This window comes from Sedimentibacter acidaminivorans (assembly GCF_017873955.1).
Taxonomy (GTDB): domain Bacteria; phylum Bacillota; class Clostridia; order Tissierellales; family Sedimentibacteraceae; genus Sedimentibacter; species Sedimentibacter acidaminivorans.
The window spans coordinates 57,672-115,342 of the sequence record NZ_JAGGKS010000008.1 but is presented as its reverse complement, the minus strand read 5'-3'; the positions used below and the strand labels follow the sequence as shown (position 1 = coordinate 115,342).

At 29.8% G+C, this 57,671-nt stretch carries 51 protein-coding genes (2 of these 51 cut by a window edge); 47 read left to right on the top strand and 4 right to left on the bottom strand.

Translation table 11 applies throughout. From position 1 onward, the window contains the following. On the bottom strand, nt 1-115 hold the 5' portion of the coding sequence (locus J2Z76_RS13050) for a sigma-54 interaction domain-containing protein (protein ID WP_342455050.1). The gene continues 1,256 nt to the left of window position 1, outside the view; only the first 115 of its 1,371 coding nucleotides appear in the window; its start codon is at nt 113-115; the stop codon falls past the left edge of the window. 257 nt (nt 116-372) lie between these two features. Here J2Z76_RS13050 and J2Z76_RS13045 point away from each other — a divergent pair, with 257 nt between their 5' ends. The 15 genes from J2Z76_RS13045 (at nt 373) to uvrA (ending at nt 20,249) form a co-directional block, all read left to right on the top strand. Continuing rightward, on the top strand, nt 373-765 hold the full coding sequence (locus J2Z76_RS13045) for a GrdX family protein (RefSeq protein WP_209512512.1): 393 nt from the start codon (nt 373-375) through the stop codon (nt 763-765). A 70-nt stretch (nt 766-835) separates the two neighbouring features. Then, nucleotides 836-2,122, top strand: a complete 1,287-nt coding sequence (gene grdG, locus J2Z76_RS13040; RefSeq protein ID WP_209512511.1) for a sarcosine reductase complex component B subunit alpha — start codon at nt 836-838, stop codon at nt 2,120-2,122. A 26-nt stretch (nt 2,123-2,148) separates the two neighbouring features. Further along, nucleotides 2,149-3,459: a sarcosine reductase complex component B subunit beta gene (gene grdF / locus J2Z76_RS13035; protein WP_209512510.1), complete on the top strand. Its 1,311-nt coding sequence runs from the start codon at nt 2,149-2,151 to the stop codon at nt 3,457-3,459. Nucleotides 3,460-3,590: 131 nt separating this feature from the next. Beyond that, entirely contained in the window at nt 3,591-4,673 is a 1,083-nt protein-coding gene (locus J2Z76_RS13030) for a YkvI family membrane protein (RefSeq protein WP_209512509.1), read from the top strand. 133 nt (nt 4,674-4,806) lie between these two features. Then, entirely contained in the window at nt 4,807-5,883 is a 1,077-nt protein-coding gene (locus tag J2Z76_RS13025) for a YkvI family membrane protein (protein WP_209512508.1), read from the top strand. Nucleotides 5,884-6,017: 134 nt separating this feature from the next. Beyond that, nucleotides 6,018-6,638, top strand: a complete 621-nt coding sequence (rdgB, locus tag J2Z76_RS13020; protein ID WP_209512507.1) for an RdgB/HAM1 family non-canonical purine NTP pyrophosphatase — start codon at nt 6,018-6,020, stop codon at nt 6,636-6,638. Further along, nucleotides 6,616-7,095, top strand: coding sequence for a YfcE family phosphodiesterase (locus J2Z76_RS13015; RefSeq protein ID WP_209512506.1), 480 nt, complete (start codon nt 6,616-6,618; stop codon nt 7,093-7,095). Before rdgB ends, J2Z76_RS13015 begins: the two co-directional genes overlap by 23 nt. A gap of 119 nt (nt 7,096-7,214) precedes the next feature. Continuing rightward, nucleotides 7,215-8,624 (top strand): sigma-54 interaction domain-containing protein, encoded by a 1,410-nt coding sequence (locus J2Z76_RS13010; RefSeq protein ID WP_209512505.1) that lies wholly within the window; start codon nt 7,215-7,217, stop codon nt 8,622-8,624. Nucleotides 8,625-8,854: 230 nt separating this feature from the next. Continuing rightward, on the top strand, nt 8,855-10,138 hold the full coding sequence (locus J2Z76_RS13005) for a glycine/sarcosine/betaine reductase component B subunit (RefSeq protein WP_209512504.1): 1,284 nt from the start codon (nt 8,855-8,857) through the stop codon (nt 10,136-10,138). Nucleotides 10,139-10,151: 13 nt separating this feature from the next. After that, a complete protein-coding gene (locus J2Z76_RS13000; RefSeq protein ID WP_209512503.1) occupies nt 10,152-11,423 on the top strand; it encodes a glycine/betaine/sarcosine/D-proline family reductase selenoprotein B in 1,272 nt (423 codons plus the stop codon). Nucleotides 11,424-11,478: 55 nt separating this feature from the next. After that, on the top strand, nt 11,479-12,558 hold the full coding sequence (locus tag J2Z76_RS12995) for an NAD/NADP-dependent octopine/nopaline dehydrogenase family protein (RefSeq protein WP_209512502.1): 1,080 nt from the start codon (nt 11,479-11,481) through the stop codon (nt 12,556-12,558). Between the two features lie 101 nt (nt 12,559-12,659). After that, nucleotides 12,660-13,781, top strand: coding sequence for an alanine dehydrogenase (locus tag J2Z76_RS12990; RefSeq protein WP_209512501.1), 1,122 nt, complete (start codon nt 12,660-12,662; stop codon nt 13,779-13,781). Between the two features lie 63 nt (nt 13,782-13,844). After that, complete coding sequence (locus tag J2Z76_RS12985) at nt 13,845-15,245, top strand: Na+/H+ antiporter NhaC family protein (RefSeq protein WP_209512500.1); 1,401 nt, start codon at nt 13,845-13,847, stop codon at nt 15,243-15,245. Between the two features lie 196 nt (nt 15,246-15,441). Next, nucleotides 15,442-17,412, top strand: coding sequence for an excinuclease ABC subunit UvrB (uvrB, locus tag J2Z76_RS12980; protein WP_245210455.1), 1,971 nt, complete (start codon nt 15,442-15,444; stop codon nt 17,410-17,412). A 26-nt stretch (nt 17,413-17,438) separates the two neighbouring features. Beyond that, the gene (gene uvrA / locus J2Z76_RS12975; protein WP_209512499.1) at nt 17,439-20,249 is read left to right on the top strand and encodes an excinuclease ABC subunit UvrA; all 2,811 of its coding nucleotides are present in this window, start codon (nt 17,439-17,441) and stop codon (nt 20,247-20,249) included. Between the two features lie 122 nt (nt 20,250-20,371). Here uvrA and J2Z76_RS12970 read toward each other — a convergent pair whose 3' ends face one another. Then, on the bottom strand, nt 20,372-21,742 hold the full coding sequence (locus J2Z76_RS12970) for a hypothetical protein (RefSeq protein ID WP_209512498.1): 1,371 nt from the start codon (nt 21,740-21,742) through the stop codon (nt 20,372-20,374). A gap of 28 nt (nt 21,743-21,770) precedes the next feature. Continuing rightward, entirely contained in the window at nt 21,771-22,838 is a 1,068-nt protein-coding gene (locus J2Z76_RS12965; RefSeq protein ID WP_209512497.1) for a hypothetical protein, read from the bottom strand. Between the two features lie 214 nt (nt 22,839-23,052). Between J2Z76_RS12965 and J2Z76_RS12960 the strand changes: the two genes are divergently transcribed. From J2Z76_RS12960 to J2Z76_RS12920, 11 genes are all read left to right on the top strand, one after another. Continuing rightward, a complete protein-coding gene (locus J2Z76_RS12960) occupies nt 23,053-25,206 on the top strand; it encodes a DNA topoisomerase 3 (protein ID WP_209512496.1) in 2,154 nt (717 codons plus the stop codon). A 201-nt stretch (nt 25,207-25,407) separates the two neighbouring features. Beyond that, nucleotides 25,408-26,544, top strand: a complete 1,137-nt coding sequence (locus J2Z76_RS12955; protein WP_209512495.1) for a sodium ion-translocating decarboxylase subunit beta — start codon at nt 25,408-25,410, stop codon at nt 26,542-26,544. 14 nt (nt 26,545-26,558) lie between these two features. Further along, nucleotides 26,559-26,687 carry an OadG-related small transporter subunit gene (locus tag J2Z76_RS16890; protein ID WP_280922406.1) on the top strand — a complete coding sequence of 43 codons (129 nt, stop codon included), beginning with the start codon at nt 26,559-26,561 and terminating at the stop codon, nt 26,685-26,687. A 29-nt stretch (nt 26,688-26,716) separates the two neighbouring features. Then, nucleotides 26,717-27,121 carry a hypothetical protein gene (locus J2Z76_RS12950; RefSeq protein WP_209512494.1) on the top strand — a complete coding sequence of 135 codons (405 nt, stop codon included), beginning with the start codon at nt 26,717-26,719 and terminating at the stop codon, nt 27,119-27,121. 32 nt (nt 27,122-27,153) lie between these two features. Next, nucleotides 27,154-28,419 (top strand): protein translocase subunit SecD, encoded by a 1,266-nt coding sequence (secD, locus tag J2Z76_RS16715; protein WP_245210454.1) that lies wholly within the window; start codon nt 27,154-27,156, stop codon nt 28,417-28,419. Then, nucleotides 28,419-29,333 carry a protein translocase subunit SecF gene (gene secF, locus J2Z76_RS16710; RefSeq protein ID WP_245210453.1) on the top strand — a complete coding sequence of 305 codons (915 nt, stop codon included), beginning with the start codon at nt 28,419-28,421 and terminating at the stop codon, nt 29,331-29,333. Before secD ends, secF begins: the two co-directional genes overlap by 1 nt. A gap of 122 nt (nt 29,334-29,455) precedes the next feature. Then, nucleotides 29,456-30,100: a regulatory protein RecX gene (locus tag J2Z76_RS12940; protein WP_209512493.1), complete on the top strand. Its 645-nt coding sequence runs from the start codon at nt 29,456-29,458 to the stop codon at nt 30,098-30,100. A gap of 31 nt (nt 30,101-30,131) precedes the next feature. Next, a complete protein-coding gene (locus J2Z76_RS12935; RefSeq protein ID WP_209512492.1) occupies nt 30,132-31,025 on the top strand; it encodes a sensor domain-containing diguanylate cyclase in 894 nt (297 codons plus the stop codon). 599 nt (nt 31,026-31,624) lie between these two features. Continuing rightward, nucleotides 31,625-32,056, top strand: coding sequence for a DMT family transporter (locus J2Z76_RS12930; protein ID WP_209512491.1), 432 nt, complete (start codon nt 31,625-31,627; stop codon nt 32,054-32,056). Between the two features lie 170 nt (nt 32,057-32,226). Next, the gene (locus J2Z76_RS12925; RefSeq protein ID WP_209512490.1) at nt 32,227-34,488 is read left to right on the top strand and encodes an ATP-binding cassette domain-containing protein; all 2,262 of its coding nucleotides are present in this window, start codon (nt 32,227-32,229) and stop codon (nt 34,486-34,488) included. A gap of 55 nt (nt 34,489-34,543) precedes the next feature. Beyond that, the gene (locus J2Z76_RS12920) at nt 34,544-35,320 is read left to right on the top strand and encodes a hypothetical protein (RefSeq protein WP_209512489.1); all 777 of its coding nucleotides are present in this window, start codon (nt 34,544-34,546) and stop codon (nt 35,318-35,320) included. Between the two features lie 110 nt (nt 35,321-35,430). On the opposite strand, the gene J2Z76_RS12915 is transcribed toward J2Z76_RS12920, so the two are convergent. Then, nucleotides 35,431-36,156: a S8 family peptidase gene (locus J2Z76_RS12915; RefSeq protein ID WP_209512488.1), complete on the bottom strand. Its 726-nt coding sequence runs from the start codon at nt 36,154-36,156 to the stop codon at nt 35,431-35,433. A gap of 129 nt (nt 36,157-36,285) precedes the next feature. Here J2Z76_RS12915 and J2Z76_RS12910 point away from each other — a divergent pair, with 129 nt between their 5' ends. From J2Z76_RS12910 to J2Z76_RS12810, 21 genes are all read left to right on the top strand, one after another. Next, nucleotides 36,286-36,549 carry a type II toxin-antitoxin system Phd/YefM family antitoxin gene (locus J2Z76_RS12910; RefSeq protein ID WP_209512487.1) on the top strand — a complete coding sequence of 88 codons (264 nt, stop codon included), beginning with the start codon at nt 36,286-36,288 and terminating at the stop codon, nt 36,547-36,549. Then, nucleotides 36,546-36,860 carry a type II toxin-antitoxin system RelE/ParE family toxin gene (locus J2Z76_RS12905; RefSeq protein WP_209512486.1) on the top strand — a complete coding sequence of 105 codons (315 nt, stop codon included), beginning with the start codon at nt 36,546-36,548 and terminating at the stop codon, nt 36,858-36,860. Before J2Z76_RS12910 ends, J2Z76_RS12905 begins: the two co-directional genes overlap by 4 nt. Before the next feature lie 241 nt (nt 36,861-37,101). Then, the gene (locus J2Z76_RS12900) at nt 37,102-37,320 is read left to right on the top strand and encodes a hypothetical protein (RefSeq protein WP_209512485.1); all 219 of its coding nucleotides are present in this window, start codon (nt 37,102-37,104) and stop codon (nt 37,318-37,320) included. Between the two features lie 203 nt (nt 37,321-37,523). Continuing rightward, nucleotides 37,524-37,946, top strand: a complete 423-nt coding sequence (locus J2Z76_RS12895) for a hypothetical protein (RefSeq protein ID WP_209512484.1) — start codon at nt 37,524-37,526, stop codon at nt 37,944-37,946. Nucleotides 37,947-38,035: 89 nt separating this feature from the next. Beyond that, complete coding sequence (locus J2Z76_RS12890; protein ID WP_209512483.1) at nt 38,036-38,443, top strand: hypothetical protein; 408 nt, start codon at nt 38,036-38,038, stop codon at nt 38,441-38,443. A 194-nt stretch (nt 38,444-38,637) separates the two neighbouring features. Continuing rightward, a complete protein-coding gene (locus J2Z76_RS12885; RefSeq protein WP_209512482.1) occupies nt 38,638-39,315 on the top strand; it encodes an HD domain-containing protein in 678 nt (225 codons plus the stop codon). A 96-nt stretch (nt 39,316-39,411) separates the two neighbouring features. Then, nucleotides 39,412-39,849 (top strand): hypothetical protein, encoded by a 438-nt coding sequence (locus tag J2Z76_RS12880; RefSeq protein ID WP_209512481.1) that lies wholly within the window; start codon nt 39,412-39,414, stop codon nt 39,847-39,849. A 247-nt stretch (nt 39,850-40,096) separates the two neighbouring features. Next, nucleotides 40,097-40,339 (top strand): hypothetical protein, encoded by a 243-nt coding sequence (locus J2Z76_RS12875; RefSeq protein ID WP_209512480.1) that lies wholly within the window; start codon nt 40,097-40,099, stop codon nt 40,337-40,339. Nucleotides 40,340-40,683: 344 nt separating this feature from the next. After that, nucleotides 40,684-41,466, top strand: a complete 783-nt coding sequence (locus J2Z76_RS12870; protein WP_209512479.1) for a ParA family protein — start codon at nt 40,684-40,686, stop codon at nt 41,464-41,466. Continuing rightward, entirely contained in the window at nt 41,459-42,379 is a 921-nt protein-coding gene (locus J2Z76_RS12865; protein WP_209512478.1) for a ParB/RepB/Spo0J family partition protein, read from the top strand. Before J2Z76_RS12870 ends, J2Z76_RS12865 begins: the two co-directional genes overlap by 8 nt. A gap of 339 nt (nt 42,380-42,718) precedes the next feature. Next, nucleotides 42,719-43,180 carry an HAD family acid phosphatase gene (locus J2Z76_RS12860; protein WP_209512477.1) on the top strand — a complete coding sequence of 154 codons (462 nt, stop codon included), beginning with the start codon at nt 42,719-42,721 and terminating at the stop codon, nt 43,178-43,180. Nucleotides 43,181-43,425: 245 nt separating this feature from the next. After that, nucleotides 43,426-43,533 (top strand): GNAT family N-acetyltransferase, encoded by a 108-nt coding sequence (locus tag J2Z76_RS17005; RefSeq protein WP_342455049.1) that lies wholly within the window; start codon nt 43,426-43,428, stop codon nt 43,531-43,533. 329 nt (nt 43,534-43,862) lie between these two features. Continuing rightward, nucleotides 43,863-50,066: a DEAD/DEAH box helicase family protein gene (locus J2Z76_RS12850; RefSeq protein WP_209512476.1), complete on the top strand. Its 6,204-nt coding sequence runs from the start codon at nt 43,863-43,865 to the stop codon at nt 50,064-50,066. Between the two features lie 301 nt (nt 50,067-50,367). After that, nucleotides 50,368-51,078, top strand: coding sequence for a LytR/AlgR family response regulator transcription factor (locus tag J2Z76_RS12845; RefSeq protein WP_209512475.1), 711 nt, complete (start codon nt 50,368-50,370; stop codon nt 51,076-51,078). Nucleotides 51,079-51,081: 3 nt separating this feature from the next. Continuing rightward, on the top strand, nt 51,082-52,401 hold the full coding sequence (locus tag J2Z76_RS12840) for a sensor histidine kinase (RefSeq protein WP_209512474.1): 1,320 nt from the start codon (nt 51,082-51,084) through the stop codon (nt 52,399-52,401). A 115-nt stretch (nt 52,402-52,516) separates the two neighbouring features. After that, a complete protein-coding gene (locus tag J2Z76_RS12835) occupies nt 52,517-53,101 on the top strand; it encodes an accessory gene regulator ArgB-like protein (RefSeq protein WP_209512473.1) in 585 nt (194 codons plus the stop codon). Continuing rightward, nucleotides 53,088-53,225 carry a cyclic lactone autoinducer peptide gene (locus J2Z76_RS12830; protein WP_209512472.1) on the top strand — a complete coding sequence of 46 codons (138 nt, stop codon included), beginning with the start codon at nt 53,088-53,090 and terminating at the stop codon, nt 53,223-53,225. Before J2Z76_RS12835 ends, J2Z76_RS12830 begins: the two co-directional genes overlap by 14 nt. A gap of 338 nt (nt 53,226-53,563) precedes the next feature. Next, complete coding sequence (locus J2Z76_RS12825) at nt 53,564-54,805, top strand: hypothetical protein (protein ID WP_209512471.1); 1,242 nt, start codon at nt 53,564-53,566, stop codon at nt 54,803-54,805. 84 nt (nt 54,806-54,889) lie between these two features. Further along, the gene (locus J2Z76_RS12820; protein ID WP_209512470.1) at nt 54,890-55,375 is read left to right on the top strand and encodes a hypothetical protein; all 486 of its coding nucleotides are present in this window, start codon (nt 54,890-54,892) and stop codon (nt 55,373-55,375) included. A 683-nt stretch (nt 55,376-56,058) separates the two neighbouring features. Next, on the top strand, nt 56,059-57,474 hold the full coding sequence (gene ltrA, locus J2Z76_RS12815; protein WP_209512469.1) for a group II intron reverse transcriptase/maturase: 1,416 nt from the start codon (nt 56,059-56,061) through the stop codon (nt 57,472-57,474). A 149-nt stretch (nt 57,475-57,623) separates the two neighbouring features. Beyond that, a protein-coding gene (locus tag J2Z76_RS12810) for a DUF3991 and toprim domain-containing protein (RefSeq protein ID WP_209512468.1) crosses the window boundary here: on the top strand, nt 57,624-57,671 show its 5' portion. The gene runs 957 nt beyond the window's last position; only the first 48 of its 1,005 coding nucleotides appear in the window; the start codon lies at nt 57,624-57,626; its stop codon lies off the right edge, out of view.

Sequence of the window (57,671 nt, the reverse complement as noted above, 5' to 3'; positions counted from 1 at the left end):
TAGAATTGCATTGTGCAATATGTTTAGTAATAATAGAAATTGCGTTATTTACAATATTTATATAGGCTGTATCCTTGTTTATAATTAATATCTTTACGTCATTAATAAAAATCACTCCTCGCCTCAGTAGTATAATAAATGATAAAAATTTATCATTTATTATACGATGAAGATACTTGCTCAGTCAAGAAATAAATTTCATTACAAATTAAAGTTTGTTAAAAAATATTGAAATTAAATATCGTGATAACGATATTTAATGTTGCGTTGTCAATATGTGAAAAATAATTTTAGAAATATTACCTATTGGTATGTTTATTGCTTAACAAAGTAGTATGAAAGCTAAATATATGCATTTAAGGAGACCTTGCTATGTATAAGACAATTATTACAAATAATCATAAGGTATTTCAAAAATATAAGGATAGGTATGATGTGCTTTTTTTACAAGAAGGTAGCTATATGGATGTATTAAATGAAACTAGGAATAAAGTTCACAGAGGTTACAAAGTACTCACACATCCTATGGCTGGTAGTCTAAAGCCTAATCAGACACCATATAAGTCTATTATTATTGGTGAAGGAAGAGGGGTAACTGATTACGAGAGTATAAATCTTATAGAAAATAGCATAGAAGCTGCTATTAAATTTCTAAAATATAAGTCAACTCCAAAATGGAGTGAAAAAATATTAAAGGATTTCGAAACAGTTGATTTATCTTTTATAGAAAATGTAGTTAGGAATCCTATGTTTGACAATGCTTAATGTTGTATAAATCCCTAGTGATATATTTAAGAAATAAATTAGGGTTTTAATAGAAAAGGAGGTAACAAATTTGAGATTAGAATTAGGAAAAATTAAAATTAATGATGTTCAATTTGGTGAAATGACTAGAGTTGAAAAGGGCATACTTTATGTTAACAAAGAAGAAATAGTAAAACTTGTGTTGGAAGATGATAGAATTATTTCAGCGCGTGTTGAACTTGCGAGGCCAGGTGAATCTGTACGTATTGCACCTGTAAAAGATGTTATTGAACCAAGAGTTAAAGTATCAGGTAGTGGTCAAATATTCCCGGGTACAATCAACAAAGTAAAAGAAGTAGGTAGTGGAAGAACTCATGCATTAGTAGGTGCTACTGTTATAACATGTGGTAGAATAGTAGGTTTTCAAGAAGGACTTATAGATATGTCAGGACCTTCAGCTAAATACACACCATTTTCAGAAACAAATAATGTTTGTGTAGTAATTGAGCCAGTAGAAGGATTAGAAACTCATGATTACGAGGCAGCAGGAAGAATGGCTGGTCTAAAAGTTGCAACATATATCGGTGAAGCTGGAAAAAATATAGAACCTGATGAAGTGGTCGTATATGAAACAAAGCCAGTGCAAGAACAAATAAGGCAATATCCAGATCTTCCTAAGATAGGATATATACATATGCTTCAATCACAAGGATTACTTCATGATACTTATTATTATGGAGTTGATGCAAAAGTTATGGTTCCAACATTTATGTATCCAACTGAAATTATGGACGGCGCAATAATTAGTGGAAACTGTGTTGCACCTTGCGATAAGGTTACAACATTCCATCATTTAAATAATCCAGTTATAGAAGATTTATACAAGAGACATGGAAAAGATTTAAATTTTATTGGGGTAATATTAACTAATGAAAATGTATTTCTTGCAGACAAAGAAAGATCGTCAGACATGGTTGCTAAATTATGTGAATTTTTAGGACTTGACGGTGTTTTAATTACAGAAGAAGGATATGGTAACCCTGATACTGACCTCATGATGAACTGTAAAAAGGTTAGTCAAAAAGGGGTTAAGGTAGTTCTAATAACTGATGAGTTTCCAGGAAGGGATGGTAAATCTCAATCATTAGCAGATGCTGTTGAAGAAGGAGATGCACTTGTATCATGTGGAAATGGTAATGTAATAATAGATTTCCCACCTATGGAAAAGGTAATTGGAACGCTTGATTTTATTGAAACTATGATTGGTGGATATGAAGGAAGCTTAAAACCTGATGGAAGCATTGAAGCAGAACTTCAAATAGTTATCGCTTCAACAATTGCAAATGGATATAACAAACTTGCAGCTAGAGGATATTAAATAAAATCAAGGAGGATTAGTCTAATATGGAAAAAATAAAAGTAGTTCATTATATAAATCAATTTTTTGCAAACATAGGCGGAGAAGAAAAAGCCGATATTGAGCCAGAAGTAAGAGAAGGCATAGTAGGACCAGGTCTTGCACTTCAATCAGGTCTGGGAGATGATTATGAAGTTGTTGCAACCGTAATATGTGGTGACACATATTTTGGTGGACATATAGAAGACGCTAAGAAAACGATATTAGATATGATTAGACCATACAAACCAGATTTGTTTGTAGCTGGACCTGCTTTTAATGCAGGTAGATATGGAGTTGCTTGTGGTACTATAGCTAAAGCCGTAGAAGATGAGTTAAATATACCTGTTGTAACAGGCATGTATCCAGAAAACCCCGGTGTTGATATGTTCAAAAAAGATTTACACATTATCCAAACAGCTATTTCAGCTGCAGATATGAGAAAAGCAATGCCAAAAATATGTAAACTTGCTAAGAAGATGATAAACAAAGAAGAAATATTATCACCTGTTGAAGAAGGATATATTGAAAGAGGTATCAGAGTAAATTACTTTAATGAAAGAAGAGGTTCTGAAAGAGCGGTAGATCTTATATTAAAGAAAATAGCAGGAGAGCCATACGAAACTGAATATCCAATGCCTGTATTTGATAGAGTAGCTCCAAATCCAGCAATTAAGGATTTATCAAAAATTAAATTAGCAGTTGTTACATCCGGCGGTATAGTACCACAAGGAAACCCTGACAGAATTGAGTCATCAAGTGCTACAAAGTATGGAATTTATGATATAACAGGAATGGATAGTTTAACAAAAGATAAGTTTATGACTGTTCATGGTGGATATGATAGAGCATTTGTTTTAGAAAATCCTAACCTTGTTGTGCCACTTGACATTCTTCGTGAAATTGAAAAAGAAGGTATAATTGGTGAACTTGCTAACTATTTTGTTACTACAACAGGAACAGGAACATCAGTAGGAAATGCTAAAGGCTTTGGAGAAGAGTTTAGTAAAAAACTTGTTGAAGATGGAGTTGGAGCAGTTATACTTACATCGACCTGAGGCACTTGTACTCGTTGCGGTGCAACGATGGTAAAAGAAATCGAAAGAGTAGGAATACCTGTGGTTCATATGTGCACAGTAGTGCCAATATCGCTTACTATAGGTGCAAATAGAATAATACCTGCAATAGGTATACCTTATCCACTAGGAGACCCAAACCTTGGTGAGAAAAAAAGCAAGAAATTGAGAAGACAACTTGTTGATAGAGCACTTAGTGCACTACAAACTGAAGTAGATGGACAGACAGTATTTGAAAAGTAGTTAGATAAGTATAACAATTCAATCAATCGAGTTATTACATTATCCTTGAACAATAGTCAATTAGTGCAACACGGTATTGTATTAGTTGACTATTTTAGGGTTTAGATGTTAAATTATATAGGAGGTATTTTATGGATGTACAAAACGTAAGCATGAACAAGGTGATAATGTTTGCAGGTGCTTTTATAGCATTTTTGATAGGATCTGGTTTTGCAACAGGTCAAGAAGTATTACAATATTTTGCATCATATGGATATATGGGCATCTTAGGTATAATAGTCATTTTTGTATTGTTTTTGTACGTTGGAGTTAGTTTTATAACAGTAGGACAAAAAGAACATTTTGAAAAAAGCAATGAAATATACACATATTATTGTGGGAAGGTTATAGGAAAGTTTTTTGATTATTTTTCAATAGTATTTATTTACATGTCATTTATAGTAATGATTGCAGGAGCTGGGGCTACTATAAATCAGCAGTACGGGCTACCAGTTTCGGTTGGGGGAATATTAATAGCTGTATTAGCAGGTGGAACAGTAGTTTTTGGCCTTGGTAAAATAGTTGATGTAATTGGTAAAATAGGTCCAGTTATAGTTATATTATCTATATTATTAGGATTATCAGCGATATTCATGAATCCAGGTGGCTTAAGCAGGGCAAATGAAGTTATACCCAGTTTAAAATTAATGAAGGCTTCTAGCAATTGGCTATTTGCAGCAGGCTCATATGTCGGGTTTTGTATGCTTTGGCTAGCATCTTTTATGGCTGCTATGGGTGCAACTGCACAAAGTAAAAAGGAAGCATCGTTGGGTGCAATATTAGGAGCAGTTGCTTTTTCGGCAGCAGTTCTTATAGTTGCATTAGGATTAATGGCAAATATAGAGCAGGTTGCAGGTACAATGATACCATCATTAATTCTAGCTGGAAATATTCATCCAACTATAGCTATTGTATTTTCATTAACTGTGGTAGCAGGAATATATACAACAGCTGTACCACTTCTTTGGACAGTATCATCAAGAATAGCAGATGAAAAAACTCAAAAATTTGTTATTTTAACGGTTGTATTAGCTGTTATAGGAACATTTATTGGGCTAAGGGTTCCTTTTGATAGATTAGTAAATATCATTTACGTTATTAATGGATATGTTGGAATATTACTTTTAGTATTAATGATTATCAAAGATGTTAGTACTAGGAAACAAAAAAACTAGATATTTGACTACATAAATGAAAAAGGGTTAACTAGTGCGTTATAGTATGCATTAATTAACCTTTTTTATTTGTAATACTATACCTAGTTACTGTATAGAATGATAGTGTGGTAAATTATTGTAGGGGGAACATGTGAGTAATAAAAGAGTGAATTTAAAACAAGTAGTTAGGATTTCTGGTGCCTTTGTAGCATTTTTAATTGGGTCTGGTTTTGCAACAGGGCAAGAAGTAATTCAATATTTTGCTGCTTATGGATATAGGGGCATAGCCGGAATTATGGTTATGTTTTGTCTTTTTATGTACACGGGTGTAAGTTTTATAACAGCTGGCTATGAGTATAAAAATTTAAGGGAATATAATATTTATATATATTATTGTGGGATGCATATAGGTAGATTTTATAATTTGTTTACAATAGTATTTGCATATATGTCCGTTATAGTAATGATATCTGGAGCTGGTGCTACATTAAATGAGCAGTATAGTTTGCCTGTATTTATAGGTTGTATAATAATGGCTTTGTTATCATGTTGCACAGTTATTTTAGGATTAAATAAAATAGTCGATATAATAGGAAAAATAGGACCTGTTATAGTAATTTTATCTATTTTTTTAGGACTATCATCAATTGTCAAAAACCCAATAGGGTTGCAAAATGCAGATAAGATTATCCCAAATTTAAAATTGATGAAATCATCTTCTAATTGGTTCTTTTCAGCATGTTTGTATGTAGGCTTTTCAATTCTTTGGCTAGCAACATTTTTATCATCTATGGGGGCAAGGGCAAATAGCAAAAAAGAAGCATCGCTTGGTGTAATAGGTGGAGTAACTGCTTTTTCCTTAGCGGTTTTATCAATTGCACTAGGTTTATTAGCAAATATTGAACTAGTAGAAGGAACTATGATTCCTTCATTAATACTGGCAAAGAACATTAATGAAAGGTTTGCTGATATATTTTCACTAACAGTAGTATTAGGAATATATACTACTGCAGTACCATTGCTTTGGTCAGTATCTTCTAGAATTTCCCATGAAAAAAGCTATAAATTTTCTATAACAACGATAATTTTAGCTATTGTAGCTACTTTAATAGGACTGACTTTTCCGTTTGATTTTTTAGTAAATTTAATATATGGTATAAATGGTTATATAGGTTTGCTATTTTTACTTCTAATGATTATAAAGGGTATTAAGAATAAGTTTAATTAAAATATAGTTATTTATATTGTAATGCCAAAGAAATTTATGTTAAAATTAAGGTAGGATGGGTATAATAATTTTAAATAGATATAATTGTAAATTATTTCATAATAGAACAGATGATAAAGTGAGGAAACAGTAAAATGAGAAGAAAAGTAATTCTATCAAGTGGCAATAAGCATAAGGTTAAGGAAATAAAAGATATATTAAAAAATATGCCGTTTGATGTAGTATCTAAAGATGAAATTGGTTTTGAGGACTTTGATGTTATAGAAGATAGAGAAACATTAGAAGAAAATGCTTTAAAGAAAGCAACTGAACTAAAAAAATTAGTAAGTGGAATAATAATAGCAGATGATACAGGCTTGTTTGTTGATGCATTAGACGGACAACCAGGAGTTTATTCAGCTAGATATGCAGGCGAACACGTATCTTATATAGATAATAACAATCTCCTTTTAAAAAACCTTAAGAATATTCCTTCTGAAAAAAGAACAGCCTACTTTAAAACAGTTGTAGCAGTCGTGTTAGAAAATGATGAATATTTTATGGCAGAAGGTATTTTAAATGGAAAAATAGGATTCGAGGCGAAGGGCGATAATGGTTTTGGTTATGATCCATTATTTATTGTAGAGAGTACTGGTAAAACCCTTTCAGAAATATCAGATGATGAAAAAAATAAGATTAGTCATAGAGCAAAAGCATTATTAAATTTAAAGGAAAGGTTGGAAAAAGTAGCAGGTGAAAATATTAGTAGTAAGTGATACGCATGGAGCAATTTTTGAATCTATAGTTAAACCTATACGTGAAGAAAAAGATATTGACCTCATGATACACTGCGGAGATAAGTACAAAGATGCTGAAAAACTTGCATGGTTACTAGGAATTAAGGACTTTTATAGGGTTACTGGAAACTGTGATTATGATATTGAAAATAGAAAAGATATGCTAATCCAAGTAATTGGAGGTAAACAAGTATTAATAACTCATGGCCATTTGCAGAATGTCAAAGATGATTTAAATCATTTAAAAAAATTAGCAGATGAAAATCATACAGATATAGTGTTATATGGACATACACATATAGCACATGAAGAGTTGTGCAATGATGTACTCTATTTTAACCCTGGTAGCACAATTATGCCTAAATACGGTAAACCAAGCTACGGGATAATTGAAATAATGCCTGACAAGATTTTAAGTAGGATAGTATGTTTGTAATTATAATTAAGTCGTCAGTATGAAAACATTATCAGTTTGTAAAATTTTATACTAATGTTATAATAGGATAATAGTTATACATTTTTAATACAAAATTTATTATAAAAAGGTGTACTTATATGGTTGATATTGGTGGATTATTATTTAATAGTTTAGATTATGTTTTGATAGTAGATAGAGAATTTACTGTCATATATAATACTAGATATGATAATAGAGTAAATATTTCTGTTAATGATTATAGCAAATATGAATTTTTGAATAAAAATTTTTTTGAAATATATCCAGATGTAAAAAAAGAAACAAGTTCAATAGTAAGGTGCATGACTACAGGAGAAATAGTAGTAAAAAAGTTCCAAAAGTATAAAGATTTTACTGGAAAAGTTTATTGTACACATAATGTTACAATTCCATTAGTTAGAAAAGGTAAAATAATGGGTGCAGTAGAACTAGTAAAAGATATTACGACAATTGACAATGTAAATAATTTAGATGTTGAAGATTTTGAAGAATCAACTAATATATCCAGTGATTTAAGTAAAATTTCATTTGACAAAATTATTACCAAAGACAGTAGTATGATAAAAAATATTGAATATGCTAAGATTATGTCAAAAACAAAAAACCCCATTTTAATTTATGGAGAAACTGGAACGGGAAAAGAGGTTTTTGTTCAAGCAATGATAAATTATAGTGGTGTATCAAGAAATAAGGTAGTTATTCAAAATTGTGCGGCTATACCACAAAATTTAGTTGAATCAATTTTATTTGGAACATATAAAGGGGCATATACAGGTGCTGAAAATAGGAAAGGATTATTTGAAGAAGCTAATGGAGGAATAATATTCTTAGACGAACTTAATTCAATTCCTTATGATGTTCAAGGGAAGTTGCTTAGAGTTTTACAAGATGGTAGTTTTAGACCAGTAGGCTCTAATGTTGAAAAATCAGTTAAGGTTAAAATTATTGCAGCAATGAACATTGACCCACTTAAAGCTATTGAAAAAAAAGAATTTAGAAGTGATTTGTTTTATAGACTAAGTAGCGGAATGATTTATTTATCACCTCTTAGAGAGAGAAAGGGAGATGTTAAATACTTTGTGCATAATTTTATCAATGAATTTAATAATATTTATGGAAAAAATGTACAAGGCATAACTAAAACTTTAGAAGATATTTTTTTAGAGTATAATTGGGATGGAAATGTTAGAGAGTTAAAACATATTATTGAGTCAATGATTAGTTGCAGTAATACTAATATTTTAGATGTACAACAATTGCCTGCATATATGTACGATAGAGTTTATAAGGACAAAAAAGATGAAGAAGGTAAGAAAAGTATCGGTATAAACTATGATTTAAATAAGGAAAAATATGACTTGAAAAAAATTTTAGAAGAAAAAGAAATAGAAACAATAAAAGAAGTATTAATTATTACTAAAGGAAATAAGACTGAGGCTGGTAAAATCCTAGGAATACCAAGGCAAACACTAAAATATAAAATAGATAAGTTAAATATTACAATATAAATAGACAAATATTTGTCGGAAACAGTAATAGACAAATATCTGTCACCAATAAATAAAAAACAACGACAACTTTTTGTCGTTGTTTTTTATTTATTGGTGAATTTATTATAATTATATTGAAAATACAACAATTTACTAATTGGCATAGATATTGCTTATAACTATATTATAAGTTATTAAAATAAAGTTAATAAAATTTTAATGATTATGTATTATTAAAGGAGTATAAAATGAGCTTAGAATTAAGGAAAATTAGTATTAAAGATGTTATTTTTAGCAATGAAAGCAAAATAGATAATGATATTCTTTATATTAGTCTAAAATATCTTGAAGAACTAGTAAAAGAAGACAAAAGAATTAAAGATGTACGCTTTGATATTGCTAAACCTGGGGAGTCGGTTAGGATACTTCCAGTTAAAGACGTAATAGAACCAAGAGCAAAAAAAGATGTAGATGCATTTCCCGGCTTATTTAAAGAAACTATGGATGAAGTTGGTAGTGGCATTACATGCGTATTAAAAGGTTGCGCTGTTGTTACAACAGGGCCTATTGTAGGATTTCAAGAAGGACTGATTGATATGAGCGGTCCAGCTGCAGAATATAGTATATTTTCTAAACTAATAAATATAGTTATGGTAATAACAAAAGAGGATTATGTAGATTCCCATGAACATGAAGAAACAGTTAGGTTAGCAGGTATTAAGGTTGCTCAATATATAGGGAAAATAGGATTGGAATATGAAAATTATGAAGTAGAAAATTATGAATGGAAGAATATAGGCCAGAAATATGCGGAATATCCGGAATTGCCTAAGGTAGCATATGTATACAATTGTATGAGTCAAGGACTTTTACATGACACATATTTTTATGGTAGAGATTCTAAATTGATTATACCTACAATAATAACTCCATTAGAAGTAATGGACGGTGCTATAGTTAGTGGAAACTGTGTTTCTCCAGGTTCTAAAACTACTACTTACCATCATTTAAATAATTCAGTAATAAAAGAATTATTTAATAAACATGGTAAGGAAATTAACTTTATGGGTATTGTGTTAAATCCATTGATGGTAACTTTAAAGGAAAAGTACAGAAATACAATGTTAACAGTAAGATTTGTTGAAATGCTTGGAGCTGAAGGTGTAATAATTTCTCAAGAGGGATTTGGAAATCCAACTACAGATCTAATGGTCGTTTGTCAATCTCTTGAAAACAAAAAAATTGATACAGTGGTTATTACTAATGAGGATGCAGGTGTAGATGGTATGTCAGAATCACTCCCTGACAGTGTTACAGAAGCAAAGGCTATTGTATCTACAGGAAATAGCAATGCAACTATTTTATTACCTAAAATGGATAAGGTTATAGGTAACTTAAACGAAATAGAGAGAGTTACAGGCGGAAACGTTGATTCAATACAGGATGATGGGACTCTATTAGTTGAAATACATGGTATTATGGGTAGCCATAATTTGCAAGGAAATACCTTATTAAGTGCAATAACAATATAAAGAGGTGGAAGATTTGAAAAATATAGTTTTTTACACAAACCAGTTTTTTGGCCAAATAGGTGGTGAAGAAAAAGCATATACAGAACCACAATTTCATAAAGGACCTATAGGAAATGCAAATGCTTTTGTAGGTAAAATTAAAAATGCTGAAATTATTGCTACTATTATTTGCGGTGATAATTATTATGTTGAAAATATGGATAAAGTTAAAGAGTTTATAAAAGAAAAATTAAAAGATAAAAAGGTAGACCTAATTATAGCAGGACCTGCTTTTAATGCTGGAAGATTTGGTATAGCATGTGCAGATGTTTGCTCTTTTACAAAGAAAGATTTAAATATTGAAGCAATAACTGGTTTGTACTGGGAAAACCCAGCTGTAGAAATGTATAAAAAGGATATATATATATTAGAGGTAGCTAAATCTGCAGCAGGAATAAGAAAGGCTGTACCATTAATGGCTGATTTTGCAAACAAGTTGTTAAATGGGGAAAAACTTGGAACACCAAAGCAAGAACAATATTTTGCTAAAGGTAAAAGGGTAAATGTATTTAAGGAAAAAAATGGTGCTGAAAGAGCGGTTGAAATGCTTATAAAGAGATTAAAAAAGGAACCCTTTGAAACAGAACTAGAGATTTCAGTTTATGAAAAAGTAAAACCAGCTGAACCTATTAAGGATTTAAAAACAGCTAAGATTGCTTTATGTACAACTGGAGGTATAGTTTTAATGGGAAATCCAGATCATATTCCAGCTGCTACAGCTAAGGTATATAAAATGTATGATATTTCTAACAAAGATGGCTTAAAAGAAGGAGAATTTGAGTCAGTGCATGCTGGATATGACCCAGTTTATGCAAATAAAGACCCAAATAGAGTGGCCCCTTTAGATACTCTTAAGAAATTAGAAAAAGAAGGGCTCATAGGAAGTATATACCCTTATTTAACAACCACAACCGGAAACTCAACATCTGTAGCAGATGCTACAAGGATGGGTAAAGAAATAGCTGAGAAATTAGTTGAAGACTCAGTAGATGGAGTTATATTAACTAGCACCTGAGGGACTTGCACTCGTTGCGGTGCAACGATAGTTAAACAAATTGAGAAGGCTGGTATACCTGCAGTGCATGTTTGTACAGTAACACCTATATCTAAAACAGTTGGTGCTGCAAGAATATCTGGAGCACAAGCAATACCATATCCAACAGGTAATCCAAATATTACTGTTGAAAAAGAAGAATTGGTAAAAAGAGAAACAGTTATTAAAGCTTTAAATTTATTGATTGAATAATAAACTAGCTTAGTTTTATTATATTAAAATTAATATGTGTTTGGAGGAAATGAAAATGAAAGTTGCAGTTTTAGGTTCAGGAAATGGCGGTTGTGCAGTAGCATTTGAATGGTCAAAAGCAGGACATGACGTATATATGTTTGATTTTGAACAATTTAAAAAAAATATTAACGCAATAAATGATGTGGGAGGCATTTGCTCTGAGGGGGATCTTGAGGGATTTCAAAAATTAGTATATGCAGGACATGATATAGGTAAAGTTATTCCTGAATCAGATATAATATTTGTTGTTGGACCTGCATACAGTACAGAGCCTTTTGGAAAAGTATGTAAACCGTATGTGCAAAATGGTCAAATGTATATAGTATGTCCTAGTTCATGCGCTGGCAGTTTAGTATTTAAAAATGCTTTAGGACTTAATTTAGAAGATGAATCGGTTATAGTAGCTGAAACATCTACCTTGCCATATGCAGTTAGAATAATAGGAGATGCAAGAATAGCAGTATATAATAGGCTTAAAGGTGCATATTACGTTGCAGCACTACCAAGTAAATATAATGATAAAGTTTATGATGTAGTTGTTAAAGTTTATTCGGAGATAGAAATAGCTAAAAATATATTACAAACAACTTTGCAAAATGCTAATCCAATAATTCATCCATCTGTATCATTATTGAATGCAGCATTAATAGAAAGAACTAATGGAAATTTTCTTTTCTATGAAGAAGGGGTAACTAAGGCAGTTGGAAGAGTTATTAAGTCTATGGATGACGAAAGAATTGAAATAGGAAATAAACTGGGAATTACAATAATACCGGATCCTGTGCTAGGAATTAAACAGGGTTATATGGCAGATGATACTTATGATATAGGATATTCAAAAGCTCCAGGGTTTAAAGGTATAATGGCTCAATCTCAGCTAGATCATAGATATATAAACGAGGATGCAGGTTATGGTTTAGTATTTTTTACTGATTTAGCAAAACAAATAGGTGTAAAGACACCTAGCATGGATACTGTGATTGAAATGGCATCAATTGTGATGGATAGAGATTATAAAGAAGAAAAAGCAAGGACAATGGAAGGATTGGGGTTATCAAAATATAATTTAGATGAACTTAATGAAATTCTTTAAATTTAGACTATTAGTTTTATAATTCGAAAAGTTATATAAGAATTATTAAATAATGTAGTTGTTAATCGTGATTAGTTTTTGACTTAATGGAGGAAATGATAATGATAATTGGAGTACCAAAAGAAATAAAAAATAAAGAAAATAGGGTAGCAGCAATACCTGCTACTGTTGCTGAATTTGTAAATAAAGGTCATAAAGTATATGTTGAGAATAATGCAGGATTAGGTAGCGGATTTTCTGATGAAGATTATAAGCAGGCAGGAGCAATAATTGCAGATTGTGAAACGGTATATAAAAGTGCAGAAATGATATATAAAGTAAAGGAAATATTTCCACAAGAGTACAAATATTTGAGAGAAAATTTAATTTTATTTACTTACATACACTCTAATGCGCATCTTGAACAAACCCAAGCATTATTAGAAAGTAAAGTAATCGGAATTGCTTATGAAGATGTAGAAGACAAAAATGGAAGATTTCCTTTGTTAAAACCTATGAGTGAGTTAGCTGGAAAAGGGAGTTTTTTAGCAGCACTACATTATGGACAGAGCGTTCATGGTGGAAAAGGAATATTATTCAATAGAATATGTGGGGTTGAAACTCCTACTGTAACTATAATAGGATGCGGAGAGTCCGGAATGGGGGCTGCTGAACTTGCTGCAAGTTTTGGCAACAATGTTAAAATATTAGATGTAAATAAAGAAGTTATGAATGAATCTAAGTCTAAATTACCTTCAAATGTTGAGTTTTTATACTCTAACAGAACAAATCTTTTAAAATGTTTGAAGGAAACGGATGTTTTAATTAATTGCATTTTATGGAATAAAACAAGGAAAGATCACCTTGTATATAAGGAAGATTTAAAGTTAATGAAAGGTGGAGCAATTATAATTGATGTTGCGTGTGATGACAATGGAGCTATAGAAACAAGTCATTCTACAAGTCATGATGATCCAATATATTATGAAGAGGGAATACTGCACTATTGTGTTGACAATATACCATCTGCCTTTTCACGTACAGCATCAATTAGTCTTGCAAACGCTACATTACCATATGCAATGGAAATAGCAAACAAAGGATGTGAAAAAGCATTAATAGATAATAAGTATTTGTTAAAAGGATTAACTTGCTACAGGGGCAAATTAACATTAGCAGAAACAGCAATAAAACATAATCTTGAATTAACACTATATGATGAAATAATTAAAGATTTCAAATAAGATTATTCTCTCAGTATAATTAATTTTATACTGAGATTATATAAAAAAATTAGGAGGATTTTTATGGATTATGGAATTTTATCATTAGCACCAGCATTAGTAGCCTTGGTATTAGCATTTATTACAAGAGATGCACTGTTTTCAATTTTAATAGGTGTACTAATAGGCATTTTAGTAACAGGTCAGAATTTACTTTTCGGATTTAGTTCTATTATACAAAGTGCTTTAGGAAATGCGGATTTTATTTGGGTAATAGGAATTGAAGTGTTTATAGGAATGATGGTAGCATTATTTCAAAAATCAGGAGCAATTGAAGCATTTTCAAATATGCTGTCAAAGAAAAACATAAAAGCAATAGGAGCTCAAACTATATCATGGTTATTAGGTATATTTATATTCTTTAGTGATTATTTTAGTCCATTATATGTTGGAACTGTAATGAGAGGTATTACAGATAAAGCACGTGTATCAAGAGAAAAATTAGCATATATATGTGATTCTACATCTGCCCCTATATGCACATTGATACCGTTTTCCGCATGGGGTGTATATATGGCAGGTTTGTTAGTAGGGTTAGGACCAATTTTAGACAAAGATATGGCAATGGAAGCTGTTATAAAAATGGTACCATTTAATTTTTATGGTATAGCATCAATTATAATGGTAGGTCTTATATCAACAGGAGTTCTTAAAGACTATGGACCTATGAAAAAAGCAGAAAAAAGAGCAATGGAAGAAGGCAAAGCTGTAAGCGATACTGCTAAACCACTATTGAGTAATGAATTAGAAAATATTAAGCCGAAAGAAGGAGTTAAATCTAATTTGCTATTAAACTTCTTTGCACCTGCTCTAATAATTATTAGTGTTACCCTGGGTACATATATATTTATTGGTTCAGCTAAAACATTAGAGGCATTTATAGCAGCAGTTGCATTTCAATTTGTAGTAATGATAATTCAAAAGATGGGTACATTATCAGAATTAGTTGATACTGCAGTTCAAGGTATTAAAAGTGTTATGTCTGCTATGCTTATATTAGCTTTAGCATATTGTTTAAATGCGATTAGTAAAGAATTAGGGACAGCGCAATATGTTATAAGTGTTACAGAATCATGGATGACTCCTACTTTGTTATTGGCGTTAACTTTTCTAATTTGTGCTTTTATATCTTTCTTTACAGGTACTTCATGGGGCACATATGCAATTATGACACCAATATGTGTAGGATTAGCATTCCAGTTAACTGGAGGAGCAATAAATACTGTAATATATGGAACTATAGCTGCTGTAATGGGTGGAGGATGTTTTGGAGACCACTGTTCACCATTGTCTGATACAACTATATTGTCATCACTTGCATCAGGTTCAGATCATATAGACCATGTTAAAACACAGTTGCCATATGCTCTAACGGCAGCAGGAGTATCTGTAGTTGGATACTTATTAGTAGGAATTATTTTATAATTTTATTTTATTTATTATAAAAAAGAATATTAATAAAAAGTTCAGGTAAAATTACTATTTACTTGGACTTTTTTTATGGACATTTATTTATGATTTATATTTAGCTATAGTTTAGTTGAAGTGATAAGTTGTTTTTTGTTGACTTAAATAAATAAAAGAGATATAATATAAGCGAACATACGTTTAGAGGTGAATAATGGCTAAATTTAAAATAAAATCTGATTTTAAGCCTACAGGAGATCAGCCTGTGGCTATTGAAAAAATTGCAAAAGGATTAAACAAAAATTTAAAATATCAAACACTGTTAGGAGTAACAGGTTCCGGAAAAACTTTTACTATGGCTAATATTATAGAAAAGGTTCAAAAACCTACTCTTATTTTAGCGCACAACAAAACTTTAGCAGCTCAGTTATGTTCAGAATTTAAAGAGTTTTTTCCTGATAATGCAGTTGAGTATTTTGTAAGTTATTATGATTATTATCAACCAGAAGCATATGTACCAAGCAGTGATACATTTATAGAGAAGGATGCTTCTATAAATGATGAAATAGATAAATTAAGGCACTCTGCAACAGCATCTTTATTTGAAAGAAAAGATGTTATTGTAGTAGCAAGTGTTTCTTGTATATATGGATTAGGTAGTCCTATGGATTATGAAAATCTTGTTATTTCATTGCGACCAGGTATGCAAAAGGACAGAGATGAGATAATAAAGAAACTTGTAGAGATACAGTATAAAAGAAATGATATTAGCTTTACTAGAGGTACATTCCGTGTAAGAGGAGATACATTGGAAATATTTCCAGCTTCATCTTCGGAAAGTGCTATAAGAGTAGAGATGTTTGGTGACGAAATAGATAGGATAACAGAAATAAATACAATAACAGGAGAAATATTGGGTAGAAGAAATCACATTTCTATTTTTCCTGCAACCCACTATGCTACTACGGAAGAAAATGTAAAAAGGGCGGTTGTTAGCATAAAAGAAGAATTGACTGAAAGGTTAAAGTATTTAGAAAGTGAAAATAAACTTCTTGAATACCAAAGGTTAGAGCAAAGAACAAATTATGATATTGAAATGCTTCAAGAAATGGGATATTGCAATGGAATAGAGAATTATTCAAGACATATAAATAATTTGGAACCAGGAACTAGACCATATACATTGCTAGATTATTTGCCTAAAGATTTTTTAATGATAATAGATGAGTCGCATGCTACTATACCGCAGGTTAGAGGTATGTACAATGGAGATAGAGCGAGAAAATCTACTCTTATTGATTATGGTTTTAGATTACCATCTGCCTTAGATAATAGACCCTTAAAATTTGATGAATTTGAAAAAATTATAAACCAAGTTGTATTTCTAAGTGCAACCCCTGGACCATATGAAGCAGAGCATACTCAGAATATAGTTGAGCAAATTATTCGCCCTACGGGTTTATTAGATCCACCGATATATGTGAGACCTGTAGATAACCAAATAGATGATTTGATGAAAGAAATTAGACTTGCTACTGGCAATAAAGAAAGAGTTCTTGTTACAACATTAACTAAAAAAATGGCTGAAGATTTAACCTTTTATTTTAGAAATGCAGGAGTAAAGGTTAAGTATCTTCATTCAGATATAGATACACTAGAGAGGATGGAAATAATTAGAGACTTACGTATTGGCGAATTTGATGTATTAGTAGGAATCAACCTTTTAAGAGAAGGGTTAGACCTTCCAGAGGTATCGCTTGTTGCTATATTAGACGCAGATAAGGAAGGATTTCTACGATCAGAAACATCTTTGATACAAACGGTTGGTCGTGCTGCTAGAAACTTAAATGGAAAAGTAATTATGTATGCAGATAAAATTACTGGTTCAATGGAACGAGCTATAAATGAAACAAATAGAAGAAGAGAAATACAAGCTAAATATAATGAAACTTATAATATAACACCAAAGTCAATAATTAAAGGTGTTAGACAAGTAATTGAGGCTACTACAGCAGCAGAGGAAACAGGTAAATATAAAACAAAAGATAAAAACAAATTTATAGATGTTGCAGCTTATATTATTGAGCTTGAAAAAGATATGTTAGCAGCAGCAGAAAGTTTAGAATTTGAAAAAGCAGCTCAGATTAGAGATGAAATAAAGGCACTTAAAAATAAAAAATCATAGATTGCTATGTTTGGAAGGAATAAATAATGGATAAAATTATTATAAGAGGAGCGAAGGAAAATAATCTTAAAAATATAGATGTAGAGCTTCCAAGAGATAAATTTATAGTATTTACAGGCTTGAGTGGTTCGGGAAAGTCATCACTTGCATTTGATACTATATACGCAGAAGGTCAAAGACGGTATGTAGAGAGCTTATCTTCATATGCACGACAGTTCCTAGGGCAAATGGAAAAGCCAGATGTAGAGTTTATTGAAGGTTTATCTCCTGCTATATCAATTGACCAAAAAACCACTAATAGAAATCCTAGATCGACAGTTGGAACAGTTACAGAAATATATGATTATTTTAGACTCCTTTTCGCTAGAGTGGGTACGCCACATTGTCCAAAATGTGGCAAGCCAATAACTACGCAAACGATAGATCAAATAACCGACCAGATATTAGAATATGAAGAAAAAACTAGAATTCAAATTCTAGCACCATTAGTTAGAGGTGCAAAAGGTACTCATAAGAAAGTATTAAGTGATATAAAAAAAGATGGATACGTGAGAGTTAGGGTTGATGGTGAGATAATTGATTTAGATGATGAAATATCTATTGCGAAAAATAAGAAACATAATATTGAAGTTGTTATTGATAGGATAATTATAAAAGATGGTATACAAAAAAGACTTGTTGATTCAGTTGAAACTGCCCTTCTATTATCTGAAGGAATGGTTTTAATTGATGTTATGGGACAACAAGAATATTTAATGAGTACAAAATTTGCATGTACTGATTGTGGAATAGGATTTGGAGAAATATCTCCAAGGATGTTTTCTTTCAATAATCCTTTTGGTATGTGCGAAACCTGCAATGGCTTGGGAATAAAAAAGGAGATAGATATTGATTTAATTATTCCAGATTGGACTAAATCAATTGCAGATAGGGCCATAACTCCATATGGAGCAGACGAGGATGGATATTACTATCAAATATTTAAGGCTATTGGTGATTATTATGATTTTGATGTAACAAGACCAATTAGTGATGCACCGAAAGAATTTTTAGATGAAGTTTTATATGGAACAAATGGTAGAGAGATAACTATTGATTTTGTTAGTAAATTTCAAGGACCAAAAGTATATACCAAGGAGTTTGAAGGAGTAGTAAAAAATCTAGAAAGACGATATATTGAAACACATTCTGCTGAAATGCGTGAGAGAATTGAAGAATATATGGATGACACTCCATGTCCGGATTGCCATGGAGCAAGATTGAATGATATTAGTTTAGCAGTGAAGATAGGAGATAAAAATATTTATGAAGTAACTAAGCTATCAGTTGTAAAACTTTTAAAATTCTTTAGTGAGTTAAATTTAAGTGAAAAGCAAAGAGTGATTGGAGAACAAATATTAAAGGAAATCAATTCAAGATTAAACTTTTTATCTGATGTAGGTTTAACGTATTTGACATTAGATAGGAATGCAAGCACATTATCAGGTGGAGAATCACAACGTATAAGACTTGCGACGCAAATAGGTTCTAGCTTGGTGGGTGTTTTATATGTTTTAGATGAGCCTAGTATAGGACTTCATCAGAGAGACAATAGTATGCTTATTAAAACTTTGAGAAATCTTACTGATTTAGGAAATACATTAATAGTAGTAGAGCATGATGAGGAAACAATGGAAAGTTCTGATTATATATTGGATATTGGTCCTGGAGCAGGGGTTCATGGTGGAGAAATTGTTGCACAAGGTACTTTTGAAGATATAAAAAATAGTGAACATTCAATAACCGGTCAGTATTTAAGTGGTAGAAAAAAAATAGAGGTTCCAGATAGTAGAAGACAATTGAATGATAAGTTTATTGAAATAAAAGGCGCAAGAGAAAACAACCTAAAAAATATTGATGTAAAAATACCACTTGGTATGATGTGCTGTATAACTGGCGTTTCGGGTTCTGGTAAAAGTTCCTTGATAAATGAAATTTTGTGTAAAAGAATTCATCAAAAATTATTTAAAAATAGGAATCGTCCTGGTAAATATGATGAGATGTTTGGTGTTGAGCATATAGATAAAATAATAAGTATTGACCAATCACCTATTGGGAGGACACCAAGATCAAATCCAGCAACATATACAGGCGTTTTTGATTATATAAGGGATATTTTTTCAATGACACTTGAGGCAAAGGAAAGAGGATATAAGAAAGGGAGATTTAGTTTTAATGTAAAAGGTGGACGCTGTGAAGCTTGTCGTGGAGATGGAATACTTAAAATAGAAATGCATTTTTTGCCTGATGTTTATGTTCCTTGTGAGGTTTGCAAAGGTAAAAGATATAATAGAGAGACTTTAGAGGTTAAGTATAAAGGTAAGAATATTTCAGATGTTCTTGATATGACAGTTGAAGAAGCACTTGATTATTTTGAAAATATTCCTAAAATAAAAAATAAAATTCAAACAATGATGGATGTTGGTCTTGGATATATTAAATTAGGTCAACCTTCTACAGAATTGTCAGGAGGAGAAGCTCAACGTATTAAGCTAGCATATGAGCTAAGCAAGAGAAGTACTGGAAAAACCCTTTACGTACTTGATGAGCCTACAACAGGACTACACATAGCAGATATTCATATGCTAATTGAAGTATTGAACAGGCTTGTAGAAGCTGGAAACTCAGTTGTAGTTATAGAACATAATCTTGATGTTATAAAAACAGCAGATTATATCATTGATTTAGGACCAGAAGGTGGAGATGGTGGAGGGACCATAGTAGCTCAAGGTACTCCAGAAGAAGTTGCAAAGGTAAAAAAATCATATACAGGACAATATTTAAAAAAAATGCTTTAACAAAATCAAGAGTACAATATTGTGCTCTTGATTTTTATTTTAATTAATTGTATACAAAATCATTTTAAGGTTGAGGTACGAATAAAATGAGTACCTTATAAAACAAATTTTTATATTTTAATTTATAGTATTATTATTGCAACGATAATCGTAACACCTAAACCGCATAGAACGGGTATAAAATTTTTTCTAGCTAAATCAGCAGCGTTTATTCCACATATTGCAGCAACTGGTATAACAGCCCAAGGGATTATGGTTCCGCCGCCAACCCATACTGTAATTATTTGGCCTAGAGCTGCTAAACCTTCTTTGCTTATACTTATTACATTTGAAAAAGTATAGGCAAGAGAGCCTACAATTGGCAGACCAGAAAATCCCGAACCATCGAGGCCTGTAATAATAGCTACTGAAGATTGTGCTATTATTGCAGGAATTTTAGACATAGAAATATTTTGTGATATAAATATACTAATGTCATTTAACAAACCTGTGGCATTTTCACCTAGTACGTTTTTAGCTATACCTTCATTTCCAAGAAAAAAGAATCCACCTATTATAATAACAGGTGCAAAAATCTTTATTCCAAAACCAAAACCATCTTTTAGATACTCTACAACTTTATCAAGCGCATCATTGAATTTGTAGTTAGTTAGAGTGATGAGAAGCATTATTATTATAGCCGTACCGCCTACTAGTGCTGTAGCATCTCCACCTCTTAAATTTAATTTCCACATAGCTAAAATATCAGCCACAAAAGCTATAGGTGTAACTATTGAAATAAACTTAATTAACTTAGTTGTTTCTTTTATATCATTGCTTAAAGGTGTATAATTAGAATTGTTTTCAATAAATCCTTCTTTTTTCATGTCCCGTCTTAACATAATAAAAGCGACTGTGATTGTAACTACAGACATTGTTAGCCAAAGAGGTAAAGATGCTTTCATAAGCTCAGAAACTCCTATATTAGCAGCCTTTGCAGTTATTGCAGGTGCTCCTTGAATAAAGAAATCACTAGAAAGTGCTAAACCATGACCGAATAAATTCATAGCTACAGCAGCCCAAATAACAGGTAGACCTGCATTTACTGCTGCGGGGAGTAAAACAGCACCAACTAGTGCAACAGCAGGGCTAGGCCAAACTAACCATGATATAATCATCATTGTAAGACCTATGGAGAAGAAAGCCCAAGTGCTATTTACCATTAATTTTTTTATAGGAGACATAATCAATACATCTGCACCTATTTCTTGTAATGCTTTAGACATAGAAACAACAAGTGATATTATTACAATAATGCCCCAGAATTCATTACCAGCATATATTATTGTATTATAAATAGTTTGAATAGCAAATACAATATTTCCTGAGTACAAATATCCTATTGCAAAAATACCTATTATGCAAGGAATAACAATATCTTTTTTCATAAGTAAAATTGCAAGAATAATAAAGACCATGACTATATATAAATAATGCATGGATGTTAAAATCATATAAAACCCTCCTTAAATATATTTTAAATTAAGCATACTTAGATAAAATATTCTCTAAATATTTATCAACTTTACTGAAATTCATACTATTAACATAGAATACTTCTAGCAATTGGTGATATTTCGCAGTTTCAGAAAGCTTGTTTAAGGCATTCTTGATGAGTAAATCAAGTAGGTGCAAGTTGCTTTCAATTTCTGAGATATGAGACTTCATGTTTTCTAAATCCATAATTTCGTGCAAATTAATTATTTCATCATAATTGCAATTTACAGCACTTTCATCACTTTTAAATAGTAAATTTAGTTCGGGTATAATAACATGCTGAATTTTTTCTGGTGTCAATGGTTTGTAGAAACATTCTGTGTAATACCCTTTATTCACTGATTCTTGTACTATTCTATCTAAAAGTTTTGATGTATAATTTGAACTTTCTCCAATTATTACCCAAGTTTTTGAATCAGAGCAAAAATAATCTGTGTATTTTATATATCCATTAGACGTATATGCTTCTGAAAACATCTTTCTAATACTACCAGTGTTACTTGTTGATATTTTTTTAGCAAATAATTTATCTATAATTTTATCGCAGAGTGCATCAAATTTAGTATCATCTATATAACGATCATAAATAGAATTTATTTCTTCTGAAATAAGTCCAGCGCTTTCTAAATACCTATAAGCACTCTTGTAAAGTTCTGATTTACTTTTGTTAATTTTAATGATTTGTTCTTTGTGTTTTTCTAAGTTGCTATTGTCTAAATAAGCACCTAAATTAATTATTTCATCTGCTGCTCCAGGGAGCTTAGGATCAACTAAATGTGGAGCAGTTCCATCTACAAATGCAATTTTTAGATCAGGCACAACTAATCCATCTAAACTATTTTCGTCACTAGAACAATGAATATATTCAACCTCATGTCCTAAAGATGAAATTTTAATGCCAAATTTTTTTATAAATGAACTTTTACCTACACCAGGGCCACCTTTCAAAATATAAATACGGTTCGCATTTTCGGGCTTTATAATATGATCAAAATAACTAAAAAATCCTTTTGAACTATTACTGCCAGCAAAAACATGTCTTCCTTCTAACATAATTACCCCCTATTAATTAAAGATTATTTTATTATATGATTAAAATAGAAAGATGTTAATAACAACGAAATAACAATAAATAAAAGAAAACTGAGATTTAATGAATTCAAAAAAAAATTTTTAGGTTAGGACAAGTTGGTGTGTTTATGTTATAATGATTAAATGTGAAATATTTTAAATATTTTATGATTCATAGATAAAGGAAAGGTATACAATGAAGTTAATAATAACTGAAAAGCCATCGGTAGCAAAAGATATCGCAAGAGTTTTGAAAGTAAAAGGCTCAAGAGATGGATACATAGAAGGTAAAGAATGTATTATAACTTGGTGTGTCGGTCATTTGATACAGCTTTCTTATCCTGAGGAGTATAATATAAAATACAAAACATGGAATATGAATGATTTACCTATATTTCCTAGGAAATTCAAGTATACGGTCAATCCTTCTACAACAAAACAATATGAAATAGTAAAGCGATTGATGCTCGATGAAAATATTAGCGAAATAATATGCGCAACAGATGCTGGGCGTGAAGGACAATTGATTTTTGGTTATGTTTATGTGACTTCAGGGTGCGATAAACCTGTTAAGCGGCTTTGGATTAGTAGTATGACAGATGAAGCGATATTAGAAGGATTTAATAATCTGAAAGATAATAAGGAATTTTTTAGTTTGTTTCAATCTGCAAAAGCACGATCTGAGGCGGATTGGTTGGTAGGTATCAATGCAACGAGGCTTTTTACTGTTAAGTATAATCAAATGCTAACTATTGGTAGGGTGCAAACCCCAACATTATCTTTGATTGTATCAAGGCAAAAGGAAATAGATAATTTTGTTTCGGAACCATTTTATGAAGTGGAAGCAGATTGTGATATGTTTTCAGCGACTTGGTTCAATAAAGATGGAACAAGATTTAAAAATATAGAAGATGCAGAAAAAATTAAGGAGAAGTGTGAAAATAAAGAAGGATTAATAACTAAGATTAAAACTAAAAGGGCAACAGTTGAAAGACCTCTATTATATGATTTAACTGAATTACAAAGAGATGGGAATAAAAGATATGGGTATACAGCAGAACAAACATTAGAAGCTGCACAAAATTTATATGAAAAATACAAATTAACAACATACCCGAGAACTGATTCTCGATACTTGACTAAAGATATGAAAATCAAACTTTCAGATTTGCTTTTAAATATTAAACATGGTTGGGAAGGATCTGCTTATTGCGTTGATAAAGTGATTAGTCAAAAAATAAATGCAGACAAAAGAGTGATTGATGATAAGAAAGTAACAGACCATCATGCGATAATTGTTACTCCTAATATTAGAAATGTCAGTAACATTAAGTTACCAGAAAGAGAAAAAAATATATTAAGGTTAGTTGTAGCAAGATTCATATCAACATTAGATAGAAAACAGGAATATGATCAAACAGATATAGAACTAAAAGTAGAAAATGAAAAATTTAAGGCTAGAGGAAAAAAAATTGTTATTCCTGGATGGAAAGAGGTTGAAGATATAATTTTAGGAAAAGTTAAGGAAGATACTGATGATAAGGAAATAACGATTAATATAAAAGTAAACGACAAAATAACTCCAAAAGAAATTAAGATTCTTACGAAAAAGACATCACCACCTAAATCATACAATGAAGCAACTTTATTGACAGCAATGGAGACTGCTGGCAAACAAATAGAAGATGAAAAATTAAAGGAAGAAATGAAATCAATAGGCTTAGGAACTCCGGCAACTAGAGCAGGTATAATAGAAAAGCTAATATCTGTTGGGTATATTAAGAGAAATAAGAAAAATCTTGTTCCTACAGAAAATGGTATTCAATTAATAGAAATTGTTCACGATAAGCTAAAAAAACCTGATTTGACTGGTGAGTGGGAAAGTCAACTCAGCAAAATTGCAAATAAAGAAGTTTCATCGAGAGATTTTATATATGAAATAAGAAAATATGTTTATGAAATAGTAAAAGAAGGAAAAACAAGCACATTAAAAAATGTTAGTTTTATGAATACTAACAAAAGCAGGAATAAAGAGGTAATAGGTATATGTCCTAGATGTGGAAGAGAAGTATACGAAAATAAAAAAAGTTTTTATTGCTCAGGATATAAAAATTATCCAGCTTGTAAATTCTCCATATGGAAAGAAGATAGAACATTTAGAGAGAGGGGAATTGTTTTAAAAAAGCAGGACGCAAAAAATCTATTATTAGAAAAACACACATGCATTAAAGATTTAAAGGATTCTGAAGGAAAAAAGTATGATTTAGAATTATTTTTGCATGACACGGGACAATATGTGAATTATAGATTTAAGGAAATAGGTAATATTAATAAGACAACAAGCATTTAAATTTATGTTTACTGAATGAACATGTAACAAAGAGATATTATTACATTGTTTGAGCATGTACCTATTAGAATAAGGAAATTGAATAATATCCTGAAAATATGTACAAAATAAGCATTATTTATCAATTATAAAGCATTGATTATTGTTTTATTCTATATTAGAATACACTGATGAAATAAATTTAAGGAGAAAAGAATACGAATGGAGTTTTTAATTAACGGAATAACACAAGTTACTTGGCAGCATTTTTTAATGTGGATTATTGGTGGGGTACTTATATACCTCGCTATAGCAAAGAATTTAGAGCCATCCCTTTTGTTGCCTATGGGATTTGGTGCAATATTAGTAAATATACCTATGTCAGGTGTGCTTAATCAGTTTTTGCCAGGAATAGGGGAGGTTAATGGAATTATAGATTGGCTTTTTGAAGTTGGTATTGAATCATCAGAAATGATGCCATTATTACTTTTTATTGGAATTGGTGCTATGATAGATTTCGGACCATTGCTTGCCAATCCTAGACTTTTATTATTTGGCGCGGCAGCTCAGTTTGGAATATTTGCTACAATAACAGTTGCAGCTATTTTAGGGTTTTCTATTGCAGATGCAGCTTCAATAGGAATAATAGGAGCTGCAGATGGACCTACATCAATATTGGTTTCACAGGTTTTAAAAAGTAACTACATAGGGCCTATAGCTGTAGCAGCTTATTCATATATGGCATTAGTTCCTATTATTCAGCCACTTGCAATAAAAATGTGTACTACAAAGCATGATCGTAGAATAAAAATGGCATACAATCCTAAAAGCGTGACTAGAAAAACAAGATTGTTATTTCCAATAGCAGTTACAATAATAGCTGGACTTGTAGCTCCAGCATCGATTTCATTAGTTGGTTTTTTGATGTTTGGTAATTTAATAAGAGAATGTGGGGTTTTAAGATCTTTGTCTGATACCGCTCAAAATGACTTAGTAAACTTAATAACACTACTTTTAGGGATTACAATTTCAGCAAGTATGAAAGCAGAGACATTTATAACATTACAAACATTTTTAATTATGGGACTAGGTCTATTAGCATTTGTATTTGATACAATTGCTGGGGTTATGTTTGCGAAATTTATGAATTTGTTCCTAAAAGAAAAAATAAATCCTATGATTGGTGCAGCTGGAATTTCCGCTTTTCCTATGTCTTCAAGAGTTATTCAGAAGATGGGGCTTGAAGCAGATTCGCAAAATCATTTGTTGATGCACGCAGTTGGAGCTAATGTATCAGGACAAATTGCATCAGTTATAGCAGGTGGAGTTATTATTGGGCTTATACCTGGATTCATGTAGAAAGGAATATTAATATGAATAATGTGAATATAGTTAATTCTTTAAAACTAATGGGCATGGGAATGGTATCCATATTTGTTGTAATTATAGTTATATATTTGATAGTTAATTTGATGTTGAGATTAACAAAGGAAAAAAGATAAAATAGCACAAGAAAAGGAGTGAGTAAAATATGAACTTAAAAAATAATAGGTATCTAGTTGTTATTTTAGTTTTTGTTATACTTGCATCCATTTTTAATATAGAATATTTTTATTTAAATAATAGCATAGCTAATCATAGTGAAAATAATCTTATCAAATATTATTTAGTTCAAGATATTATCAATGCAATTGAAGATATAAACGATAGGCAATATAACATGTATCAATCATATAAATTAGTTAGTAGAATGATTTCTAATTCTAATGAAAAGTATATTGCAAGTAATATAGTTAATTATAGCAATATTTATAAACTGAAATTTTCAGCCGTTATTAATGGAAATTATGATATATGTGACAGTTGCATAGATATAGTTGTATACATTCATAAAAAGGATGGTAAAAAGCATAATTTTGCTAAGCTTAATAATTAGTATAAATAATACAAAAATTGGAGGAAGATAAATTGAGAACAAACAAACATATGTATATCATTGTAGTGCTTTTAATTGTTTGTGTTGCATTAGTTGCCTATTTTGGAGTAAATGCAGGAGTAATTCAAATTAATGGCATGAATGATATAAGATTTGGTATTGATATTAAAGGTGGAGTTGAAGCTACTTATGAAGCAAAAGACTTAGATAGAATACCAACAGAAACTGAACTTGAATCTGCGAGAATAATAATGGAAACTAGATTGGATTCTCAAAATATTCTTGATAGGGAAATAACAATTGATAAAACTAATGGACAAATTTTAATTAGATTCCCATGGAAATCTGGTGAAACTGATTTTAATCCACAAAAAGCAATAGCAGAATTAGGAGAAACAGCAAGACTTACATTTAGAGATCCAGATGGAAATATTTTGGTTGAAGGAAAAGATGTTAAAGAAAGCATAGTTCAAATAGACAATAAAACAGGGAAACCTGTCGTAACTTTAAAATTTGATTCTGTAGGAACAAAACAGTTTGCTGACGCTACAGCAAAGCTAGTGAATCAAAGAATTTCTATATTTATGGACGAAACCATGATATCATCACCAGTAGTAAATGAAGCAATTACAGGTGGAGAGGCAATAATTTCAAACATGGGAAGCATTGAAGAAGCAAAAGCATTATCTGAAAAAATAAATTCAGGTGCACTTCCATTTTCGTTAGTATCAAAAAACCATAGTACAATTACTCCAACCCTGGGAATTGGTGCACTTGACGTTATGGTTAAAGCGTGCTTAGTAGCATTTGCTTTTGTAGGTATATTTATGCTATTTTATTATAGATTACTTGGTGCAGTTGCTTGTTTTGCATTAGTTCTTCAAGTATCAGTTCAGTTGTTAGCTTTATCAATTCCTCAAATAACACTTACTTTACCTGGTATAGCAGGTATTATATTGTCAATGGGTATGGGTGTAGATGCTAATGTTATTATTTCTGAAAGAATTAAGGAAGAATTAAAAGATGGTAAATCTATAGGTAGTTCTATTGATTCTGGTTATAATAAAGCATTTTCTGCAGTATTTGATGGTAACCTAACTAGTATTATAGTAGCTATTATATTAATGATATTTGGAACAGGTTCTATGTTGTCATTTGCCTATACATTAATGGTAGGTTGCATACTTAATTTTGTATCAGGAGTTGCAATATCAAGAATTATTACTAAATCTTTAAGCATGAACAAACCTTTAAGAAATAAGTCACTTTATGGTGTAAAGTTTAAGGAGGCTATATAATGATTAAATTTTATGAAAAGAGAAAAATATTCTTTGCAATTTCAATTGCAATTATGATAGTAGGTTTAGTATCAATATTTGTAAATGGTATTAATTTATCAATACAATTTAAAGGTGGAGCAATTATTAAATATTCGTTTACAGGAGATTTAGATATTGCTCAAGTAGCAGATACGGCTACTAAAGCGTTAAATAGAAATACTGAAGTACAAATAACTGAAGATTTGGCAACTAAAAGCAAGAAATTAGTACTTAATTTATCTGGAAACAGCGGGTTAGAAGCTGGTGAGCAAGACAAATTAGATGGAGTGTTAAAATCAGAGTATCCAGATGCTAATTTAGAGTTTTCAGAGTCGAATGTAGTTCAACCATTTATTGGAAGGCGATTCTTGCAAAATGGTATGATTGCAATTGCTCTAGCATCCATATTTATAATTTTATATGTTTGGGTTAGATTTAAAAGAATATCAGGATTATCTGCTGGAGTTATAGCTCTTATAGCATTGGTGCATGATGTACTTGTAGTATTTTTTACATTTACATTCTTCAAGATTCCAATTAATGATTCCTTTATTGCGGTTACCTTAACAATCATAGGATATTCTATCAATGATACTATAGTTGTATATGACCGTATAAGAGAAAATAAACCTATGTTTAATAAAAAGCCAGTTGAAGAATTAGTGAATTCAAGCTTAAATCAGTCTTTGAGACGTACTATTAATACAAGTATAACAACCGTAGTAAGTGTTTTAATAGTATATGTTTTTGCATATATGTATAACATTGAATCAATTAAAACTTTTGCTTTACCAATGATGATTGGTTTATTAAGTGGTTGTTATTCTACAAACTGCTTAGCGGGACCATTATGGGTTATGTGGCAAAAGAAAAAACTTTTAAGAACAGCATAAAAATCAAGGCAACCTCAATATGGGGTTGTTTTTTTGTAATAATTTAGATAATACAAAAGTTGATAAAATTCGAGGTCTATGATAATATATATGTACAAGCTTAAAAGAAATAGGTGGTAATAATGAAAAAAATTACTAAAATCGAATATCAAAAAAATAATAAAGATAGAGTTAATATATATTTAGATGACAAATTTGAATTTGGTATAGATTTATATATTATGATAAAATATTCATTATCTAAAAACATGGAGCTGGATGATGAATTTATATCAGAAATATTAGTAGAGGAGGATAAAGCTAAGGCTTACAATTATGCAATTTCAGTTTTATCAAGAAGTCCTAAAAGTGAAAAAGAGTTAAGGACAAAAATTATACAAAAAGGTTATGATATAGATATAGCTAATATAATTATTGATAAACTTAAGGTTAATAAATATATCGATGATGAAGACTATAGTGACAGATTTATACATGATAAAATTAACATATCTAAATATGGCAAGCGTAAAATTAAGGATGCATTATATAATAAGGGAATAGATAGACAAATTATAGATGAAAAGCTGAGTTTAATTTCTATGGATGATGAAATTAGCAGAGCGTATGTTCTGGGTGAAAAGAAATTAAAAAGTATGATTAATATTGAGAGTTCAAAAAAATATGTAAAGTTAAGTAGCTTTTTAGTTAGTAGGGGATTTGAGTATGAAACAGTCAGAAAAGTAGTTAGTAAGTTATTAAGTACTGATTTTTACAGTTGTGAGTAATAATATAAAAAACATAAGGCAGGTGACTTTCATGGAAAAATTTTTCGATTATATTTCAGATGCAGCAATAAAATGCAAAATTATTAAAAAAGATGATTCTAATAAAAATGATTTACAAATTACTCATGCTAATAAACATACAGAATACATAACAAATTTATCAAATGATGAAATCATAAATAAAAATATTTCAGATATTTTTCCTAAAATGACAGATACATTATTTAATTGGCCTAAAATATTTATAGAAACAGCAATGACTAATGATAGTAAAATAATAGAACAGTATTTTGTACCATTTGAAAAATATCTAAGATTTAATATATTTGGATATGAAGATGATTGTTTTGATATTATAATCACTGACTTAACAGAAAAAAAAGAAATTAAAAGGCAGTTGTTAGTTAGAGATAGACAAATAAGACACCTTGAAAATGAAATTAAGTCAAGCGCTAATGTAGATATGCTTACAAAATTATATAATTTTCAGTTTATTGTAGACAGTATTGCCAATAGTATAGAAAATTATAATGAAGAGGGTGATAAGTTTTGCCTTCTATTACTAGATATAGATAATTTCAAAAAAATAAATGAACTTCATGGAATTAAAGCTGGAGATGAAGTTTTACAAAAAGCTTCACTTTTGTTTAGTTCGATAGCTAGAAAAATAGATGTAACAGGTAGATATGGCAAGGATGAGTTTATAATTATTTTTAATAATCTTGACATTGATATCGCAAAGATAATGGTAGAAAAATTGAAGAAGGATATAGAAAAACATTTTATTAAATCAATTGATTCAAAAATCAGCGTTAGTGGAGCACTTTTAGAATATAGTGGAGAACCCCTAGAACAATTATTAAATAAATTAGAAAAAAGTGTGATAAAAGCAAAATCACTGGGTAATGGTACAATCATTTCGTAGAATTGCATATGGCAAGTTGAGCTATGTAGCAACATCAAATAAGTCTAAATTAAGTTAGGAATAGTCTATATATATAAGTGACTATTCCTAATTTAATTGCTAATTAAATATTATTTTTTATTTTTGTAGTTACGCGATTGTTGCTATTGCTTTTAAATCTGTTGCTATCATTTTTACTTTGATAGTTGTTATTAATTTGATTTATCTGCTCGCTTAAGCTTTGCTGGCTGTCTAATTTTGCTTGTTCTTCCCAGTTGAATAACTTGGTGTCGTTATCCTTGTTGTTAAAATTTGTAATGACTAATCACCTTCAATTCAATAGATAATTTGAGTAACTCTACTATATATTATTTACATAAATAAATATATTATCAATCCTATATTTGGAACAAACAAAAAGCAAACAAAAGGGACGGTTCTTTTTGTTTGCTTTAGTGACAATAATTTCATAGGTTAACTGATAATATATCTAAACTTTGTTCAGTACTAACTTAAAAAACTTCTTAATACTATGTATTGTTGATTTGCCAATAATGTAATATTTTAATAATGATTTTAATATAATCATATAAATATAAGTATGATGGGGGTATGGATTATTGAATGAAATAATGCCATATGTATTTGCTATTTTAACGGGGATATTTACTACTGTAGAAGCAACTGTTAATGCACAATTAGGAAGAATTGTAACTCCTAAAATAGCAACTTTACATAGTTTGTTTGTAGGTTTATTAGTGATGTTAATTGCAAACATTTTGAATGGTACTTTAGGTCAATATAGTAAAGTATCTAATGTTGAATTTCAATGGTTGATTGGCGGAATATTTGGAGCATTGATTATATATCTTATGACTTTAACTATACCGAAATTAGGAGTAACAATAACTTTAACTATTGTTATTACTTCTCAAATTTTAAGTAGTTTTTATATAGATACTTTTATATTGAAACAGCAACAGTTAGAATTAACTAAGATTATTGGAGCATTTCTTGTCGTTATGGGTCTATACTTTATAATGGATAAATAGAGAATTTTAAAATTTAAAGGCTAAATAAAAAAACAACTTCAATATATCACGTTATATATAAAGTTGTTTTTAGATAAAAATAATAATTTTTTATAAACTTGAAAAATGAACAAGTAAATTATATAATTATTTATAAATGATTTGAGATAATTTTCACCAAGGAGTAATAAATGACCGAAACAAATACAATAAATATAATAAACGCAAAAGAAAATAATTTGAAGAATGTTTCAGTAAATATTCCAAAAAAGAAAATAACAGTTTTCACAGGTATATCAGGTTCGGGGAAATCATCTTTATGTATTGATACAATAGCAGCTGAATCCAGGAGAGAATTAAACGAAACATTTCCAAGTTTTGTTCAACAATACCTACCTAAGTATGGCAGACCTGATGTTGAAAAAATTGAAAATCTTCCTGTTACAATTGTTATAGATCAAAAAAAGCCAACATCTAATTCACGTTCCACAGTTGGAACTTATACAGATATTAATTCATTGTTAAGACTTTTGTTTTCAAGAGTAGGAGAACCATTTGTTGGATATTCGGACATCTTTTCTTTTAATCACCCATCAGGAAAATGTCACCGTTGTGATGGATTAGGAGAAGTAACAGATCTTGATATAAATAAGCTTGTAGATTTTAATAAATCATTAAACGAAGAAGGAGTTATAAGCTTTCCGGCTTTTACAACAGGTGCTTGGAGATGGAAGAGATATGCATACAGTGGTTTATTTGATCTTGATAAAAAAATAAAGGATTATTCAAAAGAAGAACTTGACCTGTTTTTATATTCACCACAAATAAAAATCAAAAATCCCCCTCAAAATTGGCCTAAGACAGCAAAATATGAAGGTATTTACCCAAGGATGTACAGAAGTATAATAAATACAAAAGAAGGTAAACATCATAAAAAAATATTAGACAAGATGGTTAAAATAACATTATGCCCTGAATGTCATGGCTCAAGATTAAATAAAAAGATAAGAAGTTGTAAAATAAACGGTAAAAACATAGCAGATGTTAATGATATGTCTATACCTGATGCTATAGAATTTATTAAAACAATAAATAGCCATTTAGCTGAAGATTTAAAAGTAGAAATTATAAAAAGATTAAGTGCGTTAGTTGAAATTGGCATAGGATATCTTTCTCTAAGCAGAAGTACCTCAACACTATCTGGTGGTGAAGCACAAAGAATAAAAATTGCAAAATACATAAATTCAGCTTTAACTGATATGGTTTATGTGCTAGATGAACCAAGTGTAGGACTTCACCCAAAGGATATAGAACTTTTAAAAAATTCATTAATTAAATTAAGGAATCACGGCAATACAATTTTAATTGTAGAACATCACAAAGAAATCATAAAAATGGCGGACTTCGTAATTGATATGGGTCCAAAATCTGGCGAACACGGGGGAGAGATAATATTTACAGGAAGTTACAGTGAACTTATCAATTCAAATAACCTAACTGGTAGATTACTGCGTAATAAAGAACCTCTTAAAATGAATATAAGACAACCAAAATCTTGGTTTAGTATAGATAATGCTTGTTTACATAATTTAAAAAACATCTCAGTAAAACTCCCTCTTGGTGTTTTAACAGTTATATCAGGAGTTGCGGGTTCAGGAAAAAGCTCTTTGATGGAAGTTTTTCAAAAAGAATCAAATGAAGACATTATTTCTATTGCTCAAAAAGATATCGGCATTAATTTAAGGTCGACACCAGCAACTTATTTAGATATTTTAGATTGTATAAGAGATTTATTTGCAAAAGAAAATAATGTAAAACGTACATTGTTTAGTTTTAATTCAAAAGGAGCTTGCCCTGCGTGTGGAGGAAAAGGTATTATAGTTTCAGAAATGTCCTTTATGGATTCAATTGAAACTGTTTGTGAATTATGCAATGGAAATAGATTTTCAAAGGAAGTATTGAAATATAAATATAAGGGTAAAAATATTGCAGAAGTAATGAATTTTTCTGTAGAAGAAGTGATAGAATTTTTTATTGATGAAAAATTTGTGAAAAAGCTTCAATCATTAGAAAGGGTTGGTCTTTCATACATTCATCTCAATCAATCTATGACTACATTATCAGGTGGGGAACTTCAAAGAGTTAAATTAGCAAGCTATTTAAATAAAAAAGGAGCAATATTTATAATAGATGAACCAACAGACGGACTGCATTTACATGATGTAAAAAAACTTTTAACATTATTTAATCAACTAGTAGATGAGGGAAATAGCTTGTTTCTTGTAGAACATAGCCTTGATGTAATGAAGGATGCCGATTATATCATTGAGCTCGGTGTAGGTGGTGGAATGTCTGGAGGTAATATACTATTTGCTGGAACTCCAACAGATATGCTTAAATCACAAAAATCTATAACGAAACCATATTTAAAAGAAAATTTACAGGGTGAATAATGACAGTGGGATAAATTTGGTGGATATTAAAATATAAATTAGAGGGGGTATTTAATTGAATAAGAAGTTACTATTTATTGTGAGTTTGATATTAATCATGACAACTTTCACAGGATGCAGTCAACCGTTGATTTATTCAGAAATGTATGAAGGAATTCCAATATATCCAGAGTCGATATTGCTGAAAAGTTCAGAATATAGAGAATTTTACAAAATATCAGAGTTTAAAGGTGCTTTTGCAGAGGTGAAGGAATTCTATTTAGATAATATCAATCAAGATATATGGACTATTAAGGAAAATCCACTTGAAGTTAATGGTGAATATTCATTTTTAGGATCACTTAGTACTCAAGGATATATTCTTAAAAACAAAGAAAAAGAGGTTTCTCTTTTAATACAACGTGCAATAATAAGTGAAGATGGAAGTGGGTATTTAGTTATTATAATAAATGGTAGCCCTCTTAAAGAAGCAAAATTTAAAGTAGAAGGAGAAAGTGAACATTGGAAAGCATCATTAGATTATGTCTTGACAAAGGAGAGAATAAGGATTAATGGAGAAGCACAGTATGTTGGAAATAAACTCCCTAAAATAGTTGAAACTGAGTTTGCAAGATACCAAATAATGGAAGCGGAAACCCCTGTAGCATCTGGTAGTGAAACAAGAAGCTGGGGAGAATCTGAGCGTTCTGTGGTTGATTTTGATGGAGGGTACAAGAGAGAATATGAATTAGAAGTTCATAAAGAGTCTATTAATAATGCATATATTAAAATTGTATGGGAAGAACAGGATGAAATTAAAACAGAGAAAATTGATCTAGATGTTGTACAATGAAAATTAGCATAACTTAATATAAGCTTATTGTGGTCACACTTTAAATGAATGCAAATGTTGAGGTAATAAGTAGGAGGAAAAAATTTATTTTCCTCCTATTGAATAACTAATTAAAATATTTTACTTAAATCTAAGATTCCTGCACCTTGATCAAGAGATGATGCATTTATTTTAGAACATGAACCTGCTAGTATTCTCTTAATATCGAAGTGAGTATAGTCAGGGTTTTTACTTAATAATAAAGCAGCAGCACCTGATACCATTGGAGCGGCCATAGATGTTCCGCTTAATGAGGTGTAGTTGTTTAAACTCTTATAAGATAAAGACATTACATCAACCCCTGGTGCAATTAGATCAGGCTTTCTGACTCTATCTATTGTTGGACCTCTACTTGAAAAGCTAGCAATAAAGTCGTCATCAGTTTCTGGAGTTCTATTGTTATCTAAGGCTCCTACAGAGATGACGTATCTACTTGTTGCAGGAGATAAAATTGTATTCCTCATGGGACCACTATTTCCTACCGCTGCTACAACCACCAATCCGTTATCTATAGCGCGGTTAGCTGCTTTAACAAGGGGGTCCTTTCTTTCTCTGTATTGTGCTATTGCACCTAATGAAAAATTAACTATCTTGGTTTTATAAACCTCCTTAGAATCAATAATCCATTGAACTGCAGATAAAATATCTGAAGTCTTTCCGTTTCCCTTTTCATCTAGTACTTTAATTGATAAGATATTTGCTTCTGGAGCAATTCCCCTATATTTACCTTTAGAAGAATATCCGCTAGAAGCAAGGATTCCAGCACAATGAGTACCGTGAATGATAAGACAAATCAAGAAAACATTGAAAAATAGAGAAAAATACGAATCATTATAAGAGCTGTAACAAGAAGAATATTAATTTAGTTTGATAGTATGTCAATATTATGATATAATAATGATATATTATAAATGGAGGTGTATATTATGCCCAATATAAGACCAAGTTCAGATTTGAGAAATAAATATAGTGAAATTTCTGATTTCTGCCACAAATATTCTGAACCAGTGTATATAACAAAAAATGGTCAAGGAGATTTAGCAGTTATGAGCATAGAAACATATGAAAAAATTATAGGTAGATTTGAGCTTTACAAACTTTTGGATGAAGGATTGGAAGATATTAAAAATAATAAGGTTTCTCCTGCTGAAGAAATATTTAAAAATGTTGAAAGAAGAATTTCAGAATGAGTAATTACAAGCTGTTTATGTCTGAGTCGGCAGCAACAGATTTACAGAATATTTCTGATTATATTTCAAGAAATCTAATGGAACCTGAAATTGCTCTTAAAACTATAAGTAAGATAAAAGTTGCTACAATGGGACTTGAGTATATGCCTCATCGGCATGAACTTGTATCAGATGAGAGACTATATACACAAGGGTTAAGAAAAATAATTGTTGATAATTATATTATTTTTTATACAATATCTGAAATTGATAAAAGGGTAATAATTGTCAGAATACTTTATGGAAGAAGAGACTGGATTAATATACTATAAAAATGCAAACCATGCACATGTATAGTATTAAATATGCTATGACCATAAACCTATAATAATTTAATTTCTATAAAAATATATAATGAGTCATTACATTGCAAAATGAATGATTCTTTTTCTTTTTAAACAAGGTTGCAAATATATGTAAATATTTATAAAAATATATCAATATTTGGTAATTAGTGATATAATCTATATACGTAGAATTTTACAAATTAAATATTTGGAGGTGGCGATAGTATTGAAAATTCAATATGGTATTATTACTTTTATAGTAGGATTTATAATTGCATTTGTATTTAGTGTGTTTTTTGGTTCGGATGGTGGAAGTGGAGTAGTAACAAACGGATCGTTTCTTAGCGGTGTAGCATTTGTCAGTGGAACAATATTATTTCTTAGTGGTGTTGTAGTAACTTGTACACTTATGATTATTGATGTTATTAAAAGCAAGAAAAATTAAATAACTATAGAGTTATTTTTGAGAAAGATTAATTTGAAATATTTTAAATTTTAAGACGCATTATTCAAATTTTTCGTCAAAGTAGTTCGAAAATATTGTAGCATTTCTCAAATTTTACGTCGGAATAGTAAAAATATTGCGTCACAATTAGAGGAAACAAAGAATATTTATATTTTGCCTAAATATTAGCAGGAGGAAATGCAGTGGATGAAATTAAAATACAAAAACAGGTGCAACAGTCAAAGATGTGGAATAGGAATGCTATCATATTTTCTATTATTGCTACGATAGTAATTACTTCTCTAATTGGATTTGGAATTTATAGATATAAATATACCTTCACTGTCGAAAAATGGCTCAAGACTCCAAATGACAGAACAAACATAGTAAATGATTTGCTTGAAAAGCACAAACTTATTGGAATGACAGAAGAAGAAATTATTTATTTACTTGGTGAAGAGGAAAACTATGCAAACACCAAGACATCTTTCAAGATAAGCAATGATTACTATGAGCCGGAAAATACTATTGTATATTATTTGGGTGTTGACTATATGGACGATAGGTGGCTTATCATATCTATAGATAAAGGTATAGTCAGCAATTATTGCATTGATGTAACATAATATGGTTCTAAAAATTCATATCAGTACTGCAAATTATGCTTAATATAAGTAAAAATATTCAGGATACAAAAATATAGGTGGTTATTGTAGTGAAAAATTCAAAACTTATTATTTTATTGATTGCAATTATTTTTATATTATGGAGTGTTTTTCCCAAAACAAAACCTCTTTTAAAAGGATTTTATCAAAGTGAAATGATTGGAAGTCATATTATTCAAAGGTTAGTTCGAGAAGAAGATAATAGTTTTGTTGAATGGATCAACAATAGAGAAGTTGATAGAGGAACTTACGAAAAACTCGATGACAAATCATATAGAATTAATAGTAATAGGCAGAACTTTGAAATCACATTAAATGATGATAATTCTTTTGAGATAGTTATTAGCAAGTTGAATGATGGAACCCCATTTATTATGAAGAATATTACGACTGATGATATCCGTTACGGTTTTGGTAAATTTGAGGACGTAGATGAATATAAATCTCTATTGGATTAACACTTGTTGTGATTGATTAAGAAGGGTAATTCGCATCATTCGAATTTTACACATCAGTTTAAATATAATGGAAATATTGGATGAATTAACAATTTCAAAATAATATAATAATAGTATTAAAGAAAGATATATAAATATAGAAAATGTAAAATACAAAGAAGTTGCATATGATTTTATACAAATGGAGGAAATAAGTGAATAGTGAAAAAAGGCATAAAAGAATTTTAGAAATAGTTCAAAATAAATTGACTTGTTCAGCACATAATCTGGATCATGTAATGAGAGTCTACAATCTTTGCTTAATGATTTCAGAATATGAAGAAAATGTTGATTTGGATATATTGATTCCAGCGGCATTGCTGCATGACATTGCAAGAGTTGATGAAAATGAAGACAAAACAGGAAAAATTGACCATGCTGTTTTGGGAAGTGAAATTGCAGGAGATATATTAAAAGATTTAAAATATGATGAAGGAAAGATAAGAAAAATAAAGCATTGTATTATATCACATAGATTTAGAACCGGAAATGAACCAGTAACAATAGAAGCGAAAATACTTTTTGATTCAGATAAACTAGATGCAATCGGTGCAATAGGTATTGCTCGAACTTTCATGCTTTCTGGGCAGTGTGGGCAAAGACTGGAATTAAATAACTCAATAAGCGAATACTTAAATGACAACACAACCGAAAATGGAAGAATTAGGGATAGTTCAAAACATAACCCAATAATTGAATATGAAGTCAAATTTAAAAAGATTCCGGATAAATTGTATACAAAAAAAGCAAAAGAAATAGGTGAAGATAGGATTGAATTTATGGAGCAATATTTCAATAGATTAAAATCAGAATTACAAGGTAATGCGGAATAAGTTTAAAGATCTAGATACATTTGAGTTGCATGTGTTCACAGAGAATAAAATGAAAGTAATATCGAAACCGCTAGGGTGGTAGGAAAGGAGAACGGTGTGACTAAAATTAGAAAAAGAATTATACTATTACTTTTAATAGTTATAGTTGCTGTTATTTGCTTTTATTCAACTTACAGGATTAGAAGTTTTGAGAGTGTAATAGGAATTAAAGCAAATAATATAGATAAAATCATTATAGGGGATAAAGTATTAAATGAAAATTATGAGGGATTAATATCATTTTTTAATTCATATGAATATAAAAAATTATTAAGTCACAATTTTGATTTTGCTGAAGAATTTCCAGATGGGCTAAAAACCTATCTTATTTTCATTTATTCTAATAATGGTGAATTAACATTTATTAATCCTATGGAAAATTATATTTTAATTAATACAGAGTTATATCATATAGTTGATGATGAAATAGACCATTCTTTTTTAACTGATTACTATAAATCAATTGATGATAGTTATATTATTAAAATTAAATAAGAACTAAATTATATTTGGACACTTGATAGTTTAATTCTAAATTAATAATTTTTTATTCCAATATAGACATTAAATAACAACTTCGATTAAAATACACCATTTAATAGATATAGAAAAATTAAACTTAAAGAATCGATTTCAAAGTTGCTTAATACAAATGGGGAAAAACTAATAGTAGATATTATTGATACGCAATATTTGTATTATACGTTGTTCCAATAAATATACTTATAATGAGGGGTTAGATATGAATAAGAAAATTATTTTATGTATAATAGCTATTTTACTGTTGTTAATTACTGTAGTATATTATAGATCGATGCAAGTCACTGACTTAATTGCTCCATATAACAGTGAAGTTTTGCCTGATAAAATAAATTCCTATATATATTTCACTTCGCTATCGGAAAAGGAATTAACAGTTAATGGAAAAGAATCAGCAAAAGAAATCGTCATGCTGTTAGAAAATATGAAAGTAAGAAAAAATTAACTTCTCCTAATCCATATATACCAAAATTAAAAAATTCGTATCGTCTTGAATTCTATCTTGGAAACGATGTAAAACAAAGAATTAATATTTTAAACAGTAGATATATTGAAATTAATCATAAAGTATATACGATAATAGGTAAACCAAATCTCTCAGGCCTTTATAAAATGATTATCTTAGACCAACCAGAAGGGTTATTAGATGATTTTTACTATGATGTAATAGATATAAATGAGTCGTTATATTAAGATTTTCAATAACTTAGTAATATAAAAAATATCAAAACTATGCAGTTGCAATATGTAACTGTTTTTTTATTTCATAAAAAAGAAGGAGATACAAAAATGTGTAAAGTTATAGCAATAGCAAATCAAAAGGGTGGAGTAGGTAAAACTACTACAGCAATTAGTCTTGGTATCAGTCTATCAAGGCTGAAACAAAAAGTCCTACTAATAGATTTAGATGGACAGGCAAACTTAACAATGTCATTAGGATATGAACCTGATGAGCTTAATAATACAATTACAAATTTAATTGAAAATAGAATTAATGACTATAATTACAAAATAGATACAGAGAAATATTTCATAGAAACCGAAGGAATTTATTTATTGCCTTCTGATATTGGTCTATCTAGCATTGAAGTTAAAATGTTAAATACATTAAATAGAGAAAATATCCTTAAAAATATTATCAAAGATTTCAAAGATATGTTTGACTTTATTCTTATAGATTGCTTACCATTATTGGGAAACCTTACAATCAACGCTCTTGCTGCATCAGATAGCGTAATAATACCTGTACAATCCCAATATTTATCAATGCGTGGCATGGAACAGTTAATGCAGACAATAATAGGAATTAAAGCTCAAATTAATCCCAATCTAGAAATAGAAGGAATACTTTTAACAATGTATGATAAACGTACAAACTTAAGCAAAGAAGTATTCGACGAAATATATGAAACATATGGAGATTATATAAATGTATTTGAAAATGCAATAACAATATCAACTAAAATAGCTGAAGCGCCATCACAAGGGGTGAGTATTTTTACATACAATCCAAATAGCGAAGTTGCAAAATCATATGAACTATTAGCAAGGGAAGTATTAAACAATGAGTAAATTAAATTTAAATAGAAAGTTGAAAGGTCAAGATCTAATAAGTGACATAATCGGTAAACCTGATTTAAATAAAAATGATAAAGATATAAAACAAGTAAAAACATATTTGCTTATTCCTTTTAAAAACCATCCATTTAAGTTATACGAAGGAAATAAATTAAATGATATGATTGAAAGTATCAAAGAATATGGAATACTTTCACCAGTAATAGCAAGAGAAATTGAAAATAGGGAAGAGTTAGAACTTCTAAGTGGTCATAACAGGGTAAATGCCGCTAAAATAATAGGACTTGAAACAGTTCCAACCATCATAAAGAATGTAGATGATGATACAGCACAAATAATAGTTGCAGAAGCTAACTTTATGCAAAGACAAGACTTTCTCCCGTCAGAAAGAGCAAAAGCATATAAAATGCAATTAGATGCCTTAAATAGACAAGGTAAGAAAAGAAATACAGACATATGTTCCAATGGAACATATGTTAATACAAGCAGAGAAGAAGTCGCTAAAAATAATGATACTTCTGCATCACAGATTAGGAGATATATAAGGTTAAACTATCTCACAGATGAATTACTAGATAGGGTAGATAAGAACATCTTGGGATTTAGACCAGCTGTAGAAATTTCATATCTATCTTCAGAAAGCCAAAAAATAATTGAATCTCTTGTAAAAAATCAAAATATAAAAATAAGCTTAAAGCAGGCAGAAACTCTAAAAATAAAGGAAGGAGAAATAGGACAATTAAGTTTAGATGTAATTCTTGAAGTGCTGTCTGATAAAAATAAAAATGATAAAAACAAAAAAATTGCTATACCTTTAACAAAAATAAAAAAGTATTTTGATGAAGATATATGCGAAGATGAAATTGTTGAAAAGATAATTGAGTTGTTGGAAATAAGTCAAGTATAAATTATCCAAAGGAGCAGATTAGTATATATTGTGAATACGTGGTATTATTAAAGATAAACTTTATTGAGGGCGCAGTAAGGTCTTTTATCATATCAACTATATTCTTATTATTGGTTCAAGTGGCTTCAATTCTTTAATACGGAAAAAGATACTATAAAGTGTAAAAATTTATTAGTGCAATCACATACATTGTATTCTGATACAAAATTAAAGTATTTTAAATTTATAGAGGCAATTTATATATAATTATACTAAATATTTGTAAATGAAATTAATATTCGGTATAATTAAACAAAGGCATATTATAGATAATTTATGTTAATGAAAGTTGAGGAATGTATGATGAAAGCAATTTTAGTTTTTATTGATGGTACAATTTGTGATGATAGGCATAGATTACATCTTTGTGGTACATCTGATTTTAATAAAGTTGAGAATATTTTAAATGATATTGCTGTTATTGGTAGTGTTGAATGTTTAAATGAATTACATGAACAATTTAATATCATTTTTATGGGAGCACGTTCCGAACAAATGAAAGAAGTTACTTTAGAGTGGTTAATAAAAACTGGTTTCCCTAATGGTCAAATCTACTTATCAGAAAAACAAGAAGATAGACTGGAAATAGCAAAAGCACTTTCAAAAAAGTACAATATAGCTGCAGGTATCGGTGATAGATGGGATGACAATGAACTACATTTAGAAATTGGTTGTATGAGTATAATTTTGGAAGAGTATAAGGGAAATTGGAATACTGTTAGAAAGTATTTATTAAAACCCGACAATGAATTAATAAAATAATGTGAAGATGTGTTGATTTACTACGTTCTAAATATTTATTAATGGAAGTCAATTCTGACTTCAATTAAAAATTGTATTATTATCAACAGTATTCTTTAACATAGTCTAAATAATAAATAATTTATAGGAAGTAGGAGAAATGTGTATGTACATATATTATAAGGTTTCGTTATACGTGAAGGAACTGACGGAATAAGTGGTGAACTATTAAGAGAGTTATATACGGAGATTGGTTGGTGTGGAGCATGATTGCTTCAATCCAAGATTTAATGGTAAAAAAGGAATATAGAAAACAAGGAATAGGAAAAAAACTTATTCGGTTATGCTTGCAAAAACTCCCACACGGAAATTAGTCCACAAAGACTACTACTGAAAATTATAAATTTTATGAAGAGTGTGGATTTATAATGCCAAATCAGCAAAATGCTACGATAGAATATGATGGATTTATTAAGGCAAAATTAGAAGGTAATAGGTAGATAATAAGCATAACGGCGATCAGTGTAATTCAAAAATTTTTTTATGTTTATATTAAATATAGTTGTAGAAATAGAATAGTGTTAAAAGTGGCTACGGCAGATAAAAGATGTCGTAGTCTTTTTTATATCAAAATAAGAAGTACAAACAAGATTGTAAAAGCAAAGCAATGTTATTATTAGTAATTATGGAGGCAAACTAGAAAATGGACAGAAGAATAACAAATTTAAAGCAGATTTATGATGAAATAATACCCCAACTTACAGTCTCAGATACAGAATGGATTCAGTTCCTAAAATTTTCATCAGGAATTTGGAAACACAGATTTGATACTCAAATACTCATATATGCACAAAAACCAGAAGCAACATTTGTTGCAGATATGAATATATGGAATAGCAAAATTAAAAGATACATAAATAAAGGAGCAAAAGCGATAAAGGTTTTTGATACAACAAAAAATCCTGTTAAAATCGAGTATTTATTTGATGTTTCAGATACTAATGGACAAGAGAAGACTTATCCGAGAACCTGGGTATTAAATGATACTTCTAAGCTATTATTAAATCAAAAGCTTAACAGCAAATATAATACAGATATTAATTCAATAGATAATATGATTATATATTTATGTAAAGAGTATTCTGAAATAGTATACAAATCATATATATCTGAATTTAAAAATCGAGATAAACAATTTACAGTATTTGACGAAATATATAATAGTACTAAAGATAAATTTAAAACAACATTACAAGAAAGCCTGATATACTTAATATCAACAAGATGTAATATCAATACAGATATTAACAGCGAAAAATATTTCAAATATATCGCTGAATTTAATACTAAAGAGCTAACATTAAAGCTTTGCAGTTCAGTGGCTAATACATCACAGCTGATATTATCAGATATAGAAAATGAGTTGAAAAATATAATAAAAGAGAGGAAAAGGGAGAATGAAACCAATAGACTTAACATACAAGGAGATAGACGGAATATTGTATCCAGAGATAGAAATGGAGGAGAATCAGGAGGAACAAGAGCCAGTGGGCAAGTACGGATTACTAGCAATGAATTATCTGAGAGAAATAAATCAGCAGAGGTATACGAAGATGTTCATGAACGGAGAACTGATGCAAGTAATGAGGAAGGTAAACGAGGAAGCATACGAACTACTAGGCAAGATAATGGAACAGAAACTAAAGATAGATCCAATACCAGACCCGATGAACGTATACGAAAGTTACAAACACAGGGATATGATAAAGAGAGAAGCGGAAGAAATAGTATTGAAGGAAATAGTGTATCAAATAAGGTAACAGAACAAATAGAAATTACAGAACAGATAGAGATAACAGATAATGTAGAGCTGTATGAGAATTTAAACAGCTCTATTATTTTACCTAAAAATAGTGTATTAGATGATGATATCAAAAATAATATTATAGAAAAAATAAATTATAAATATAAAGATAACGACAAGATAGAAGGTGGACTGAAAACAAAATTTAAAAACAATATAGAAGCTATAAAATTATTAAAGATCATAGAGCAAGAGTTAAGGTTAGCATCATCACAAGACCAGAGTATATTAGCTAAATACTCTGGATGGGGAGGAATGCCACAAGCATTTGATGAAAATTCTAGTTCTTGGGCCAATGAATATAATGAGCTTAAAAGTATCCTAACAGAAGAAGAATACAAAAGTGCAAGAGCATCTACCCCAAACGCCCATTATACTTCAAAAGAAGTAATTCAATCAATTTATACAGCACTTGACAATTTTGGTTTTGAAAAAGGCAATATATTAGAGCCATCAATGGGAGTTGGATATTTCTTTTCTCAGCTGCCTGAAAGCATGAGTAAATCTAAATTATATGGAGTTGAGCTTGATGATATATCAGGAAGAATATCTAAGCAGATGTATCAGAAAGCTAATATACAAATTAAAGGATACCAGGACACAGAGTTTCAAAACAACTTCTTTGACGTTGCTATAGGTAATGTTCCATTTGGAGATTACAAGGTATTTGACAAAGAATATAATAAATATAATTTCTTTATTCATGATTATTTTATTGCTAAGACAATAGATAAAGTTAGACCAGGAGGAGTTATTGCTTTTGTAACTTCAAAGGGAACAATGGATAAACAAGACAACTCAGTAAGAAAATATATTGCCGAGAGAGCAGACCTTATAGGAGCTATCAGGCTTCCAAATAATACATTTAAAGAAGTTGCAAATACTGATGTAACAACAGATATATTATTCTTGCAAAAAAGAGATAGTATAAACTTAGAAGAGCCTAAATGGATTAATGTCTTACATAACGATGAGGGGATACCCCTAAATAAATATTTTATAGATAATCCAAACATGATGCTTGGCGAAATGGTATTTGATGAAAAAAGAAAGGGCATGTTTGGAGAAAACAGTAAAGTAACAGCTTTAGTTAATAAAGATGAAAATTCTAATATTGAAGAAGCCTTAAAAGTTGCTGTATCAAACCTTAAAGCAGATATTAATATATATAAATTGCAAGATAAAGATAAAAAAGATAATGACAACTTAGATGAAGCAAATAAAGATTTACCTGCAGATACTAATGTAAAGAATTTTACATTTACAGTAATAGATGACAATGTATATTACAGAGAAAATGCAACTATGCATTTTATAGATATAGGAGCCAAGACAAAAGAAAGAGTAATAAAATTACATGAAATAAGAAATATAACAAGACAGATAATTAGTGAGCAGCTAGTAGGCTGTACAGATGATTATCTTAAACTACTGCAAAATGAGTTAAATAAAAAATATGATAATTTTGTAAAACATTATGGATATATCACTGACAAAACAAATAAAAGAGCATTTTCAGATGACAATGATTATCCACTTTTATCTTCATTAGAAATAATTGATGAAGATAAAAATGTTACTAAAGCAGATATATTTTCTAAAAGAACCATAAGCCATTATGAAAAAATTGAAAAGGTTGATACTGCCGTTGAGGCCTTAACGGTAAGTATGAACGAGCGAGGTAAAGTTGATCTTAAATTCATGGCCAAACTTTCTAATAAGGATATAAATACAGTTATAGAAGATTTAAAAGGAATAACATATATTAATCCACAAAAATATGATGAAAATAATATAACAGCTGGCTGGGAAACAAAAGATGAATACTTAAGCGGTAATGTAAGAGAAAAATTAAAATTAGCTTATGTCTATGCTAAAACAAATGATATATTCAGTATAAATGTGCAAGCACTTGAAGAATCACAGCCTAAAGACCTTGAGGCAGGCGAAATAGATGTAAGGCTCGGCTCAACATGGATAGATCCAAAGGACATAGAACAGTTTATATATGAATTATTAAAAACTCCAAAATACTATTACAACACAGGCTTAAGATATAATGATGAAATTAAAGTTAACTATAGAGATTTTAATGCATCATGGTCAATAAGCAATAAAGGTATAGATGGAAATTCTGTTGCAGCTAAAGAAACATATGGTACAAGCAGAACAAATGCATACTACATAATAGAAGATACATTAAATCTAAAAATCGTAACAGTTAAAGACAGAATTGAAGAAGATGATAGAGTAAAATATGTAATAAACAGAAAAGAAACAATGCTTGCAAAAGAAAAGCAAAGGCTAATAAAGGAAGAATTTAAAAGATGGATATTTAAAGATATAGACAGACGAAGCAAATACGTTAGACTGTACAACGATAAATTTAATAATATGAAACTTAGAGAATTTGATGGAAGTTATTTAACTTTCCCTGGAATGAATCCAGACGTAAAACTAAGACCACATCAGAAAAATGCTATAGCACGAGTAATTACATCAGGAGAAAATACATTGCTAGCCCATTGCGTAGGTGCAGGAAAGACGTTTGAAATGGTTGCTTCATGCATGGAAATGAAACGTCTAGGACTTGCAAATAAAAGTATGATAGCAGTACCAAACCATCTTACGGAACAAATGGCAGCAGAATTTTTAAGACTATATCCTTCGGCTAATGTTTTGGTAACAAGCAAAAAAGATTTCAAAAAAGAAAACAGAAAGAGGTTTGTTAGCAGAATTGCTACAGGCAACTATGATGCAATAATAATAGGGCATAGTCAATTTGAGAAAATTCCAATATCAAAAGAAAGACAGCAAAGAATGATTAATGAACAAATTGACCATATAGTGGAATCTATAAGTGAAATAAAATCAGAAAACGGAGAACAATGGGCAATTAAACAAATGGAAAAAACAAAGCTTCGACTTGAAGAGAGCTTAAAAAAACTTACTGATACTGTTAAGGATGATGTAATAAATTTTGAAGAATTAGGAATTGATTGTTTATTTGTTGATGAAGCACATAATTATAAAAACTGTGCTATATTTTCTAAAATGCGTAATGTTGCAGGTATATCTAACACAATGGCTAAAAAATCTACAGATATGTTGATGAAATCTCAATATATACAAGAAATAAACAACGGTAGAAATGTAATATTTGCTACAGGAACACCAATAAGCAACTCAATGGTTGAGCTATATGTAATGATGAGATATCTAGAAGAAAAAGAGTTGCACAAAATGGGAATATATCATTTTGATAGTTGGGCATCAAACTTTGGAGAAGTTGTTTCTTCTCTAGAACTTGCTCCTGAAGGAACCGGATATAGGTTTAGAAATAGATTTGCTAAATTTGTAAATCTTCCAGAGCTTATGACAATGTTCAAAAACATAGCAGATATACAAACTCCTGATATGCTTAATCTTCCTGTACCGAAGCTTAAAGATGGTAAATATAAAATAATAATAGCAGATCCTACAGAAGAAACAAAAGAAATAATGTCTGAATTTGCAAGCAGAGCAGAAGATATCAGAAATGGAAGTGTTAAGCCTTGGGAAGATAATATGCTCAAGGTTACAAATGAAGCAAGACAATTAGGATTAGATCCAAGACTATTAGATTCTAATGCTGAGAATAACCCAGCATCAAAAATAAATAAATGTATTGAGAATATATATGATGAATATATAAATTCAAACGTTATAAAAGGAACGCAAATAGTATTTTGTGATATAGGTACACCAACAGGAAAAAAACAAGGGTTTTCAGTATATGACTACATAAAAGAAACATTAATAAAACAAGGAATACCTGAAAGTGAAATATGCTTTATTCATGATGCTAATAATGAGGTACAAAGAGAAAACATGTTTTCAGAACTTAGAAGAGGATCAAAGAGAATAATTATAGGGAGTACTTCCAAAATGGGAACAGGAACAAATATACAAAGTAAACTTGTAGGACTTCATCATCTTGATGTACCTTGGAGACCATCGGATATAGAGCAAAGAGAAGGTAGAATACTTCGTCAAGGCAATACAAATGAAGAAGTTAATATATATAGGTACGTAACAACCGATACATTTGATGCATATATGTGGTCAATAGTTGAAAATAAACAAAAATTTATTTCACAGATAATGACATCAAAATCTGTTGCAAGAAGTTGTGAAGATGTAGATGAAACAGTATTAAGCTATGCAGAAATAAAAGCACTTGCAACGGGTAATCCATATATAAAAGAAAAGATTGATGTTGATAATGAAGTAGCAAGATTGACACTTTTAAAAACTGCCTACAATAATCATAAATACAAAATGGAGGATAATTTTAAATCTAAATATCCTAGTCTTATAGCAGAAGCTAAACAAAGAACAAATAATATTAAAAAAGATATTGAGATAAGAAATCAAAACAGAAAAGAAGAATTTCAAATAATATTAGATAATAAAGCTTATGATAACAGAGAAGATGCAGGAGAAATTATAAAAGTATTATCAGACAATGCAATATCAACCGAAGAAAAACAAATAGGAAAGTTTAACGGGTTTGATTTATACATAAAGAAAAAACACATGAGTTTCAATGAGTTGATCCTGAAAGGTAACAGTACTTATACAATTGAGCTTGGTGATAGTCCACATGGTAATATGGTTAGGCTTGAAAATGTCGTAAAGAATCTAGAATTTTATATAGGTAAACTGGAAGACAAAATAGTTGAGTATAACAGAAACATGGAGGAATCAAAAACAGAATTTAAGAGACCTTTTGAACATGAACAGTTACTTGCTGAAAAGTCAAGACGACAGTTTGAATTAAATGAGTTGCTTGATATTAATAAGAATAAAGAAGCTATAGTAACTGATGAAACAGAGTTTGAAAGTGTTGATAAAGATCGTAAGGATAATGGAATTGTTGATGAAAACAATAACAATAACAATAAAAGAAAGTGTATGAGTGAAGTTGCTAATTTAGTTGGGAAGTATAAAGCTGAAAATGTAAAAGGTGAACAGGAAATAAATAATAATATGGAAAGGTAAATACAGTTCTAATAAAAACAGATTTTATAACCAACAACAATTGTAAAAAAATACCAAAAGTTAATTTCTAAATATTTAAGAGAATAATGTTCCTTTAAAATATTAAGTTTGACCTTAATATGATTAAGAAATAATATCAAACGACGAAAAACTTCTGCTATGGTGGCAGAAGTTTTATTACTTATAAGGACTTAACTCTTGAGATAATTACTAAATCATGGTAAAATATCGTATAACTATTAAGAACTATGATATGTAAAATTTTTTTAGTTCTAACAAGACATGATATCGGGGGGATAACATGAATTACTTTAATATAGGTATATGTGATGATGAAAAAATAATTTTAGAGAAAATATCACAGTTAATAAATGATAAATTTAAAGAAATAAATTGTGATTATAATATAAATAAATTCCTTGCTCCAATGGAAATTATAGAATATCACTCGCAAGAATATTTTGATATAGTTTTTTTAGATATTGATATGCCTAAAATAAACGGTATAGAAGCAGCACAAAATATTAAGGTTAAAAATCCAGATACTATCATCATCTTCATAACAAGTAAAGATGAACTTGTATACGAGTCCCTAAAGGTTCAGCCATTCAGATTTATCAGAAAATCAAAATTAACAGAAGAAATATCAGAGGCAATTATTGAAGTAAATAGATTCCTTGAAAATAATTCATATAAAATAAAAATAATCACAGATAAAAAAAAATATGAGATAGATATTAAAAGTATTTTGTATATCGAAAGCAGCAGAAATTATATAACTATAAATACAGTCAATGACAATCATTACAAGTATAAAGACAGCATAAATAAAAAAGAACATGAGCTGGAAGACTACGGGTTCATAAGAACACATTCAGGTTATTTAGTAAATGAAAGGTATATACAACGGTTAAACAAAGATAATGTAATAATGAAAAACAATCAAAAAATTCCTATTAGTAGGTCACGCATTCAATATGTTCAACAAAAACTTATAGAAGCACTAAGGTGAGTTATGAATAATACAGAAATTATATTTGAACTGTCAATAAGTTTATTTGAATCATACCTAATGATTGAATTTATTTCAAAATTTAATGGTTACAAGTATTTAGGCAGCAAAAAAAACATTTTATTTATTTCTGCAGTGATTCTGTTGTTTGTAAATATTACTGTAGCAAATTATATTGAAGTATTTATAGAAATTCCAAGTTATATAGCTTTTGTAATAATGATTATTTACAGCATAATAGCTCTTAGAGGGAAATTTTTAGTTAAGCTATTCAGTAGCATTATTTTTAATGTTGTATTGATATTAATTAATAGTTTTTCCTTATTTATTTTGGGTATGATTTTCAATGTTAGCGTTGAAGATATGATTACAACCTTTGGAATTTATAGATTTGTATGCCTAATAACATCGAAATTAATACTTTTTTATATTTCAAGAATAATCCTCAAATTAAAAAATTATAAAAGTGAAGAAACACCTCTATCCATATGGACATCAATGACAATAATTCCTATACTTACAATATTCATAATGGTTACTATAACTGAATCAGCAGTGTTCAATAACGATACGAGAATTACATTTTATTTACTTTTATCCATAATAGGATTAATACTAATAAATATAATAATTTATTTTCTTTTTATGAGATTGGGAAATGAATATGAAATAATTAAAGAAAATGAACTTCTAAAATATAATAATATGCTGCGAAATAAGCATAGCAAAGAAATAAAAGAGCTATATAAAGAAGTACAGACTATGAGACACGACATGAAAAATCAAATTATTAGCATCTGTTCCAGCATTCAAGACGAAAATTTTAATAAAGCAATAGATTATGCAAACGGCATAATAGAAAACATTGATAATACAAAAAAATTCATATTTACTAAAAATGATATGTTTAATGCAATAGTTAACAATAAGCTTTCGGAAGCGAACTATAAGGGGATTAAAACAAGCTATAGTATAAATTATGAACTGGACCAACGTATTGAAGATGTAGATATAAATATTTTATTTGGAAATTTATTTGACAATGCAATAGAAGCATGTGAAAAATTAAAAAACAATAAAGAAATTACTTTAGTAATAGATAAAAAAAGAGATTACATATTTATTGAAGTAAAAAATACTATAGATAAATCAATTTTAAAAGAAAACCCCAATTTATTGACAACAAAGCATAACAAATTAAATCACGGCATAGGAGTAAAGAGTATAAAAAAGATAGTTGAAAAATACGATGGAATAATAAATTATTATGAAAAAGGTAATATCTTTTCTTGTAATATATTATTATTAGAGGAAAAAGCATAAAATATTTACCAAACGTACACATACACGACCAAACGTCCCCAAGCTATTGACTTATGAAAAAAATCAGTTATATTGTAAATATAGGTAAAAGGAAATTTAATTATTGGAGGATACAATGATTAAATATTTATCAGACAATATAACTGATTATTTTTATTCAAATAATATAATTCAAGAAGAAGACAAAGAAATATATGTTTATGGTTTACAATTGATAATATCTACTATAATAGGAATAACGTTAATCTTAGTCTTAGGGTTAATATTAAAAAGGCTATTTTATTCTATTATATTCTTAATTAGCTTTATACCAATAAGAATGTATTCGGGCGGGTATCATGCTAATTCATATGTAAAATGCAATTTAACTCTAATATTATTATATTTGGTAGCAATGTCTGCCGTTATATTTACACCAACAGTTTATGTAATAAGAATATCAGCAATAATGGTAATCATAACTATATATATTATTTTGAAATATGCACCGGTTGATAATGAAAATAAGAGATTAACTGAAAATAGAAAAAAGGGAAACAAAGAAATAACTGTATTTATTCTGTTTGCTTTTTATTTAATTGGGGTGGTAATGTATAAAATAAATATCCAATTATTTTATACTATAATAGTTACCATGTTTTTAGTATCAATACTAATAATAATAAAGATTAAAGGGGGTGTTACAAATGAAGAACATTAAAAGAACCGTACTTAGTTTTGTAGCAAGACAAATTAAAAACACAGCAATTTCAGCTGCAGGAACTACATCATACTGGGGGGCATATCAGCCGAAAGAACCAAAGTGTTTAAGTGGTGGGAAATAAGATTAATACTAATGGCTATATAAATGGGATGATTCCATTGAAAAGGTAATGCTAGGCAACCTAAGAAGAACATTTGACTATCTCTATGTATTAAGATAGTTGGCATAGGATTGAAAGTATAGTTGGTACTATAAGAGAGGATGGATGAAAATGCCTAGTTATAGTAAGAATTAAAATAAAAATTATTAGTAAGGATGTTAAATGATAAAGATACAATTATTGCAGAATTATTTAATGAAACTGGAATTCATGAAAATACCTTGAAAAAATATGTAAAAGAGTTAATGTACTATATTTTAGTATAAGGAGTAAAAAATGAAAAATAATGGAGGATTAAAATGAAAAAGTTTATAAGTTATATTTTAATTGGTATTATGATATTAGGGTGTATGAATATTGGATTTGCATTAGAAAATGATAATGTTATTAGTAATAAAGTTAGTAATGAAAATGGTAATTTAGTTATTGTAAAAGGCAATGAAATGAATAATCTCTTTAAATTAGATGAAGTTGAAAATTTAAAGTCAAGCACATCAACAATTGAAAACAATATGTCTTTTTCCATAGATGGAGAAAAAAATAACCAAGTAAATATTTTAATGGATGGCATGTTTGATTTTAATGGAATCTTATGTGAGGTAGAAGCAGAAGGTACTGCTGATATTTATAGTACTAAAAAATTAGGTCAATTATATCTAGGAAACTTAAAGGGCAAAATCAAGATTAATGGAGAAGAAAGAAACATAAGAGTTTCATATGAAAGAAATTATAACAACATATATTATGCTATTTCAATCAATGATTTGGGTTGTAAAGAAGGATATAGTGTTTTTACATTTGGTGATTCACTGTTGGATAAAGAAGTATTAGCTGAAATTGTTGCTTTAGAAAAAGAAAGTAAAGAACTTAATGCACTTAATAATATTAAAAGCTATGATCCTACAGATTCTGATTGGGAAGAACTTGACGATTATCCGAACGGAAATTTGGTTTTGAGAGCAAGATTATTTGCAGAAGATGATATAGTAGATTATAGTGATGATGGTAAACTTATGGTTATAACTCAAGTAGATAAAGATGACGTGGAAAACGAATTAGAAGATAACAATGATTATACAGTATTACTAATTACAATAGATGAATTTGATGTTGATTTCCAATCAATAGATGAAGAAAGCTATTTCACTAGTCAAAATCCTAGTGAAACAGATTCATCTAATAGTATTTTTAGCTTTATATTAGATGTTTTCGGAGATTTGGGAGTTCCAAGTTCTTTATTAAGTGCTATAGAATTAGTGGGTGAGAATATTGGTGATGATGTTACTATTACTTATGATAATGATAGTTATAGAAGACACTTAAATATAGAACCAGAAAATGATACTTATATGGATTGGTCTGAATATCCAGATGGTGGATATCCTGTAACAATAGGAGTAGAAAAAGATAACAATGCTACTGACGATGATATTGATATAGATGTAGAAGCATCATTAGGCGTTTTTTTAAATCAAAGTAATATACATTTCGTTATAGATACTGGTGAAGCTGATTTGGATATTGATTTAGCTGATTATTAATAGAATCAAAATAAAGAAATCTGGTTTTTTATACAGATTTCTTTATCTAACACAAAATTTCTACTATCTAGGAGGTATGAAAATATGGATAAAATAAATTTACTTCAGAACAAATGGGTTATCCTAATAATAATTGCTATAATAATTGTAGCAGTATTAATAACTCTCTTAGTTATACAAAATCATACTTATAAAAGAAATATTGGATGGTACGATACTCTTCTATTGGCTACTTTAGAGAATGATTTAGAATGTTTAATTGATCTAGCTGAAAAAAAACAACTTACTCAGGTGATATACTCTGAAAAAAGAAATAACTTAAGAAATATTTGTACATTTATTGGTGCTTCTCCTAATATAGGATTTATGGATGATAAATTATACAATCTTTTAGATGATAATCAGCTTCCAATTGAGAGACTCGATGATCTAAAAAAAATGCAGTTGAAATTGGAAAACCTATTACGAGAATTACATTCTTCTATTAATTTATATAATCATTTTAGAAATGACAAAAACAAAGAAATGTTTATTAAGGATATTTCAGGATTATCCTATGCGTTAGGATAGTTGTAACTACTATATCTAATGCTACAGGTAGTTTTAACGTAACCTTTCTTGAATAAGCAGGGCACACGATATCTGAGGGTGAAGGTAGTACAAAGTTTGAAGAACAGCAATTGATGATTTTAGGTATTCATACAGTTTGTGTTAAATCAAAGAAAAACTATTTTATATGAAATTGCTAAATATGGTTAAGTCGCGTATTGTTAAAAAGTAATATAAAATCAAAAGAGTGGTAGATAAATCTAAAGAGAAATGGCTTCTGTTCCAATGGAACAGGGGTTTTTATTGTGTGCCCAGCATGGGCAACAACCTGGTGGTGAAAGTCCACTACGGGCTTGGTAGAAGGAACCGTTAGCCAAGAGCAAGGGTGTCCATGGCGACATGGAATCTGAAGGAAGCTGGAGGCAAAATCCTGAACCGACGAACAGAAATCACATCAGGCTGAAGTAGAGTGGATGAGTTTGCAATACAAAACGAAGTCCAATACTACCCGAACTCTACACAGTAAATGTGGCGGTTACATGGGAGGAAGGTTGTTGTTCTTACCTGGGGAGGTCTCATGGACATGGGGAAACAGAGTATGAACCATGGTTGAAACAAGATTTGTCGTGAGAAGTCAGCAGAAGCCATAGTACTATGAGAATCTAGATGTCATAGGAAGGGCTGAATCATAGGAGATGAAGTCAATGAAAATTACCGAGAACACGTTAAAATGCAGAAAACAGAATAAAGACACCATCATCAACTGTGGGAATAGTGTGGAACACGAAAGACGCAGAAATGGGCAGAGTGATTCGAGGATGATTGAAAAGGACAACATCAACACAAACGAACCGACAGGGGGAATGTTGGAAAGAATCCTATCCAGAGATAATATGAATGAAGCCTATCAAAAGGTGAAAAGAAATAAAGGAGCAGGTGGAGTCGATAAAATGGAAATGGATGAACTTCTAGAACATTTAAAGACACACCGGGAGGAAATTCTAACATCCCTACTGAAAGGAAGCTACAAACCATATCCAGTGAAACGTGTAGAAATACCAAAAGAAAATGGCAAAACACGTAAGCTGGTAATACCAACATTAACAGACAGAGTAGTCCAACAGGCAATCCTTCAAGTATTAAGTCCAATATACGAAAAGCAATTTGCAGAAACAAGTTATGGATTTAGACCGAATAGAGGATGCCACGATGCATTAAAGAAATGCCAGGAATACGCAAATCAAGGATATTGGTATGTTATCGATATGGATTTAGAGAAATTCTTCGATACAGTAAACCAATCTATGCTAATGGAAATTCTATCAAGAACAATAAAAGATAATAGGGTTCTATCTTTAATCCAAAAATTCCTAAATGCGGGAATCATGGATAGGGGGATGTTCATAAAAAGTGATGTAGGAGTTCCCCAAGGTGGGCCAATTAGTCCACTTTTAGCTAATATTATGCTAAATGAGTTAGACCAAAGTCTTGACGAATGGGGATATCGATTTGTAAGATATGCCGATGACCTTATGATATTTACAAAGAGTGAAAGAGCTGGACAACGGCAATATAAAAGGGTCAGCAAATTTATAGAAGGAAAATTGAAGTTAAAGATAAACAAAGAGAAAACTACAATAACTAGACTTAATCAAGTTAAATATCTAGGATACAGCTTCTATAGAATAAAAGGCAAATGCAGATTTAGAGTTCACCCTAAAAGCATAACAAAATTGAAAGATAAACTAAGAGTGGCAACAGGTAGAAGTAACGGTATGAGCATAGAAGGAAGGAAAACTAAACTTAATCAAATTATTCGAGGATGGGTTCAATATTTTAAATTAGCAGACATGAAGACTGTTATGCAATCCATAGATGAATGGTTAAGAAGAAGGATTCGGATGATAACATGGAAAAGATGGAAGAAGGTCAAAACTAAATTTGAAAACCTTCAGAAGTTAGGCGTAGCCAAAGATAAGGCATGGGAATGGGCTAATACAAGAAAAAGCTACTGGCATACGGCCAATAGCTGGATTCTTGCAACAACCCTAACCAATGCTAGGTTTGAAAAGCAAGGATATTTGAGTTTACTTAAATATTATCTTGAAGTTAGAGTGTAAACTATGAAACCGCCGTATACGAGAACCGTACGTACGGTGGTGTGGGAGGTCGGTAAATAAAATAATTATTTACCTCCTACCCGATTTATGGCAATAGTAATAACATGCTGTTGCTTTTTTGTTTCAAAAAATAAAAGAGAGGAGTATATATGTATACAAAATATGAAATATCAAAAGCACAAAACATATCACTGTTA

Excerpts from the sequence above, each read along its gene's own strand:
- J2Z76_RS12825 (WP_209512471.1), top strand. The coding sequence starts at position 53,564 with ATGAAAAAGTTTATAAGTTATATTTTAATTGGTATTATGATATTAGGG.
- J2Z76_RS12960 (WP_209512496.1), top strand. The coding sequence starts at position 23,053 with ATGAAGTTAATAATAACTGAAAAGCCATCGGTAGCAAAAGATATCGCA.
- J2Z76_RS12820 (WP_209512470.1), top strand. The coding sequence starts at position 54,890 with ATGGATAAAATAAATTTACTTCAGAACAAATGGGTTATCCTAATAATA.
- J2Z76_RS12845 (WP_209512475.1), top strand. The coding sequence starts at position 50,368 with ATGAATTACTTTAATATAGGTATATGTGATGATGAAAAAATAATTTTA.
- J2Z76_RS12860 (WP_209512477.1), top strand. The coding sequence starts at position 42,719 with ATGATGAAAGCAATTTTAGTTTTTATTGATGGTACAATTTGTGATGAT.
- J2Z76_RS12955 (WP_209512495.1), top strand. The coding sequence starts at position 25,408 with ATGGAGTTTTTAATTAACGGAATAACACAAGTTACTTGGCAGCATTTT.
- J2Z76_RS12875 (WP_209512480.1), top strand. The coding sequence starts at position 40,097 with ATGAATAAGAAAATTATTTTATGTATAATAGCTATTTTACTGTTGTTA.
- J2Z76_RS12970 (WP_209512498.1), bottom strand. The coding sequence starts at position 21,742 with ATGATTTTAACATCCATGCATTATTTATATATAGTCATGGTCTTTATT.
- J2Z76_RS12940 (WP_209512493.1), top strand. The coding sequence starts at position 29,456 with ATGAAAAAAATTACTAAAATCGAATATCAAAAAAATAATAAAGATAGA.
- J2Z76_RS16890 (WP_280922406.1), top strand. The coding sequence starts at position 26,559 with ATGAATAATGTGAATATAGTTAATTCTTTAAAACTAATGGGCATGGGA.
- J2Z76_RS12935 (WP_209512492.1), top strand. The coding sequence starts at position 30,132 with ATGGAAAAATTTTTCGATTATATTTCAGATGCAGCAATAAAATGCAAA.
- J2Z76_RS13045 (WP_209512512.1), top strand. The coding sequence starts at position 373 with ATGTATAAGACAATTATTACAAATAATCATAAGGTATTTCAAAAATAT.
- J2Z76_RS12985 (WP_209512500.1), top strand. The coding sequence starts at position 13,845 with ATGGATTATGGAATTTTATCATTAGCACCAGCATTAGTAGCCTTGGTA.
- J2Z76_RS12850 (WP_209512476.1), top strand. The coding sequence starts at position 43,863 with ATGGACAGAAGAATAACAAATTTAAAGCAGATTTATGATGAAATAATA.
- J2Z76_RS12835 (WP_209512473.1), top strand. The coding sequence starts at position 52,517 with ATGATTAAATATTTATCAGACAATATAACTGATTATTTTTATTCAAAT.
- J2Z76_RS13010 (WP_209512505.1), top strand. The coding sequence starts at position 7,215 with ATGGTTGATATTGGTGGATTATTATTTAATAGTTTAGATTATGTTTTG.
- J2Z76_RS12925 (WP_209512490.1), top strand. The coding sequence starts at position 32,227 with ATGACCGAAACAAATACAATAAATATAATAAACGCAAAAGAAAATAAT.
- J2Z76_RS12995 (WP_209512502.1), top strand. The coding sequence starts at position 11,479 with ATGAAAGTTGCAGTTTTAGGTTCAGGAAATGGCGGTTGTGCAGTAGCA.
- ltrA (WP_209512469.1), top strand. The coding sequence starts at position 56,059 with ATGAAAATTACCGAGAACACGTTAAAATGCAGAAAACAGAATAAAGAC.
- secF (WP_245210453.1), top strand. The coding sequence starts at position 28,419 with ATGATTAAATTTTATGAAAAGAGAAAAATATTCTTTGCAATTTCAATT.
- J2Z76_RS12840 (WP_209512474.1), top strand. The coding sequence starts at position 51,082 with ATGAATAATACAGAAATTATATTTGAACTGTCAATAAGTTTATTTGAA.
- J2Z76_RS12965 (WP_209512497.1), bottom strand. The coding sequence starts at position 22,838 with ATGTTAGAAGGAAGACATGTTTTTGCTGGCAGTAATAGTTCAAAAGGA.
- J2Z76_RS17005 (WP_342455049.1), top strand. The coding sequence starts at position 43,426 with ATGATTGCTTCAATCCAAGATTTAATGGTAAAAAAGGAATATAGAAAA.
- J2Z76_RS12990 (WP_209512501.1), top strand. The coding sequence starts at position 12,660 with ATGATAATTGGAGTACCAAAAGAAATAAAAAATAAAGAAAATAGGGTA.
- J2Z76_RS12870 (WP_209512479.1), top strand. The coding sequence starts at position 40,684 with ATGTGTAAAGTTATAGCAATAGCAAATCAAAAGGGTGGAGTAGGTAAA.
- rdgB (WP_209512507.1), top strand. The coding sequence starts at position 6,018 with ATGAGAAGAAAAGTAATTCTATCAAGTGGCAATAAGCATAAGGTTAAG.
- J2Z76_RS12950 (WP_209512494.1), top strand. The coding sequence starts at position 26,717 with ATGAACTTAAAAAATAATAGGTATCTAGTTGTTATTTTAGTTTTTGTT.
- J2Z76_RS12910 (WP_209512487.1), top strand. The coding sequence starts at position 36,286 with ATGCCCAATATAAGACCAAGTTCAGATTTGAGAAATAAATATAGTGAA.
- uvrB (WP_245210455.1), top strand. The coding sequence starts at position 15,442 with ATGGCTAAATTTAAAATAAAATCTGATTTTAAGCCTACAGGAGATCAG.
- J2Z76_RS12830 (WP_209512472.1), top strand. The coding sequence starts at position 53,088 with ATGAAGAACATTAAAAGAACCGTACTTAGTTTTGTAGCAAGACAAATT.
- J2Z76_RS12865 (WP_209512478.1), top strand. The coding sequence starts at position 41,459 with ATGAGTAAATTAAATTTAAATAGAAAGTTGAAAGGTCAAGATCTAATA.
- J2Z76_RS12905 (WP_209512486.1), top strand. The coding sequence starts at position 36,546 with ATGAGTAATTACAAGCTGTTTATGTCTGAGTCGGCAGCAACAGATTTA.
- J2Z76_RS13005 (WP_209512504.1), top strand. The coding sequence starts at position 8,855 with ATGAGCTTAGAATTAAGGAAAATTAGTATTAAAGATGTTATTTTTAGC.
- J2Z76_RS13030 (WP_209512509.1), top strand. The coding sequence starts at position 3,591 with ATGGATGTACAAAACGTAAGCATGAACAAGGTGATAATGTTTGCAGGT.
- uvrA (WP_209512499.1), top strand. The coding sequence starts at position 17,439 with ATGGATAAAATTATTATAAGAGGAGCGAAGGAAAATAATCTTAAAAAT.